This is a genomic window from Hamadaea tsunoensis DSM 44101, from assembly GCF_000428945.1.
Lineage (GTDB): Bacteria > Actinomycetota > Actinomycetes > Mycobacteriales > Micromonosporaceae > Hamadaea > Hamadaea tsunoensis.
In genome coordinates this window covers 398,553-453,215 of sequence record NZ_AUAX01000005.1, presented here as the reverse complement: position 1 = coordinate 453,215, position 54,663 = coordinate 398,553, and the positions used below count along the sequence as shown (strand labels likewise).

Genomic DNA, 54,663 nt, shown 5'->3' with positions numbered 1-54,663 from the left:
GCTGCGGTTGAGCGATCTTCCCCTGCCGGCCTTCGAGGACGTGCGGCACACCGGTGACGGCACCTATCCCGAGCCGGTCGGCAACCCGAAGACCCTCCTCGACGAGACCCTCGCGGCCACCGACATCGTGATCGCGTCGCCCCTCTACTGGTACTCGCTGTCCACCAGCGTCAAGAACTACCTCGACCACTGGACGGGGTGGCTGCGCGTACCGGGGGCGGACTTCAAGGCGCGGATGGGCGGCAAGACGCTGTGGGGCGTCACCGCGCTCAGCGACGCCGACTCCGCCAAGGCCGACCCGCTCGTCGGCACGCTGCGCTACACCGCCGAGTACATGGGCGCCCGGTTCGGCGGCGTGCTGCTCGGGCACTACAACTTCCCCGGACAGGCGCGTACCGAGCCGGAACTGCCGGCCGCCAAGGATTTCTTCAGCGACCGGCCCTCGATCGTCACGACCCGGCTGGCGTCGCCGACCCGGATCAGGATCAGCGCGTGAACCTGCGGAGCTCCCGCTTGGCCAGCGACGCCTTGTGCACCTCGTCGGGCCCGTCGGCCAGGCGGAGCGTACGCGCGGCCGCCCACATGTGAGCCAGCGGGAAGTCCTCGCTGACCCCGCCCCCGCCGTGGACCTGGATCGCCTTGTCCAGCACCCATTCCGTCATCGACGGCACCGCGATCTTGATCGCCTGGATCTCGGTGTGCGCGCCCTTGTTGCCGACGGTGTCCATCAGCCAGGCCGTCTTGAGCACGAGCAGCCGGGCCTGCTCGATGCGTACGCGCGCCTCGGCGATCCAGTCCCCGACGACGCCCTGGGCCGCCAGCGGCTTGCCGAACGCGACCCGGTCGACGGCCCGCGCGCACATGAGGTCGAGCGCCCGTTCGGCCATGCCGATCAGCCGCATGCAGTGGTGGATCCGCCCGGGACCGAGGCGCGCCTGCGCGATGGCGAACCCCTCGCCCTCCCCGGCGATCAGGTTCGACGCCGGTACGCGTACATCCGTGAAGGTGATCTCGGCGTGACCGCCGTGCCAGCCGTCGGTGAACCCGAAGACCGGCAGGTGGCGGCGGACCTCGACGCCGGGAGTGGCCTTGGGCACGAGGATCTGGCTCTGCTGGCGGTGGCGCTCGGCGGCCTGGTCCGTCTTGCCCATCACGATGAGGATCTCGCAGCGGGGGCTCATCGCTCCGGACGACCACCACTTGCGGCCGTTGATGACGTACTCGTCGCCGTCGCGCCGGATCTCGGTGGTGATGTTGGTGGCGTCGGAGGACGCGACCTCGGGCTCGGTCATGCAGAACGCGGAGCGGATGCTGCCGTCGAGCAGCGGGCGCAGCCAGCGCTCCTGCTGCTCGGGCGTGCCGAACATGGCCAGGACCTCCATGTTGCCGGTGTCCGGCGCGGCGCAGTTGAGGGCCTCGGGCGCGAGGTTGGGGCTGCGACCGGTGATCTCCGCGAGCGGCGCGTACTGCAGGTTCGTCAGGCCCGCGCCGAAATGGTCACCGGGCAGGAACAGGTTCCACAGCCCGCGCCTTTTCGCCTCGGCCTTGAGCTCCTCCATGACCGCCGGGGGCGACCAGGGGTCGTCCGAGACCGCTTTCTCCGCCGGGTAGACATGACTGTCCATGAAGGACAGCAGTTCTTCCTGCAGAGCGACCGTCTTGTCGTCGTACGCGAAGTCCATCACGCCTCCCGCAACGCCTTGTGACCGAGATCGACCAGGTAGGGCACCATCGCGCCGATGTTCTCGAAACCCGTACCGACCGTCTGGCCGTGCACGTAGCGGTAGTGGATTCCTTCGAGAATGACAGCGATCTTGAAGTACGCGAACCCCAGGTACCACCCGAGGTTGCCGAGGTCCACACCGCGCTGCCGGGCGTAGTGGTCCGCGAGGTCCTCGGCCGACGGGAAGAGCCCGGCCGGGGGCGCCTGCCCGAACAGTCCCTTGCCGCCGGGCTCCAGCCACAGCCCCCAGTACGCGAGCGACAGCGCCAGGTCGGCCAGGGGATCGCCCAGCGTGGCCATCTCCCAGTCGAGCACGGCGAGGATCTCGTCGGCCGGGCTGACCACGGCGTTGTCCAGCCGGAAGTCGCCGTGCACGATCGCGACGCCGGACATCGCCGGCACCGCGGCGGCCAGGTGTTCGTGGAGTTCCACGAAACCGGGCACGTCGCGCGAGTGCGACGCGTCGAGCTGCTTGCGCCAGCGGCGTACCTGGCGGTCGAGGTAGCCCTCGGGGCGGCCGAAGTCGCCCAGGCCGACCGCGTCGTAATCCACACCGTGCAGCTCGGCGAGCACGTCGAAAAGCCGGTGGCACAACGGCTGCAGCCGGTCGGCGCCGAGCGGGGCGGCGTCCGCGGCGGTCCGGTAGACGATGCCGTCCACGTAGGACATCACGTAGAACGGGGCGCCGAGGAAGCTCTCGTCCTCGCACAGCGCCCACGCCCGCGGCACCGGTACGCCGGTCGGCCCGAGCGCGCTGATCACCCGGAACTCGCGGGTCATGTCGTGCGCGGTGCTCAGCACGTGCCCGAGCGGCGGACGGCGGACCACCCAGGTCGAGGTGCCGTCGGTCACGGTGTAGGTCAGATTCGACCGTCCACCTTGGATGAACGTGGCGGACAGCGGCCCGGCGACCGGGACCACCTCGCCCAGGAAGCGGCCGAGCCCGTCGAGGTCCAGCCCGCGCGGCGCGGTCACGGGAGCACCACCACCCGGCCGACGGTCTCCCCTGCCGCGAGCTCCGTCAGGCCGGACACCGCGTCGTCCAGGCCGATCCGGCCGCCGATCAGCGGCGCGATCACGCCTGCGGCGGCCAGCTCGGCCAGGCGTACGTGGGCGTCGGCGACGACCGCCGGGTCCAGCTGCCGGTACAGTCCCCAGTGGACGCCGACAATGGAGTAGTTCTTCACCAGCGCGTGGTTGAGCGGCGGGGCCGGCACCGTGCCGCCCGCGAACCCCACCACGAGGATCCGGCCCTCGAACGCCACACATTTGGCCGAGCCCGCGTACGCGTCGCCGCCGACGGGGTCGAAGACCACATCCGCCCCGCGCCCGCCGGTCGCCTCCTTCACGGCCGCGACGAAATCCTGCTCGCGCCGGTCGATCACCACGTCCGCGCCCAGCTCCGCGGCCACCTGCGCCTTGCGCGCGCCGCCGACCACGGCGATCACCCGGGCCCCGGCCGCCTTGCCGAGCTGCACCGCCGCGCTGCCCACTCCCCCGGCCGCCGCGTGCACCAGCAGCGTCTCGCCCGCCTGCAGGTGCGCCCGCCGATGCAAAGCCACGAACCCTGTCTGGTACGCGATGAGCAGCGCACTCGCCTCGGCGTCGGCCAGCTTCTCCGGGGCGGGGAACGCGTCGGCCGCGGTCACGATCGCGTACTCGGCGAGGGCGCCGTGCGGCAGTTTCGGCGTACCGATGATGCGGTCGCCTTCGGCAAAGCCCTCGGCTGACTGCACTTCTGGCGGCTCGCGCAAGCGCTCCCCGGCGCCGACCACCTCACCGCAGAGCTCGACGCCCGGGGTGAACGGGAGCGGCGGGCGGACCTGGTAGTGGCCCCGGCACATCAGCACGTCCGGGAAGTTGAGCGCGGCCGAGCGGACGCGGACGAGCACCTCCCCCGGACCCGGTTCGGGGACCGGGAGCTCGGCGGCTTCCATCGCGTCGGCGGGCTCGCCGAGGCGTACGACCTGCCAGGCCTTCATCAGTACTCCCTACAGGTAGATCCGGGCGACGGCCTCGGCGACGCAGACCGGTTTGGCGTGGCCCTCGCGCTCGACCGTGGCTCGGTAGGTGATCTGGAGCCCGCCGTCGACGTCCTCGACGGACACGATGGTCAGCTCGGCGCGTACGCGCGATCCGACCGGCACGGGTGCGGGGAACCGGACCTTGTTGAGCCCGTAGTTGACCGCCATGCGTACGCCGGGAACCCGCAGCCGGTCGCCGACCAGCGCGGGCAGGAGTGACAGCGTGAGGTACCCGTGCGCGACGGTGGAGTGGAACGGGCCCGCGGCGGCCTTCTCCGGGTCGACGTGGATCCACTGGTGGTCGTCGGTGGCGTCGGCGAACAGGTTGATCCGGTCCTGCTCGATCGTCAGCCAGTCGGTCAGGCCGATCGAGGTGCCGGCGGCCGCGCGCAGCTCGTCGACGGAGGCGAAGCTCATCAGTCAGTCCTCCCGGAGGGTGTGCTGAGGGGCGAGTCCGGCCAGCACCAGGTCGGCCAGCTCGCGGGCGATCTGCCCGGCGCTCTTGGGACCGTCCGGCCGGAACCAGGTGTGCAGCGAGTTCGTGACGCCGAAGATCGCCCAGGAGGCGACCTCCGCCGAGGTGGCCGTGGCGAAGACCCCGTCGGCCTGCCCCTGCCGGATCACCTCGCGTACGCCTTCCTGGTAGCGCCGCCAGTCCTGTTGCAGGGACTGCGTCCGGTGCTGGTCCAGGTGGGACAGTTCGCGGGAGATCACCGCCGACTCCCCGGTCATCGCCACGGTCCCGACCACGATGTCGTCGATGATCAGACGCAGCGTCGTCGCGGGGTCCCGGCCGGCCGCGACGATCCGGTCGAGGGCGGCCAGCCGGTTGGCGAAGACCGACCGGTAGACCTCGATGATCAGGTCTTCCTTGGCCGCGAAGTAGTGGTAGAGCGCACCCTTCGTCACCCCGGCCCGGTCCACGACCTGCTGCACCGAGGTGGCGTCGTAGCCCTGCTCGGCGAACAGCTCGACGGCCGAGGCGACGATGCGCTCGCGGACGCCGGCCTCGAGGACGGCTCTAGAACGCGCCATCCGGGATCTCCATCAGGGCGTTGTCCGTCTCCTCCAGCACGTCCCGGCGGGCGGAGATCTCCGGCAGCACGGTACGCGCGAAGAAGCGGGCCACGGCCGTCTTGCCGACGTAGAACTCGTCGGTGCTCCCGGCGGTGATCTTCTCCTGGGCGAGGACTCCCTGGCGCAGCAGCAGGTACCCGATGAGCAGGTCGCCGGCGCTCATGAGCAGCCGGGTCGTGTTCTGGCCGACCTTGTAGACGTCGGCCGGCTTCTCCTTCGAGGCGGTCAGCCAGATGAGCATCGTGGCGATCATCGCGCGTACGTCCTTGAGGGCCCGGGCCAGCGCCTTCGCCTCGTCGTTGAACCGCCCCTGGCACTCGGGCAGGTCCAGGAACGCCTCGATCTCGTCGAACAGGACGTTGACGGCGACCTGCCGGTCCCGGGCGATCTTCCGGAAGAAGAAGTCCATGCCCTGGATCGCGGTCGTGCCCTCGTACAGGGTGTCGATCTTCGTATCCCGCAGGTACTGCTCGAACGGGTAGTCCTGCAGGAATCCCGAGCCGCCCAGGGTCTGCAGGGACAGGCCGAGCATCTCGTAGGAGCGCTCCGAGCCGACGCCCTTGACGATCGGCAGCAGCAGGTCGTTCACGTTCGTCGCTTGTGGATGGTCGCGGTCGAGCCAGTCGGCCGTGTACAGGTAGGTGGCCCGCAGACCCTCCGCGTACGCCTTCTGCAGCATCAGCATCCGCCGGACGTCCGGGTGCCGGTCGATCGTGACCCGCGGCGCCGACTTGTCCAGCTGCTGCGTCAGATCCGGGCCCTGTACGCGGGTCCGCGCGTACTCGAGGGCGTTGAGGTAGCCGGTCGACAGCGTCGCGATCGCCTTGACGCCGACCTGCATCCGGGCCGACTCGATGACCTTGAACATCTGGGCGATGCCGTCGTGCACCTCGCCGAGGAGGTGGCCGACGGCCGGGACCGTCTCGCCGAAGTGCAGCTCGCAGGTGGTCGAGACCTTGATGCCCATCTTCTTCTCGATGTTGACCGCGAAGACGCCGTTGCGGTCGCGCAGCTCGCCGGTCTCCGGGTCGTAGTGGTACTTCGGCACCACGAACAGCGACAGGCCCTTCGTACCCGGCCCGGCGCCTTCCGGGCGGGCGAGGACGAAGTGCACGATGTTCTCGGCGAGGTCGTGCTCGCCCGATGTGATGAAGCGCTTGACGCCCTCGATGTGCCACGTCCCGTCCGGCTGCGGGATCGCCTTCGTCCGCCCGGCGCCGACGTCCGAGCCCGCGTCCGGCTCGGTCAGCACCATCGAGCCGCCCCAGCCCTTGTCGATCATGAACTCGCCGAGGCGCTGCTGTTCGGGCGTACCGAGGCGGAAGAGCAGGCCGCCGAAGCCGGGACCGCTGCCGTACATGTAGACCGGCGCGTGGGCGCCCTGCACCAACTCCACCAGGGCCCACCAGAGCGCCCGGGGCGCGGGTGTGCCGCCGGCCTCGGCGGGCAGTTCCAGCCGCCAGAATTCCGCGTCCATGTACGCCTGGTACGACTTGCGGAACGCCTCCGGCATGGTGACGGCGTGCGTCTTCGGGTCGAACGCGGGCGGATTGCGGTCGACTTCGGCGAACGAGTCGGCGATCGGCCCGGTGGCGAGGCGGTTCACCTCGTCCAGGGCGTCGTCGGCGGTCGCCCGGTCGACGTCGGCGAACCGGCCGTGCCCGAGCCGGGCGTCGACGCCCAGCAGCTCGAACAGATTGAAGCGCAGGTCGCGTACGTTGCTGCGATAGTGGCCCACGGTCGCATCCCATCGGGTCGCCGGCGGTATTGTCAATACCGACCGGTTGGTATCTCGAAGCTGCTCGCTACACTACCCTCCATCATTACCGGTGAGTAGCCGGCGGTTTCGACGAGTTGACGGAGGTCAGGCGTGCAGACAGGGCTGACGGGGAAGACCGCGCTGGTCACCGGCGCATCCCGGGGCATCGGGCGGGCGGCCGCCTTCGCGCTCGCCGCCGAGGGCGCCAACGTGGTGCTGACCTCCCGGCGGCAGGAGTCGCTGGACGCCGTCGCCGCCGAGATCCGGGCGGCGTACCCGGTCGGCGTGCTGGCCAAGGCCGCGCACGTGGGCGAGCCCGAGCAGGCCGCCGCCGCCGTCGAGGCGACCGTGGCGGAGTTCGGCGGCGTGGACATCCTGGTCAACAACGCCGGCACCAACCCGTACTTCGGCCCGATGGTCGACCTGGACGTGCCCCGGGCCGAGAAGACCGTGCAGGTCAACCAGCTCTCGATCGTCCTGTGGACGCAGACCGCCTGGTACGCCGGCAAGATGTCCGAGCGGGGCGGCTCGATCGTGAACATCGCGTCGGTCGGCGGGCTGGTGACCGAGCTCGGAATCGGCTACTACAACGCGACCAAGGCGGCCGTCGTGCACCTGACCCGCCAGTTCGCCGCCGAGCTCGCCCCGAAGGTACGCGTGAACGCGATCGCTCCCGGCATCGTGCGTACGCAGCTCGCCCGGGCGTTGTGGGAGAACCACGAGGAGATGCTGAACGGGCACATCCCGCTCGGGCGCATCGGCGAGCCGGAGGACATCGCGCAGGCGATCACCTTCCTGGCCGGCGACACGTCGTCCTGGATGACCGGCCAGACGCTGGTGATCGACGGCGGCGCCGTCATCCGCCCCGCCCTCAGCAGCAACTTCTAGAGCGGAGCCGCGGCGGAGACCTTCCAGCCGTCGGAGACCTTGACCAGGGTCAGCACGATCCGGTTCTGGTCCACCTTCTCCCCGCTGATCGTCGCGTTGCGCCGGTGCTGGTCCACGTAGAGCAGCACCTCCACCTTGTCCGGTTCGGCCGTGACGACCCCCGACGCCGTCACCCGCGCGCTCACGACCGCCCGCTCGGAGATCACCGAATCCTTGAGCGCGGCGGTCGTGCGGGCGTACTCGCTGGCGAAGGTGCCGGTCGCGTACCGGCTGCCGGTCGCGACGGCCGAGTCGAAGGTCCGGTAGTCGTAGGAGAAGATCGCCGTCGCCGCGGTCGGCGCCACCGCCAGCGCCGCCCGCCCGGCCGCCGCCCGTTGACGTTCCCGCACGTCGGCGTAGACCGCACAGCCGCCCGCCACGACGGCGACGACGATGACCCCGACCAGCAGCCACACCCGCTTCACGAGACGTACCTCAGCTTCGCCAGCAGCCACCGGCCGGTGTCCAGCGCCAGGCTCAGCCGCAGCCGGTAGTGGGTGGTCCGGCCGTCCGGCGCCTTCGGAGTCTTGATCAGCGCGTCGACCGCCACCAGCACCTCGGCCGTGCGCGCGTCGCCGGAGACCAGCGCCGCCCGCAGCACGCGACCCGTGGACTGCACGTGCCCGGCCAGCACGGCTGCGCGTACTCCCCCAAGGTTCTGGCGGAAGTCCGGCGTGGCGCCCGCCGCCACCCGGGCGAGGTCCGAGTCCACGGTGGTCGCGCTGATCGTGACCATGGCGAGCGCGAGGTCGCTCGCGGCGGCGACGGCCGCGGACCTCGCCGCCGCGAGCCGGTGATCGGCGTACCACGCGTGGGCCGCGTAGGCCGCGCCCGCGAAGACCAGGACCAAAATCAAGATCAATAACCGGTTCGCCGGTACGCGTCGCGGCGCCGCCGCCACCGGCGGAGTGCGCACAGGGCGCGGACGCGGTCTGGCCTGGCGTGGTGAGGGTGTGGCCACTTCCAGCTTCTCCACCTCTGCGATCCCCTTCGTCGGTTGTCGCACCGGAGTGTCTATCTGCCCGACGGCCGCTCGCGTTACTAGGGTTGTCCGATATGTGGAGTGATTCCGATTTGGTCGCTCGCGCGGTCAGCGGGGAGCCGACGGCCACGGCCGCTCTGCTGGCGGAGGTACGCCCCGGCGTCGTCCGCTACTGCCGCGCGCGGCTCGGGCCGGTCGGCGGGGGCTACACCACGGCCGACGACATCTCCCAGGACGTCTGCGTAGCCGTGCTGCGGGCCCTGCCGCGCTACCGGGACCAGGGCGTGCCCTTCTCCGCTTTCGTCTACGGGATCGCCGCCCGCAAGATCGCCGACGCCCAGCGCAGCGCCGTACGCCGGTTGACCGTGCCGGTCGACGGGGTCCTCGACCCGGCCGATCCGGCCCCCGGCCCCGAACAGGCGGCGATCGCGGCCGACCAGGCCCGGCGGCTGGCCCGGCTGCTCACCGCCCTGCCGGAGACCCAGCGCGAGATCCTCGTGCTCCGCGTCGCGGTGGGACTGAGCGCCGCCGAGGTCGGCCGGACGCTCGACATGTCACCGGTCGCCGTACGCGTCGCGCAGTCCCGGGCGCTGTCCAAACTCCGAACACTCGCCGGCCGCGCCCTGTCCGGGGCGTCGTCGTCATGAAGACCAGCGGGATGCCATCGTGAAGATCCGTAATCAGGGCCGCTTCCCCGAGGGCCGCTCCTTCGAGGGCTCGGCCGACGAGGCGGCCCAGACCCGCGACGACGCGTTCCTCGACGCCGTCACAGCCGGTACCGCCGACCCGGGCGACCCACTGGCCGGGGCACTGATCGCGTGGCGGTCCACACTGGACACACCAGCGCCGGGCGCCCGCCGGACCGTTCCCCGGGGCCGCTCGCTCGCCACGATCATCGCGGCCGCGCTGGGCGGCCTCGTGGTCCTCGGCGGCGGCCTCACCGCGGCGGCCGCCGACGCCGGCCCGACCAGTCCGCTGTGGTCGATCACGCGCGTCGTCTACCCCGAACGGGCGGACTCCCGGTCGGCGGAGCTGGCGGCCCAGCGGCTGCTCGACGAGGCGAAGACGGCGTACGCCGAGCGGCGCCTGTCCGACGCCGCGGACCTGCTCCGGCAGGCGGAGGCGTACCTGCCGCGGGTGACGGACGACGCCGCGCGGGACCGGCTCACCGGCGAGATCACCGACCTCCGCCACGCCCTCTCCTGACCCCACCCTCCTGATCGCCGCGGGCAGCCCGGCCCAAGATCCGGTTTGGATCACGGTTCTCACCCGAATCTTGGGCCATGATTCGGGTGATTTCCCTGATCCAAACGGGATCTCGGAGTGGGGTGGGGTGGGGTGCGGTCAGGCGGCCAGGAAGCCGAGGTACGCGCCGGCGCTGCCGAGGGCGATGCTGACGATCACGTTGAGCAGCGCCTTGCCGTGCTCGCCGCTCTCGGCCAGCCGCACGGTCTCGTAGCCGAACGTCGAATAGGTCGTCAGCGCACCGCAGAATCCCGTGCCGACCAGGGCGTACGCGCCGCTCTTGGTGTCCAGCGCGGTGGCGGCCCAACCGAGGACGAACGAGCCGGCGACGTTGACGATCATCGTGCCGTAGGGGAAGCGGCGAGGGCCCACCGCCCGGTCGACGAGGTACCGGGCCGGCGCTCCGAAGGCGGCACCGAGCGCGACGAGCAGGACGGTCACCGCAGCCTCCGCATCAGGAATCCGCCCAGGTACGCCGCACTCAACGCCAGGATCGCCGTCCCGGCCAGGTACGCCGCCGCCAGCTCCGGTTCGCCGTGGCGTACCAGCCGCTGGATGTCCACCATGTACGTCGAGAACGTCGTGAAGCCGCCCAGCACTCCGGTGCCGAGCAGCGGGCGCAGCACGGCGTGCGTACCGACGAGGGGGACGAGTGCGCCCAGAGCCAGGCAGCCCAGCACGTTGATGGCGAACGTCGTCCACGGGAACGCGTCCGGCCGGGTGGGGATGAGGACGCCGAGACCGTAGCGGGCCAGCGCACCGGCGACGCCGCCGATCGCCACCACGCCGCAGGTACGCGCCAGCATCCGCGTACCGGGGTTCACCTGGCGGCCGTCGCTCGGTCCTGGGCCTTCATCCGGTCGCTGACGGCGACGAGCCCGGCGAGCAGCACATCGATCTTGAAATCGAGCCGCTCGTCGCCCTCGCCCGACACCATCTCGTCGGCGAGCGCGCTCACCGTCGGGTACTCCTGCGCCGGCAGCGACCGCAGGAAGTGCCCGAACTGGACGAAGTACTCCTTGACCTGCTCGCTGGTCTTGCCGCCGGCCTGGAACAGCGCGTGCTCCAGGGCGGTCGAGGGGATGAACGAGCCGAACAGGTCACCGGCCCAGGCGACGGCCTGGTTGTGCAGGCCGCCCGCCTTGAGCACGGCCAGCGTGGCCTCCATCGACCGCAGCGAGTTCGGCCCGCTCGGTACGCCGGCCATGGCCACCTGCGCCACGCCCGGATGCTTGACGAAGGTGTTGATCGCATCCTTGATCATCTGACGGGCCTGCTCCTGCCAGTGCTCCGGATCGGGCACCGGCAGCGGCATCTCGCCGGCCACCCGGTCGATCACCAGCTCCAGCAGTTCGTCCTTGTTGCCGACGTGGGCGTACAGCGAGGCGGGGCCGGTCTCCAGGTCCTGGGCGATCCGCCGCATGCTCACCGCGTCGAGCCCTTCCTTGTCCAGGATGGCCATCGCGGTGTCGACGATCGCCTCCCGGCTGAGCTGGCGGCGTACCGGCCTGGCCCGCGGCGCCTGCTTCCACGGCGGCAGGGGCATGTCCATCGGCATGCGCTCACTGTAGTGCCTGCGAACGGCGTTCGCCCGGCGAACATGATTCGTATCACGAACATCGTTCTTGACTCGAACACCGTTCGCGAGTAGAACTGACGTTCATGGACAACGAACAGCGTTCTTCCGACACGAACAGCGTTCTTACGCTGGAGCGGCCTGCCGCACCGAGCTCCACGCCGCACCGCTGGCGTTGGCTCATCCTCTTCCTGGTCCTCGCCGCCGAGGTCATGGATCTGCTCGACGCCACCATCGTCAACGTGGCCTCGCCCAGCATCCACCGCGCCCTGGGCGGCTCGGACAGCATGATCCAGTGGATCGGCGCCGGCTACACCCTGGCCTTCGCGATCATGCTCATCACCGGCGGCCGGCTCGGCGACATCTTCGGCCGCAAGCGGATGTTCGTCATCGGCGCGCTCGGCTTCGGCCTCGCCTCGGTCGCCTGCGCCACCGCGCAGGACCCGGCGATGCTCATCACGAGCCGCATCCTGCAGGGCGCCCTCGGCGCCATGATGATCCCCCAGGGCTTCGGCATCCTCAAGGCGGTCTTCCCGCCCGAGGAGACCGGCAAGGCCTTCGGCCTCTTCGGCCCGGTCATGGGCCTGTCCGCGGTGGGCGGCCCCATCCTCGCCGGCGCCCTCATCGACGCCGACTGGTGGGGCACCGGCTGGCGCATGATCTTCCTGATCAACGTGCCCCTCATGCTCTTCGCCGTGCTCGGTGCCATCAAGATCATGCCCGAGGTACGCGCACCCGAACGCCCGCGCCTCGACGTGCTGGGCATGATCTTCCTCAGCGTCGCGTCCGGGCTGCTCATCTACCCGCTCATCCAGGGTCGTGAGCTCGGCTGGCCGGTCTGGATCTTCGGCTTGATCGCGGGTTCGCTGGCGTTCTTCGGCGCCTTCGTCGCGTACGAGCGGCGGCGGTCGTCGTCACCGCTCATCGAGGCCGGGCTGTTCGCGAAGAAGGCGTTCACCGGCGGCCTGGCCGTCTTCCTGACCTTCTTCGGCGCCCTCACCGGCTTCATGCTCGTCTTCGGGCTCTTCGTCCAGCTCGGCCTGCACTACGGACCGCTCAAGGCGGGGCTGGCCAGCGTACCCATGGCGCTCGGCATCACGATCGGCGCGATCATCGGCCACCCGCTCACCGAGAAGCTCGGCCGCCGGCTCATCCACCTCGGCCTCGGCATCATGGCGGTCGCGTTCGGCGCCTTCACGCTCACCGTGGCGCACTACGGCGACTCGGTCGGCCTGTGGCAGCTCATCCCGTCGACCTTCGTGGCCGGCATCGGCATGGGCCTCAGCCTCGGGCCCGCCTTCGGCACGATCCTCAACGGCGTGGCGGACAACGAGGTGGGGTCGGCGTCCGGCGTACTGAACGCGGTGCAGCAGTTCGCCGGAGCGCTCGGGATCGCCGTCATCGGCACGGTCTTCTTCCACGAACTGACCGGCGGAGTGTCCTTCGGAACGGCGATGGCGCGTACGTCCGGCATCTCGGTGGGGTTGCTCGTGGTGTGCTTCGGCCTGGTGTTCCTGCTGCCTCGGCAGGCTCGGGCGGAACAGGAGTAGTGGTCTAGTCCCTCGGTGGGCGCTGGGAAGGTTGCTGCCCGTTCGCCCTTCGGGCGAGACGAGGGCACGTCGGCCCTTATGCGACGTCCGGCGGTGCAAGATCCTCAAACGCTTCGCGCTTGCGGATCTTGCACCGCCGGACGTCGCGGCCGAGTGCGGGGTGGAGATCTTTGTTCCCCTGATTGTTCTTTGCTCTCTTGCTTATTCTTTGTGCTCTATTTGGCCTCGGGCGTAGACCAGGTCGGTTTTGACCTGGTCGGCGGACTTCTGGACGTAGATCAGCAGGCCCAGGCTTCCGCTGTCGGCCCAGCCGCAGATCGCGCTCTGTACGCCTTCGCTGGTCTGCGTGCCGCACTTGGCGAACCCGCCCAGCGGGCCGGCGTCGACCTTGGTGAACGTGACGGCGCTGTCCCCGGCGGCGCCCTTGAGCGCCTCGTCGAGCTCCTTCTCCGGCGAGATCAGCAGCGCGGCCACGGCCACGACGATGACCACGTTCTTCTTGGCGGTCTCGCCGTAGATCGCGGCGACCGAGGAGTTGACGTCCTTGAGCTCGCCCTGCAGGCCGGACTTCATCTCGGCAGCCGCCTTGACCAGCTCCGGCGAGGCGCTCTTGGTCCGGTTGCCGAGCAGGAACGGCTCGACGACGGAGGTCCTCTGCGCGTCCTGGACCTTGTCGACGGCCTCGCCGCCGTACTTCTTGACGAAGAACGCCCCGCCACCGCCGAGCCCGGCGCACAGGACGAGGAGGACCACGAGCGTGATCCACAGACCCTTGCGGGACTTCTTGCGAGGCGGTTCCGGCGGCCCGTAGGACTGGCCCCCGTAGGGCGGACCGCTGTACGGCTGGCCGCTGTAGGGCTGCTCACCGTACGCCGGCCGGCCGTAGTCGGACTGGGGGCCGTAGTTCGCGCCCGGGTAGGGATTGCCGCCGTAGCCGGGGTTCTGCTCGTAGCCGGGCTGGTCATGGCCGGGCTGCCCGTAACCGGGTTGCCGGCTCTGCCCGTAGCCGGGTTGCTGGCCGTAGGACGGCTGCTGGCCGTAACCGGGCTGGCCGTAGGGCTGCTGATGGTCCGGCTGCTGTCCCTGCTGCGGGTAGCCCTGCTGTGGATAGCCCTGCTGAGGCTGACCTTGCTGCGGGTAACCCTGCTGCTCGGGGTAACCCTGCTGCTCGGGATAGCCCTGTTGCGGATGTCCTTGTGGGGGGTAGCCCTGCTGCGGGTAGCCGCCGCTCCAGCCGCGGTCGTCCTCGCGCCAGGGATCATTGGAGTTGGTGGGGTAGGACACGTCTCCGCGCTCCCGTCGCATCACGTCTCAGGCGCTGAGCCTAGACGCGATCGACCGCGGACGCAGCCCTCACTCGTGCCGCGTACGCAGGGCGTCCCGCAGCCGCTGCACGTCGTCACCGTCGACGAGTTCCACGAAGTGCGCGAAGACCGAGCCGCGGTCGGGGGTCGCCGCGAGCGCGTCGATCATCAATGAGGCCACGTACTCCTCGCGGGTACGCACCGGGGCGTACTGGTTCGCCCGGCCGGCCGGCGACCGGACCAGGATGCCCTTGGACGCGAGCCGATCTGCGACCGTCTGCACGGTCGTGTACGCCAGCGGCTCCGCCCGGTCGGCGTTGATCTTGTCCAGCATCTCCCGGACGAGCAATGGGCCGTCGGCGGCCCAGAGGCGGTCCATGATCGCGCGCTCCAGCGCACCCAGGTCAGCCACCGGGGGGACTCCTTCCGATCTAGCTCGGACCGTGGCATCGTTCAGTCGATGACCGAAGCGACGCTGATCCTGCTGTGCGTGGCGGTGCTGGGTTACTTGGTACCACGCCCGTTGCAGGCCGCGCGATGGGTCGATCGGGCACCGAGGCTCGGTATCGCCCTTTGGCTGGGGCTGGACCTGGCCTTCGTCGCCTTTCTTCTCGCCGCGAGCCTGCACGCGGCGGTCAGCCTACCTCCGATCAACCACAGCGTGGCGCACCTCATGGACGCCTGCCTCCGGATCTTCCACGGCACCTACCAGCTCGTCTGGTGGTCCACCGCGGTCGGCGTGGTCGGCGCGTTGTGCACGCTGTGCGTACCGGCGTGGGTGGTGACGCGCATGACAGTCGAGCTGCGCCGGGCCGGCCGCGCCCGCCGGGCTCATCTGCAGTCGCTCGGCCTGGTCGCCCGCGACGACGACGATCTCCTGGTCGTCGAGCACGATCAGCCGGTGCTGTACTGCGTACCGGGCGGGCGGCCGGCGGTCATCGCCTCCCGGGGTGCCCTCGACGCGCTGTCCCCCGAGCAGCTGGCCGCGGCCGTCGAGCATGAACGCGGCCACCTGCGCGGCCGCCATCACCTGCTCATCGGGCTCGCGAACGGGTTCGCCGCGGCCCTGCCGGCACCGCTGTCCCGGCACGCGGCGCGTTCGGTCGCGCGGCTCTGCGAGCTGGCCGCCGACGACTACGCCGCCCGCCGGCACGGCACCTACGTGCTGGCCGAGGCGGTCGTGACGGTCGCGCTCGGCCGGGCTCCCGCGGTGGGGCTGGGCGCCGGCGGGGACGTCGTCAACCGGGTCGAGCGCCTGACCGCCCACCCCGTACGCCTCGCGGGCATCGCGCGGATGATCGCGCTCGGCCTGCTCGGTCTGGCCCTCGCGGTGCCGGTCGGCGCGGCGGGCGTGGCCCTCGGCGGCACGGTCGCCGACGACGGCTGCCCGAGCGCGCTGTCCCGCTGACAGGTTCAAGCTAACGAGGGAGCTTGTTGAGGATCTCCACCTGGAGGATCTCGACCAGCTGGCCGAGGTGCACCGGAACCTCGTCCGTGCAGTCCACGTAACCCGCGCTGCCGTTGCCGACCGTCAGCCGCAGGAGCGGCGCGTCCACGCAGTGCGGGCTGGCCATCGGCGCCGCCAGCTCCCGGGCGAACTCCTTCCCCGACGCGATCCCGTACGCGTCCGCGGTCTTCCCGGCTGCGAGCACGCCCTGTTCGCGCCGGCCCTTGCCGTCGGTGTAGACCCAGTCCCCGTTCGGGTTCAGCACGAGATGATCATCGAGGCCGACGTCGCCGCCGGTCCGGTCGAGCACGATCGACGTGATCACACGAGTGGGCGCCGGCGATTCCGGTGGGGCCGTCGAGCAACCGGCGACCAGGAACGCGAGCCCGAGAACCGCCCAGGCGGTACGCGACGACATGTGGCTTCCGACGCGTACGCGCACCGGGCGGTTCCGGCGACCCGGCCCGTGAACAGATGATCAGGCCTCCCGTGAACAGAGGATCAGGCCTTGAGCGCTCCGGCCGTCAAGCCGCTCAGCAGGTGGCGCTGCAGCACGACGGCGAGCAGGACCGGGGGCACCGCCGCCAGTACGCCGCCCGCCGCGATCAGCCCGAAGTCGACCGCGTTGCGCCCGGTGAACTCCGCGATCGCGACCGGGATCGTCTTCGCGTCCGAGGTCGAGGTGAAGATCAGCGCGTACAGGAACTCGTCCCAGCAGAGCAGGAAGACGAACAGTACGGTCGCCACGATCCCGGGCCGGGCCAACGGCAGGATGATCCGGATCAGCGCGCCGAGCCGTGAGCAGCCGTCCACCCGGGCGGCCTCCTCCAGCTCGACCGGGAGCGAGCCGAAGAAGTTGTTCATCGTCCAGAGGGCGAACGGCGTCGCCAGCGAGCAGTAGACGATCACGAGACCGAGCTTGGTGTCGAGCAGCCCGAACCGCGCCATCAGCAGGTACAGCGGGATGATGAGCACGATCGGCGGCAGCATGTACGTGACGAGGAACGACAGCAGCGTCACCCGGCGCAGCGGGAACCGCAGCCTCGCCAGCGCGTACCCGCCGAAGATGCCCACGGACACGCTGATGAGCACGGTGCCGGCGGCGACGACCAGGCTGTTGACCATCGCGGAGCGGAACTGGGCGGCGACGCCGCCCGCCGCGCCGGAGAAGATCTCGCGGTAGCGGCTGAGCGTGACGTGCTCGGGCCACCAGCGCAGCGGGCGGGCGAGCAGGTCGGTCTGACCCGCGATCGAGGTGATCACGAGCCAGGCGAACGGCGCGAGGATGAGGATCGAGGCGACCAGGGCGCCGATGTGCGCGCCGACATGCCGGTTCTTCTTCACGACACGCTCAGCTCCTGTTGCCGCAGCAATCGCAGGTAGATCAGGGCGAGCAGGAGGATCGCCACCACGGTCACGTAGGCGAGCGCCGCTCCGTAGCTGAACCGCTCGGCCGAGAACGCCTGCAGGTAGGTGAGGAAGGTGACGGTCTGCGTACCGCCGGCCGGTCCGCCGCCCGTCATCACATAGATGATGTCGAACACCTTGAACGCCTCGATGATCCGCAGCACCAGCACCGCCGCCAGCGTCGGGCGCAGCATCGGCAGCGTGACCCGCAGGAAGGCGCGTACCGGGCCGGCCCCGTCGATGCGGGCCGCCTCCAGCAGGTCGCCCGGGATCGTCTGTAGGCCGGCCAGCAGGAAGAACGCCACCAGCGACGTGTTCTTCCAGACGTCGGCGACCACCACCATGTTGAGCGCCACGAACGGGTCGGAGCCGAGCCACGAGCGGTAGTCGCCCTGCACGTGCAGCTGGGTGAGCAGGGCGTTGAGCGCGCCGTACTCCGCGTTGAGGATCCAGCGCCACATCGCGCCGTTGACGATCGTCGGCAGCGCCCACGGCAGGATCACGATGCCGCGAAACAGCCACCGCAGCCGGATCGGCGCCGCCAGCAGGTGGGCCAGGCCGAGGCCCAGCACCACCTCCAGCGTCGTCGAGGCCAGCGTGAAGTACAGCGTGTGCTGCGCCGCGGTCCAGAACCGCGCCCCGGTCAGGATGTCCGCGTAGTTCTTCAACCCCACGAAGGGGTACGCGCCGGGGAACGGGCTGTCCACGTCGAAGAACGAGATCACCAGCGCCCGGCCGGCTGGGTAGAGCACCACCCCGAAGACGACCAGGGCGGCCGGGACGAGCAGCGCGTACGCGAGCAGCGCCACCCGTCCCCTGCGCAGGAATCCGGTCACGACAAGAGCGACTTCGCCTGGTCCGCCGCGTCGGCGAGGGCCTTCTCCGGGGTCTTGCGGCCGAGCAGCGCGTTCTGCACCTCGGCCTGCAGGATCTGGCTGATCTCGTTGTACCGGGGCACCTCCGGCCGGGAGATCAGGTTCGCCAGCTCCTTCTTGGCCGCCGGGACCATCTTCGGGGCCACCGACAGCACGGCAGGGTCGTCGTAGGACTTCGCCCAGCAGGGCAGGCTGCTCTTGGCGTACTTGTTCTGGACGTCGGCGCCGGTCAGGTAGGAGATGTAGGTCCAGGCCGCCTTCTGGTTCTTGCTGCCGCCGGTCACGCACAGCGCCATCGAGCCGTTGACGCCGGGGGCGCCCGCCGAGCCCGCCGGCGTGGGCAGCACGTCGACCTTGCCGGCCACCTTCGACTGGGCCGGGTCGTTGGCGGCGTTGAACATGTAGGTCCAGTTGAGGGCCATCGCCGCGCCGCCCTCGGAGAACGTCTTGCGGACGTCCTCCTCCAGCGACTCCATCGAGTTGGGGTTGGTCAGCCCGTCGTCGAGGGTCTTCTTCATCCACTTGAGCGCGTCGAGACCGCCGCCGGTGGCGAATGCCGTCGACTGGAAGTCGTCGGAGAGGAACTTGCCGCCGAACGCGCCGAGCAACTGCGTGTAGTCGCAGATGAGCGCCTCGGCCTGCTTCCAGCTCCAGATCAGCGGGTACTTGACCAGGCCGGCGTTCTTGATCTTCGTGGCCGCCGCCAGGACGCCGTCCCACGTGGACAGCGACGCGGCGTCGACACCGGCCTTGCCGAGCATCTCGGTGTTGTGGAACAGGTACTTGGTGTCCAGGATCCACGGAACGCCGTAGAACTTGTTCTGGTACTCGGCGGTCGTGAGGGCGCCGCCGAGCATGTCCGTCTTCCACGCCGCCGGGAACTGCGCGGTGACGTCGGTGACGATCTTCTTGCTGCCGAACTCGGCCGGCCAGATGACATCGATGAGGACGACGTCGTACGTGCCCGCCGGGGCGGCCGCGACGATCTTGTCGTGCAGCGCCTCGTACGCGACGAACGTCGGCTCGACCGTGATCTTGGGGTACGCCTTCGCGAAGTCCGCCGTCATTCCCCGGATGTCGTCCTCCGAGTAGCCCGCCTGCTGCATGAACAGTGCCGTGATCTTGCCTTCGCCGGTGCCCGCGCCGCCCGAGTCGGCCCCGCCCCCGCCGACGTCACAGCCCGCGGCGGCGAGCGCGGCCGCGCCGATCCCGCCCGCGAGCAGACCCCGGCGCGAGACGCCGCCCATTCCGTTTGCCGACATGCCGAACTCCATTCCGTCCTACGGAAAGCAGATAGTTAGACAAGTTGCTTAACAAACGTTGGTACCAGTGCCGACAACGTCCGTCAATACCGAAGAGCGCCGATGAGGCCTATCTGTAATGCGGGCCGTCCAACTGCGACATTTCGCCTCGCGTACGCCGTGTTTCCGGCACGATCGTGAGCATGGGATTCCTCGTCCGATTGCTCGTCACCGCGGGCGGGCTGTGGCTCGCGACCGCGCTCGTCGACGGGATCGAGGTGACGACCGACAACAACGTCAAGAAGGTGCTCACGTACCTCGGCGTCGCCCTGATCTTCGGCCTCGTCAACGCGATCCTGAAACCGATCCTGCACGTGGTGGGCTGCATCTTCTACGTGCTGACCCTCGGCCTGATCGCACTCGTGGTCAACGCCCTGCTGTTCCTGCTGGTCAGCTGGCTCTGCGACCAGCTCAACATCCCGTTCCACGTGAACGGCTTCTGGGCGGCGTTCTGGGGCGCGATCATCGTCGGCCTGATCAGCTGGGTGGTGAACCTCGCCTTCGGCACGCCCAGCAAATCCTGAAACCGGGCGAGCCCTTGACGGCGGCCTGGCCCGCACCGGCGCGTACACAGTGCGTCCGGCCGGGCTAGGCTGCCGTTATGGCACGCAAGCCGCCCGTCGAGGACCCCGACGAACGCCACCCCCGGGTCGGCAAGCCGATGACCTCGGCCGCCGGGCTGGGCGGAGTCACGCACGGCCTGCGGGCCGGCCTGGCCCAGATGGGCGTACGCCGCACCACACTCACCCTTCTCAAGATCAATCAGGCCGGCGGGTTCGACTGCCCCGGCTGCGCCTGGCCCGAACCGGCGCCGGAACAGCGGCCGCACGCCGAGTTCTGCGAGAACGGCGCGAAGGCCGTCGCCGAGGAGGCCACGCTCCGGCGGATCACCCCCGAGTTCTTCGCCCGGTACGCGATCTCCGAGCTGGCCGCGAAGACGGACTACTGGCTGGGCCAGCAGGGCCGCCTCACCTCGCCGATGATCCGCCGGGCCGGCGCCGGGCACTACACCCCGGTCTCCTGGGACGAGGCGTTCGACGTGGTCGCGGACCGGCTGCGGGGCGGGCGGCCGGACGAGGCGCTGTTCTACACGTCGGGGCGTACGTCGAACGAGGCCGCGTTCCTCTACCAGCTGCTGGCGCGGGCGTACGGGACGAACAACCTGCCGGACTGCTCGAACATGTGCCACGAGTCCTCCGGCACCGCCCTGTCCAGCACCATCGGCATCGGCAAGGGGTCGGTCACCCTCGACGACATCCACGAGGCGAAACTGCTGGTCATCGTCGGCCAGAACCCCGGCACCAACCACCCGCGCATGCTCACCGCGCTGGAGAAGGCCAAGAAGAGCGGCGCGCGGATCATCGCGATCAACCCGCTGCCCGAGGCCGGGCTGATGAACTTCCGCAACCCCCAGAAGCCCGGCGGCTACGTCGGCAAGGGCACGCCGCTGGCCGACCAGTTCCTCCAGATCCGCCTCGGCGGCGACCTCGCCCTCTTCCAGGCCATCGGTCACCTCCTACTCAGCTGGGGCGCGCTCGACCAGGACTTCATCTCCGCGTACGCGCAGGGCTTCGACGAGTACGCGGCCGCGCGTACCACGGTGGACTGGCCCGAGGTCGAGCGGGCGACCGGGCTGCGGCGCAGCGAGATCGAGCGGGCGGCCCGGGCGTTCGCGGGCAGCCCGGCGACGATCGTGTGCTGGGCGATGGGCCTGACGCAGCAGCGCGACGCCGTGGCGACGATCCGCGAGATCGTGAACGTGCAGCTCCTGCGCGGGATGATCGGCAAACCCGGTGCCGGCCTGTGCCCGGTACGCGGCCACTCCAACGTCCAGGGCGACCGGACCATGGGGATCTGGCACGAGCCGCCGGCCTGGGTGCCGAAGCTCGGGGCCAGCCTCGGCGTGGCGATGCCGGTGGAGAAGGGGCTGGACACGGTCGAGGCGATCCGGGCGATGCGCGACGGGCACGCGAAGGTGTTCGTGGCGGTCGGCGGCAACTTCGCGGCGGCCACGCCCGACACCCCGGTCACCGAGGCCGCCCTGGCCGCCTGCGACCTGACCGTGCACGTGTCCACCAAGCTCAACCGGTCGCACGTGGTGCCCGGCGAGGTGTCGCTGATCCTGCCCTGCCTGGGGCGTACGGAGTTCGACAAAGGGGAGTTCGTGACGGTCGAGGACTCGATGTCGGCCGTGCACTCGTCGCAAGGATCGCTCGAACCGGCCTCGCCCGAGCTGCGTTCCGAGGTGGCCATCATCTGCGGCATCGCCGAACGGCTGCTCGGCGACGCGCTGCCGTGGCGTACGTGGCAGGCGGATTACCGGGCGATCCGCGAACTGATCGCCGCGCACGTGCCAGGGTTCGCCGACTTCGAGGCGCGGGTCGCCGTGCCGGGCGGGTTCACGCTGCCGCATCCGCCGCGGGACTCGCGTACGTTCGCGACGTCGGACGGCAAGGCGCACTTCACGGTCAGTCCACTAGCGACGATCGACGTCCCGCCGGGCCGGCTGATCCTGCAGACCATGCGCAGCCACGACCAGTACAACACCACGATCTACGGGCTCGACGACCGCTACCGCGGGGTCAAGCAGGGTCGCCGGGTGGTCTTCGTGAGCCCCGACGACCTGGATGCCCTCGGCGTACGCGACGGATCCTATGTGGACGTCGTCTCCGAGTGGGTCGACGGGTCGGAGCGGACGGCGCACCAGTTCCGGGTGATCGCGTACCCGACCGCGCGGGGCTGTGCCGCGGCGTACTTCCCGGAGGCGAACGTGCTCGTGCCGCTGGACTCCACCGCGGCCGAGTCGAACACCCCGGTCTCGAAGCAGATCATCGTGCGGCTCGAACCCTGCGCGGCGCCATGAGCCGGGTCACCGTACGCCGTCCCGTCACGCGCGTCACCGTCGGCGGAACTCCGCAGACCAGAGGCGACCTGCTCGCCGGCGAGGAACCGCTGGAGATCCGGGTCGGCAAGAAGCCCCTCGCCGTCACCATGCGCACGCCCGGCGACGAGATCGATCTCGCCCTCGGCTTCCTGCTCACCGAGGGCGTGATCACGACGGCCGAGGACGTGTACACGGCCCAGCTGTGCGCCGGAGCGGAGACGCCGAACACCTACAACGTCGTGGACGTGGTGCTCGCGCCGCACGTGCCCGCGCCCGATCCGACGGCCGAACGGAACTTCTACACGACCAGCTCGTGCGGCGTGTGCGGCAAGGCGAGCATCGACGCCATCCGTACGCGTTCCCGCTTCGACGTACGCGCCGACCCGGTGACCGTGGACGCGGCCGTCCTCGTGGGACTGCCGGACAAGCTGCGGCCGGCCCAGCGGGCGTTCGCGCGTACAGGCGGACTGCACGCGGCGGCATTGTTCACGGCGGACGGCGAGCTGCTCGCGGCGCGCGAGGACGTGGGCCGGCACAACGCGGTGGACAAGCTGGTGGGCTGGGCGCTGAAGGACGGCCGGCTGCCGCTCGCGGGCACGGTGCTGATGCTGTCCGGGCGGGCCGGGTTCGAGCTGACGCAGAAGGCGTGGATGGCCGGGATCAGCGTGGTCGCCGCGGTGTCGGCGCCCAGCTCACTCGCGGTGGAGCTGGCCGACGCGGCCGGCCAGACGCTGGTCGGATTCCTGCGTGGAGACAGCATGAACGTCTATACGCACCCGCACCGCGTGATCTCCTAGTGCCTTTGTTACTCATCGGTATTGTGGCGTGCCTCACTCTGTAGTTACCCTCCGGTAACACATCGGTAGCACTTCCGTCCCGAAGTGAGGCCCCCGCATGATCCGCCGAACCCTCCTCCTCGGCGCCGCTCTGGCCCTCGCCAGCGTCGGCGTCGCCGTCCCCGCCCATGCCGCGAGCACCACAGCACTGACCTTTGTGGACATCACCGCCGCCGACGGTGTCGTCCTGAAGGCCAACGTCATCGAATCGACCACCCCCGGCACGCACCCCGCGATCGTCTTCCCCTCGTCCTGGGGGCTGAACGACATCGAGTACGTCGCGCAGGCGACCGCCCTGGCCCAAGGCGGCTACACCGTCGTGTCGTACACGCCGCGCGGGTGGTGGACCTCGGGCGGCAAGATCGACACCGCCGGCCCGAAGGACATCGCCGACGCCAGCACCGTAATCACCTGGACCCTCGCCCACACCACCGCCGACCCCGCCCGGATCGGCATGGCCGGCGTCTCCTACGGCGCCGGGATCAGCCTCATCGCCGCCGGGGCCGATGCTCGCGTACGCGCGGTGTCGGCCATGTCCGGCTGGTCGGACCTGGCCAGCAGCCTCTACGGCGACCAGACCCGCCACCAGCAGGCGCCCGCCCTGCTCCAAGGAGTCGCCCTGCTCCTCGGCCACCCGAGCGACGAGTTCAACACGATCATCAACGACTTCTGGAACTACCAGAACGTCCCGGACGTCCTCGCCTTCGCCCGGCTCCGGTCGGCGAAGACCTACCTGTCCGCCATCAACGCCAACAACCCGGCGATCCTGATGGCCAACGCGTACGGGGACAGCGTGTTCCCGCCCGACCAGCTCGTGGACTTCTACGGCTCGCTGACCACCCCGAAGCGGCTGGAGTTCTCCCCCGGCGACCACGCCATCCCCGAACTGACCGGCATCATCGGCCTCGACAACGCGGTGTGGACGTCCACCCGCCGCTGGTTCGACCACTACCTGCTCGGCATCGCCAACGGCGTCGACACCGAGAACCCGGTCGTGTTGCGTACCAAGAACTCCACCGAGTCCTACCCGGCCTGGCCGACCGCCACCACCCGCTACGGCCTCGGCCCGGTACGCCTCCTCGACGGCACCGGCGACCTCGGCGGCACCCCGGCGACCGGCTGGTCCCGGCTCACCTGGACCGATCTCGACACCACCGCCTCCGGCGGGATCGCGTTGATCTCGAACGGCCTGGCGGCGCTGACCGGCGTACCGCCGACGGTCTGGGTCCCCGGGGTCGACCGGGTCCACGCCGGCGTCTGGGTGTCGTCCTCGACGTCCTCCGTCCGGCACGTCCGCGGCATCCCGTCCCTCCACCTGCGAGTGACGCCGTCGTCGGCCAATGGGACCCTGATCGCGTACCTGTACGACGTGGACGGGCTCGGCACCGGATCGCTGCTCTCGAACGCCCCGATCTCGTGGCGCGGCTCCGCTGCGGGCACCCCCATCACCCTCGACCTGCGCATGCCGGCGACGGCCTGGGACGTGGCGGCCGGACACCGGCTGGCGCTCGTCGTCGACGGCGCGGACAGCCTCTACCTCGACGACAACGGAGCGTTCGCCAACGCGACCTTCTCCGGCCCCTCCTGGCTCGACATCCCCCTCCGGTAGCGGGCCGCCCGCTCCCCAAGATCCCGTTTGGATCAGGTTTTCGCACGTAATCATGGGCCATGATTCGGGTAATTTCCCTGATCTAAGCGGGATCTTGGCGTCGGGATCTTGGCGTCGGGATCTGGGGTTCGGGATCTTGGCGGTCAGGTACGCGTGCGGTGGCGCGCTCCCGCGACGGGTACTCCCGCGTATTCGGGGTTGCCGGTGGCGGCGGACAGGGCCTGCAACTCCTCCCCGGTCAACTGCTCGGCGAGGGTGTCGGAGAACGCCAGCCAGGGCATGTCGAGGCGGCCTTCGGCATCCACCGAGACCGACCAGCGGGTCGAGGTCGGATGGGTGGCGACGACGCCGACGCCGACCCGGCCGAACGCCGCGAGCTGGGCGTCGAGCTCCTCGAGCTGCTGGGTGTGCTCGCCCCAGGGGTCGGCGACGAACAGCAGGTGCGTCGTCCACACCGAACCGTTGGTGTTGTTGACGCGGGCGACGAGGGTGTCCGGCGTACCGCTTTCGCGCAGGACCGCCCGGTTGACGACGGCCCGCCGGGCGATCCGGGCCAGCGCCTCGCCGACGTCGCGGATGGAGCGTACGCGGGGTTCGTTCAGGGAGCCGATCGCCCGGGTGTCGGCCGAGCTGAAGCCGGAGATGAGCACGGCCGCGCTGTCCGCCCAGGCCGCGCCGGACGCCTCGGCGGCCAGGTGGCGCAGCAGGTCGTCGCAGCGTTCGGGATCGCCGATGAGGGTCAGCAGGCCCGTACGCTCGCTGTCGACGAACAGTTCGCCGCCTTCGGGCCAGGAGCCGAGGGTCAGCAGCCCGGGCAGCGGCGCCGGTACGCCGTCCGTGTCCGGCAGCGGTTCGCTGGTACGCAGCGCCCAGGTGTCCGGCGACCGGGCGGTGTAGGGCTCGGGCGGGTCGCCGCACGGCGAGGCCAGGACGACGCCGAGTTCGCCGCCATAGTGCCAGGCCGCGAAGATGTCCGGCATCGCGAACTCGGCCCGGTCGCGCAGCCCCGTCCCGAGGTGGCGCAGTCCGGCGTCGAGCCGGTCGGAGGTGCTGTGCCGGGCGGGCCGGGGTTCGGGCTCGTAGACCTCGGTCGCGGCCATCACGCTCACGGCCGGCGAGACCGGCGCGTCGGCCAGCCAGCGGGTCTGGCGTACGCGACGCGCCCGCAACCGGTTGCGGTGCAGGCGGATCGAGCGGCGCCGCCAGAGCAGCAGGTGCCCGGCCAGGACGCTCGCGGCGGCCAGCCCGGCGGCGACCCCGAGGAACGCGTGGGCTGTCGCGGCCGAGACGGCTGGTTCTCGCGTACGCGTGGAAGTGGCGGGAAGGAGTGGCGGGGAGGCTGCGGGGGCCGACGCGGCGGGCTGTGTCCGCACCGGGCCGGACGACGGCTGCGCCGCGGGAGGTGCCGGCTGAGCGACCGGCGGCTTGGCCTGGACCGGAGGCTTGGGCTGCGCGGGCGGCTTGGGCTGCGCAGCCGGGGGCTTGGTGGTGGGGGCCGTGGTCGTGATGAGGCGGCCGGTGGCGTGGCGGGTGACGCCGCGGTCGTGGGCGTCGACGGGCAGGGTGAGCTTCCAGCCGGGCCGGATCAGGTTGGGGTTGCGCACGATCCGCGGGTTGAGCGCGGCGATCTGGTGGTAGCGGTCGAAGTCGCCGGTGAACCGCACGGCGATCCGGCCGAGGTAGTCGCCCCGCCGCACGATGTAGACCGGCCGCTGGATCTGCTGGAACGCGGCGACCGGGCCGACCGCGACCGGCCCGCTCAAGGTCGGTCCACTCAGGACGGGAACGGTGACCGTCGCCACCACCGCGGGCGGCCGCACGGGCGTCGCGGCCGTCGCGACGGCACCGCCGATGAAGACCGCGAGGATCGCGCCGACCAGCGTCGCCGCGATCCGCTGCTGCAAGCCGAGGCCGGGCAGCCGGACCGCGCGGCGGCCGCGCAGGCTCGCCGGGATCTGCACCAGCAGGCTCACCATCAGCGTCGCCCAGGCCGCCCAGCCCACCAGCGCGAGTACGCGCAGGAACAGCGTCCCGTCGTCGGGCGCGCTCACGGCGCCGACGATGGCGTCGAGGCTCGGTACGCCGTGCGGCAGCGGATCGCCGCCCACCCGGGCGAGCAGGGCCGGCCCGCCGACGGCGAGCAGGACCAGGCCGACGAGGGCGGCTAGTCCTTTCACGAGTCGCGCGAGCAGCTGCACCATGGTCGCCTCCTTCATCTGATGATCAGGACGGCTGTGGCCGATCCCTCGGCCGTCCAGGTCGCTCCGCCGAGGAACTCCAGGCCGGACGGGTTCTTATAAGTGATCTGCGTGTCGACGCGGACGCTCTGACCGCCGGGCAGGACCGTGACCGTGCCGGTCGCGCCGACCTTGTCGAGGTACGCCTTCGCCGCCGCGGCGGCCAGCGTGGGGCTGATGGTCTTGGTGCCGCCGGCCGTGGCGGGGCCGGGATCGATCGCCTGGGCGGCCGACCGGGCGGCTTCGGTGGCGACGTTGTCGGCGTACTGGTACGCGCGTACGCGGCCGCCGCCGACCACGATGAGGCCGACCATCGTGAACCAGGCGGTCGCGAGAATCGCGAAGAACATCGTGATCCGGCCCTCGTCGCACCGCCGGCGGGCACCGATCCTCATGACGACCGCCCCCGGTAGGTGTCGAGCGGGCTGGTGAACGTGGAGGTCAGCGTGGTCGTGCCGGGTACGCCCGGCAGAGCGACGTCCTTGAGCTCGACCTGGCAGCTGACCGTGACGGTGACCGAGGCCGGCCGGCCGACGGCGACCTTGAAGCCGCTCGTGTCCACGGTGACGTCCAGGCGGCGGCAGCGGATGCGGTTCGCGGTGAAGGAGGCGCGGGCGGCCGCCTCGGCCTGCTGGGCCGCCGTGGTGCCGTTGCGCTGCAGGCTCGCCGTGCGGGCCGCGTCGAAGGCCGCCGCGTCCGAGGCCTGCTTGGACATCGAGTAGCGGCCGACGACGACGGCGCAGACGAACAGGGCGAGGACGGCCGGGGTCAGGATCGCCAGCTCGATGCTGACCGACCCGCGCTCCCGCCCGCCCCGCCGCGACGTCATGGCACGAACCGCTCGACCGGCCCGTGGGCACTCTGGGTGATGCGGAAGGTCAGGCCGGGGATGATGCTCGGCGCCTGCCCCTCCACGGTGCAGACCATCTCGTTGCCGACCCGCTTCGTCGTGACCCGCTTGTAGCTGATCATCGAACCCACCGCCAGCAGGAACGAGTACGCCTTCGCGTTGCCGGCCGTGGTGTTCGACTGGTATCCGCGGGCGGCGTTGACGCCCTGGGTCGCCGCGCCGAGCGCGATGTAGTCGGCGTACCAGACGATGCCGGTCTGCACGACCATGAACGACAGGATCATCGTCGGCAGGGCCAGGATGGCCAGTTCCACCGGCCCGTCGCCGCGCAGCCGCCACCGCCGCCGGCCCGGTTCGGCAGCCGGCGGTTCGGTGGTCGGCCGTTCACCACGCGGGGAGCGGGGCGAACGCAGATGCGACAGGAACATCGTCAGGGCTTCGGGACGTGCGTGTTGAGCCAGCCCGTCGAGATGTTGATGATGAGCGTTCCGATGGCCACGGCGCCCACCGCGATGACGGCGACCAGGATGACGAAGGGCACCGGGCCCTCGCCGCGGTCGCGCTGCGCCTTCGACGTGAGAGCGCGTACGCGCTCCGCGACCGGCACATAGAGTTTGAGGAGCATCGACGTTTCCTTCCTTGGCGGGGATATCGGGGGTTGCGGAGTGAAGCTGTTCAGACCTGCCGGAACAGGTTGATCATCAAGGGGTAGATCAGCAGGGTGAGCAGGATCATGATCAGTAGCGTGGTCGGAATGTCCAGATGCGACGTACGCGTCTTCGCCCGCTCCACCGAGCGCACCCGGATCTGGTCGCGCAGCGATTCGGCCTGGGCCCGCAGGGTCGAGTAGACCTGCGCGCCGTCGGTTCCGGCGCTGCGCATGATGTCGGCGAAGGTGGCCAGCTCCCCGACGTCGATCAGCTGGGCCAGCGCCCGCATCTCGTCCCACGGCGGACTCATCTGCAACTGGGCCGTCAGCAGCGCGGTACGCAGCCGCGCGTACGGCCAGCCGTGGCAGATCCCGGCCGCCCGCTCCATCGCCTCGACGGCGCCGTGGCCGGCGCGTACCTGGTGGGCGGTGAGGGTGGCGTAGGTGCACAGTGCCCGGATGAACTCCAGCCGGGCCACCTTGGCCTTGCCCACCAGGTCCAGGTGCACGACCCAGGCGGCCAGCACGGCGAACACGAGCGTGATCGCGATCGGGATGTAGACCGACACGTCGATCCGCAGGACCACGATGACGACCGTGGACAGCGCGGGGACGAGCATCGCCAGCAGCGCCGAGGCGAGCATCGAGATCATGTGGTCGCGCTGGGACTTCCCCACGATCTCCAGGTCGGCGGGGGGAGCGCGGAACAGGTCCTCGATCGAGAACGACCGCGTACGCGTCGGCTCGACCTGGACCGGCGAGGGCTCGATGACGACCGGCACGGGGTGCAGCCGCCGCAGCGCGGGCCCGATGGCCGGGGTGGCCGGCCGGAACTGCGCGATCAGCAGGGCGACGCCGTAGCCCCCGACGCCCCCGCCGATGATCGACACGGCCAGCCAGAAGTTCAGGTTCATTCGGCACCGCCCTCGGTCGCGAGATCCGCCGTGAACCCGTGCGCCCGCAGCAGCCGGGGGCGGCGCTCGGGCAGCGACAGCGACCGGATCCAGAGCATCAGCAGGACGAAGACGACCGACAATGCGAAGATCACCGTCTGCCCGAGGAACGACCGGTACGCCGACGCCGTACCGGAGTTGAGCATCGACCAGACCAGGACGCTCACCGAGCAGCCGGTGAGGAACTTGACCGTGAACCGGGCGGTGGCCCGCTCGGTGTCCACCATGGACCGGCTGGCGATCTCCCCGGCCAGCGCCTCGGAGATGTCGGCGAGCGCGTTGTGCAGGCCCTCACCGGCGTCGGCCAGCTGCAGGATCAGCGGCGCCACGACCTCGTCGCAGCTGTAGTCGTCGAACTCGTCGGCGAACGCGCGCAGCGCCACCTCCGCGGCGACGCCGGCCTGCAGCCGGGCCGCGAGAACGCGTACCTCCGAGGTGATCAGGGACGACGTCGTCGTGCGGGCCGCCGCGACCAGGGCCGCCTGCAGTCCCAGACCGTTGCGTACGTAGTCGCTGACGCGGCGGGTCCACTCCTCCAGCGCGGTCAGCTTGGCCAGGGCCTGCTTCTCGGCGCCGGCCGCGGCGAACAGCCACGGCACGCCGGGCACCGCCACCAGCACCAGCAGGCCGCCCATCGGCCAGCCGGTCAGCAGCCAGACCAGCGCACCGCCGACGACCCCGGTCACGATCAGCGCCTGCCGCTTGCGCGGCTGCTCCAGCCCCTCGCCCAGCAGCATCTGGCGCAGCCAGGCCCCGAACGGCGAGCGCGGACCCGGCGGCCGCGTCGTGCCGATCCAGAACACCAGGGTCAGCCCGATACCGCCCGCCACCAGGAGGAAGGCCAGCGCCGACAGGATCAGCTCCATCATCCGCGGGACCGCCTCGTGCGCAGCTCACGCGCCCACGCGCCGCGATTGTGCGGACCCGCCTCGATGTACGCCGTCAGCTCGCGCAGGTCGTAGCCGGCGTCCATGAGATCGTCGCGGATACGTTCGGGCAGGTGACGCGGCACGGCCCGGCCGTCGGCGCCCGGCCCGAAGACGGTGGTGGTGACCACCCGGTCGTCGCGCATGCCGCCGACCTCGATGACGTGCGAGACGAACCGGTGCTCGGCGCCGCCGATGGCCCGCTCGTCGACCACCGCGGTGTAGACGATCAGGTCGATGCCCTGAGCGGCCATGCGCAGCGCCTGATCCGCCCCGATGTCGTTGCCGTAGGAGCAGGCCAGCTGCACGATCGAGTCCATCACCTCGCGCGCTTGCCGGGCATGGATCGTGCACATCGCGCCCCGGCTGACGGTCATCGCCCGCAGCATCGGGACGATCTCCCGGCCGCGGGTCTCGCCCACGATCACCCGGCGTACGCCGAGCCGCTGCGTGATCGGCATCATGTCGTGCAGGTTGCGTTCGCCGCGACGCCGGCCGGCGTGGTCGTACTCGCCGTGGCCCTGCAGCGCCTCCAGGCTGATGACCCAGTTGGAACCGACCGGCTCGTGCAGGCCGAGTTCCCGGGACTCCTCCAGGGTGATGTACGGCTCGGCGACCGGGATGGTGCGCGCCAGCGCGCGCAGCAGGGTGGTCTTACCGGAACCGGCCAGCCCGGCGATCATGATGTTGGCCCCGGATTCGAGGGCCTTCAGGAGGAACCGGTGCAGCAGCAGGTCGATCATGCCCCACTTGTCGCGCAGTTCCTCCAGCGTCGCGTCGAAGAGGCTGTGCTTGCGGATGTAGACGACCGGCCGTGGCGAAACCTTGTACAGCACCGTCATCCGGGAGCCGTCCGGCAGCTGCATGTCCAGCTCCGGATTGGACTCCGACAGCTGCCGCTCGGTCGACGCGACGCGCATGGCCAGCACCTGGAGCATCGTGATCAGCTCGTCGTCGGTATCGGCGACGGGCTCGCCCCGCGTACGCGAACCGTCGGCGTGGTGCAGCAGGACCTGGTCGCACCCGATGATGTGCACGTTGGTGATGGACGGGTCGTCGAGCAACCGCTGCAGCCGGCCCGCCCCGAACATGCCGGCCACGACGGCGTCGAGCAGCGCCCGTTCCAGGGCCGGGCTGACCGGCTTGCCGGCATGGGCCATGCCGACCGCGTAGTCGGCGATGACCTCCCTGCCCAGCCGCTCCGCCATCTCCCGCCGGTACGCCGGGGTCACGTTCGCCGACTCGGTCAGCAACCGGCTGAGCTGGTCGCTGACCCGGGTGTGCAGCTGGCGTACCACCGCGTAGTCGATCTCGACCGGCGGCGGCCCGACCGGCGGCAGCGCCACGACCGCCGACGGCCCGGCCGTGACGGCGGCGTACGCGTGCCCGTTGAGCCGGGACGGCTCGGCCGCGGCGTGAGCGGGGATCTTCGGTGTGGTCATCGGGCCGCCGGTTGCGGGACGGTGGTCTGCCCGGCGTGGGCGGCGATCGCGGCGGCGGCCCGTTCGCGCAGCCCCGACGCGGTACGCATGAGCGGGCCCCGGCGGCGCCCGCGACCCTGGCCGCACAGGGCGGCCGCCGTCTTGGGATCCCACGCGACCTCGCCGACGACCGGCGCCATCAGGTGCCGGGCGACCTCGCGGCCGGACGATCCCCCGCCGACGAGCACGAGTCCCATGGGGACATTCGCCTCGGCCAGCTCCCGGCGCAGTGCGGCGATGGCGGGCACGGCCGGGGACAGCGTACGCAGCGACCGGGGCCGGACGGCCAGTAGCACGAGGTCGGACTGGCGCAGCAGGGCCAGCGGTGGATGCGGGGCGGCGAGCCGGCCGCAGTCGGCGAGGACCACCGGGCCGAGCGAGGCGAAGAACATGCCGAGCGCGAGCCAGGCCGGTTCCAGCGAGGCGCTCTGCGCCGGGTCGGCGAGGCCGGGCAGGGCCATCCGCTCGCGCTTGTCGCCGTCGAGGTCGATGAGCTGGCCGGCCAGCTCCTGCGGGGCGATACCGCGCAGCGCCGCCCCGGCCAGCGGCAGGATCCCCCGGTCGGCGGGCAGCTCGTAGCGGCTGAGGTAGCCCGAGAGCAGGGCGCCGCCGGCGGGGTCGCACTCCGCCAGCAGGACCGGCGCGGACCAGGTCAGCGCGCAGGCCAGCAGGGTCGTCGAGACGCCCGGCGAGCCCTTGGCGGAGACCATGGAGATGAGCGTCATGACGACGCCTTGGGCGAGGCCGCCGACGGCTCCGGCGACGGATCGACGACCTGGGGCTGGCCGGCGTTCTGCTCGGGCGCGTTGACCAGGGCCACCGCGATGCGCTTGGCCGGGCCGAGGGCGGCGACCGTCGCGGCGTCGGCCGCGGCCACCTCGACGTTGAGCAGCGTGGTCCCGTCCTTGCTGCCCGGCCGCACGTCGACCACGGTGGCGGCGATCGTACGCGGCGGCGTCAGGTCGGGTGAGGTCTGATCGGAGCTGACGCTGTTGTCGGGAATCACCACGAGGACCACGGCGGCCCCGATGGCGAGCCGGGCCGACGGCAGGTACTCCTCGTCCAGCGCGAGGCCGACGAGCTGCTTGCCGGGCGCCGGGATCGGCGTGTCGGTGACCTGGTCCATCGTCAGCAGCGCGCCGGGCACCAGGGCCATCACCGCGTGCTTGCCGATCACCTTGCCCGCCTGGCTCGCGGCGACCGGCCGCAGGCCCATCGCACTGTTGACCCGGACGATCAGGAGGTCCTGCACGGTGATCGCCTGCCCCTGCCCGACGGGCCGGGCGACGGCGAGATAGTCCTGTGTGGACCCCATGCGCTGGGCGACGTAGCCGGCGGTGAGCGCGCCGGCCGCGATCAGCAGCACGGCGAGCGCGCCCTGCCACAGCGACCGGCGGCGGGGCGCCAGCCGCGGGACGGTGAGCGGCGCGGCGGGCGGCCGGGCGGACGTGACCATGCTCATTTCGTCACCACCTGCATTTCGTCGATACGGAGAGTGGTGTTCGAGGAGCGCTGAACGTCGAGGTCTCCGCTCTCCCCACCACCGGTCCAGTGCACGTGCCAGTAGGTGGTGGCCACGACGGCGTACCGGCCGCCCTTCCGGCCTCGCGAACTCGTCGTGTACACGTAGCCGCAGGGGGTCTTACCCGTCGATCCGTACGAGGTCAGGTACGGCTTCCCGGGATTGCGGCACGTCTTCGTCTGGCCGTCGCCCATCGACCAGACGATCTTCGTCGACGTGGCGGTGGCGGTGACCGACAGACCCGGGACGGCGGCGGTGGCCGAAACCGATCCCCACGTGCTGGGCTTGATCGCCGTCCACATCCACACCTTCAGGCCGACCAGGCCCGCGCCGGCGCGGCTCGGTGCCGTCCCGATGGCGGGACCGTCGATGGGCAGCTGGTTGATGGCACGCAGCGCCAGTTCGAGGGGTGTGGGGCCGCCGCCGTAGCCCGGCGGCGCGTTCGTGAGGTAGCGCGTACCGGAGAGCTCCCAGCCGGCCGCCGCGCCGCCCCAGCACCAGACGTTGTACATGTCGCCCTTGCTGGGATCGTGCGAGCCCCAGATGGGGTCGTTGATGGACAGCGACAGCCGGTCGTAGTAGCAGCCGTCGGTCGGGTTGTACCAGCCCAGACCCGCCTTGTGGCACGGGATCTCGCCGAGCTGCGGGTCGTAGCACTTCGCGCCGCCACCGCCGCCGCCACCACCTCCGCCGCCCCCGCCACCGCCGCCCGATCCGGTCACGACGATGTAGCAGGGTCCGTTGTCCGGCGGGCAGTAGATGTAGTCGGCCAGCGCTGCGGACGGCGTGACGACCACGACGCCTACGGCGATCAAGATGAAGGCGAGGAGTTGCCCGATCCGCCGCTTCAGCATGACGAACTCCGATCCGCGCGCGACTCGACCCAGCGCCAGCGGGCGTCGGGATACAGCCCGGCCCGCAGGGTCACCGGGTACCGGTGGTTCTGGCCGGCCTTGGCGACCGACTTCCCGGTCGCCTTGGCCACCGTGTCGGTGCCGGCGTCGTCCACACAGGCCTCCACGACGATCGACGTCGGGCTCACCGAGACCACCCGGCGCAGCGTCACGTGCGGCGTACCGGTCCGGACCAGGCCCTGGTCCCGCATCAGGTCCAGGTCGCGCTCCAGCGCGGACAGATACGGGCCACCCGCGTACGCGTACATCGGGCGCTTGGTCGTGTCGTCGGTCCAGTCGTAGACGCCGGTCTGCGCCGCCTTGAGATAGATCATGTTCAACCGGAGGTACGCCTGCCACGCGTCGTTGACGACGGCCTGATCGGCGGCCTCGATGCTCGGCTGCGGCGCGGGCCGGTACGCCGGCGAGGACGGCAGAGCGGACGGCTCCACGCGCTCGGTGCACGCGGAAGCCATTGACAGCAGCAAAAGTGCAGCCGCCAACAATCGTCCACAATGGCCGATTCGCGCCATGCATCCCCCCTCGTCACGCGCTAGTGATCTACTGGCGGTGACCATGTGCACACGGAAAGCTTGCGCTCCCGAGGGCCGATCGTACGATGATTGGCACCTATGTAACAAGGGGTGATCAATGTCCATACGTACAGTGCGGTTTGCCGGATCTTCCGATCGCCGGCCCGGCCCGATCTCCTGGTGGACCCTGTCCGACCTGGCCCTGGGCGTGCTCGTGGTCGGTACGCTCGCCGGGGTGGCCCTCGCCGGGCAGCCTGTGTGGATCCGGCTGGCCGTCGCGTGGTGGGCCGCGTTCGCCCTCCTCCTCGCCCGCGTCGACGTCCGTACGCATCGACTTCCGCTGCCGTTCATCGCGGCGATGTCAGCCGGCACCTGCCTGCTGCTGGGGATCGAGGACGTCGGGCGGCTCGGGCGGGCGGCCGCGGCGGGCGCCGTCCTGTCGGTCGGGTTGTTCCTGCTCTGCCTGCCCCGGCGCGGAATCGGCCTCGGCGACGCGATCCTCGGCTTCCCGATCGGGGTCGCGCTGGGCTGGTCCGGCTGGGGGGCGCTGCTGCTCTGGCCGCTCGTGACCAGCCTGGTCATGGCGGTGTGGGCGCTCGTCCTGCTGGCCCTGGGGAAGGTGCGCTGGCAGTCTTCGCTACCGCTCGGCCCGTTCCTGCTGCTCGGCGTCGTCCCCGCGATCGCCCTGACCGCCGCCTGACCCCCACCCACCGCGGACCACCGCACCCACCCGGCCCCTGCCCCGGCCGCGGACCGCCCTCATGATCCCGTTTGGATCAGGGAAATCACCCGAATCATGGACCAAGATTCGGGTGACAACCGTGATCCAAACCAGATCATGGGCCGGCCCACGGCCGGGCCCCGAGAGGGGGCGGAGGGGTCAGGGGTAGGGAAGGGATCTGGGGCCGGTCACCTCGGCGCCGAGCGCCGTGACCCGGTCCCGCAGTTCGCGGTCCGCCGTGACCACGACGACGGTCCGATCCCCGGCCCGGCCGGCCGCGACGACCGCCACGATCGCGTCGTCGCCGGAGCCGGGGGCGCGCTCCACGCGTACTCCCGGAATGGGCGGGACATCGCGGGCCGCGCCCTCGACGACCAGGACGACCTCGACGGACCTGGCCTCGCCCAGACCGGCCAGCGCGTCGCGGAGCTTGACCGCGGCGCCGCGGCGGTCCCGCCACCATCCATTGGGGACGGATCCGACCACGTTGGCCGCGTCGACGACGAGCAAGGGCTCCACCAGGACATTGTGCCGTACGCGGCGCGGCGGGGACGGCTGTCGGGCCGTCCCCGCCGCAGCCGCTCGGCCCCGGTGTGAGGGGAACCGGCTCCTCGGGGGGTGGGGGCCGGCGGGACCGGGCGGTGCGACGGCCGCGGCGTCTCCACGGGCCGCGGCCGAAGTGCGTCAGGACTTGCGGCGCCGGGCGAGAGCCTGTGCGCTGCAGTACGCCGGCCAGACGATCCGGTGGCTCTCGGCGTGCGGGTCGTGGGTGGGGTCGTGCAGGGCGAGGATCGGATGCGCCCCGTTGGTACGCCGCTGCGTGCGGCCGCGGCGGACCGCGGCGTCGGCCCGGCGCAGCGCACCCGGCAGCCCGTCGGACGGGTGGACGGCGGCGATGCCGACGGAGGCGGCCGCGCGCAGCCAGTGCCCGGCCGCCCAGATCGGCATGGCCAGCATCCGGGCGAGTTCGCGCTCGTCCGGGTACGGCGTCGAGAAGGGCGACGACGAGTTGGCCAGCAAGCCGACGAACTCGTCGTCGCCCATCCGGGCGACCAGCTGACCGGGGGCGTAGTCAGCGAACCGCCGGGCCAGGGCGACCAGCACCTGGTCGGCCGCGGCGCGACCGAGCTGCGTGCTGATCTTCTTGATGTCGTCGAGCACGACGAGGACGGCGACCAGCGGCGGCTGCTCCGGTTCCGCCAGGAGCTCGGCGCTCATCTCGTCCAGCGCGCGCCGGTTGGGCAGCCCGGTGACCGGGTCCTGGCGGGCGGCCTGCCATTCGGCCTGCAGCCGGCGCTGTAGCGCGGCCGCCTCGGCCGCCACCCGCCGGATCCGCCGCCGCGACCACAACACCGCGCCGGCGGCGACGGCGAGCGCCGTCACCGCGGCTGCGATGAGCACAGGGTCGAATGGGTCCACAGTGGCCGTCCCTTCGTCGGACGCCGTCATTCCGGAGATCGTCCTTTTGGCGGAGTTCCGGGTGGCACTCTCGTATCGCCGTGCATGGTCCGAAAAGATGATGTGTGTGCGCCTCGCCGATCGGCGCCCGTCTGGCTGTTCGACCGGAAAAGCCGAGCTACCGCAGTGGGCCGCTTGGGTTATGATGCGCCACGCATGTTGCAAATGCAAGAGCGGATGCACGTGCAGATGACCGTGCGAACCCGGGGGCGGGCAGGGCGGAACGCAGGCAACATCCCCTCCGAGGGCCTCACCAGGCCATCGAGTGGGATTGATGAGGAGGAGATAGTTTTCGTGACGACCGACGTCCGCGCCTCAGGATCATCCGTCTACTCCGGCATGCCGGGTTCGGCGCTGGCCCATCTCGCCTGGCGCAAGAGCCGGCGCAGCAACTCCAGCGGGAACTGCGTCGAGGTCGCACGCCTGCCCGAGAACGCCGGCTTCGCCGTCCGCAACTCCCGCAATCCCGACGGCCCGACCCTCGTGTTCACCCGCGACGAGATCACGGCATTCCTGGCCGGCATCCGCGACGGTGACTTCGATGATCTGGTTGAGTAATCTGGACGCTCCGACGGGTAACCCACCCCCGGCCGCCCGGGGTGCCGGGTCCGGAGGGCGTGGCATGCTTACGGATCGAGCGCGGGCGACCGCGGGCGACCTTCGGCCGGCAGCGGAGGAGAGAGCGTGACATCGCCCCCCACGGATGGCGGGACAGCCGGTGGCGGACCCACCGCGCTGCGCATCCTGCTGGGGGCCAACCTCCGCCGGCTGCGCGAGGCCCGCAACGTCACCCGGGAGGACGCGGGCTGGCAGATCCGCGCCTCCGAATCGAAGATCAGCCGGATGGAGCTCGGCCGCGTCAGCTTCAAGGAACGCGACGTCGAGGACCTGCTGACGCTCTACGGCCTGCATGACGGCGACGAGCGCGAGCGGCTGCTCGCCCTGACCCGCGAGGCGAACGCGCCCGGCTGGTGGCACCGCTACAGCGACATCCTGCCGGGCTGGTTCCAGCCGTACATCGGGCTGGAGGCCGCCGCCTCGATGATCCGCAACTACGAGGTCCAGTTCGTCCCCGGCCTGCTGCAGACCGAGGAGTACGCGCGGGCTCTCGTCCGGCTCGGCCACGGCCGGGCCGACGCGGACGCCATCGAGCGCCGGGTGGAACTGCGCATGCGCCGCCAGCAGGTGCTGTCCCGGCCGGACAACCCGCCCCAGTTCTGGGCGGTGGTCGACGAGGGGGCGCTGCGCCGGCCGATGGGCGGCCGCGACATCATGCTCGCCCAGATCGAGGCGCTCATCGACGCGACCTCGCTGCCCAACGTCCGGGTGCAGATCGTGCCCTTCGACGTCGGCGGGCACGCCGGGGTGGGCGGCGCCTTCAGCATCCTGCGCTTCGCCGATCCGGACCTGCCCGACGTGGTCTACGTCGAGCAGCTCACCAGCGCTCTCTACCTCGACAAACGCGACGACATCGATCAGTACGCGCTGATGATGGAGACGCTGTGCATCGAGGCGGCCCCGCCGGAGCGTACGCACGACCTGCTCTATCGCATCGCCCGCGACCTCAAGGGCGAGTGAAGCCGCCCGGCGGACGGGCACGCATCGACATCCCTATTACCGTAAGGTGCACCCCGTGACTGAGACGATCCCCGGCGCCGCGGACCCCCTGTCCCGGTTGGACACTTCGGTGGCCCATTCGGCCCGGCTGTGGAACTACCTGCTCGGCGGCAAGGACAACTTCGCCGCCGACCGGGAGGCGGCCGAGCAGGTGCTGGCCTTCATGCCCGAACTCGTCGAGTCGGCCCGCTACAACCGCGGCTTCCTCGGCCGCGCCGTCCGGCATCTGGCCGGCGAGGTCGGCGTACGGCAGTTCCTCGACATCGGCACGGGGCTGCCGACCGCCGACAACACCCACGAGGTCGCGCAGCGCGCCAATCCGGCCGCGCGCATCGTCTACGTGGACAACGACCCGATGGTGCTGGTGCACGCGCGGGCCCTGCTGACCAGCACGCCCGAGGGCGCCACGAACTACATCGACGCCGACGTACGCCGGCCGGACGCCATCCTGGCCGCCGCCGCCGAGACGCTCGACTTCGACCAGCCGGTGGCCGTGATGCTGCTCGGGATCATGAACTTCGTGGTGGACGACGACGAGGCGTACGCGATCGTGCGCAAGCTCGTCGACGCCGTGCCGGCCGGCAGCTACCTCGTCTTGTCGCACCCGACCAAGGAGGTGCACGCCGAGGCGGTCGAGCAGGCCATGCAGATGTGGAACTCCAGCGGTTCCGCGCCGATCTGCTCGCGTACGCCGGAGCAGATCGCGCGGTTCTTCGACGGTCTGGAGATCCTCGAACCGGGCATCGTGACGGCGTCGCAGTGGCGTCCCGACGGCGACGACACCACGATCGTCACCGAGTACGCCGCCGTCGGCCGCAAGAACTGAACCGGCCGCACGAACTGAACCGGCCGCACGAACTGAGGCCACCGCAGAACTGAGGCAGCAAGGGGTGGACCCGGTTCCACCCCTTCTCCACCCACGGTTCGACGCCGCGCGCGTCCATGATCCGTACCGTCGTGGACATGAACGCTGTGACCATCGTGCTCATCGCCGGCCTCGTGATCTGGACCATCGCCGGCCGGATGGCGGGCCGCCCGCTGCGGACCCGCAGGCTCTTCGTCATCCCCGCGATCCTGGCAGTGATCGGCCTGACCCGGCTGAACGGCGTCCACCTGACCGTCATGGACATCGCCCTGCTGGTGGTCCAGGTCGTGCTCGGTCTCGGGCTCGGCGCGCTGCGCGGCTGGACGATCCACCTCTACGAGCGCGACGGCTTCCTCTGGATGCGCTACCGCTGGACCACCGTGGCGCTGTGGGTGCTGTCGATCGTGGTCCGGCTGGCCTTCGCCTTCGGCGGGCACATGGTGGGCGCCGACGACGGCAACAGCCAGGTGCTGATGATCGGTTTCGGGGTCAGCCTGCTCGGCGAGGGCCTGATGGTGGCCTGGCGGGCCAACGGCCTCGGCATCCCGTTCGCCCCGGACGACCGCGCCCGCGGCCGGATCCTCGGCTGACCGGGTACAACTAGTCCCATGAGACCCGGCTGGTGGGTGTGGCTGCGCAGCGCCATCGTCCTGACGTTGATCGTCGTGGCGGCGGTCAGCAGCGGCCCCCGGCCGGTGACCGCGTGGGCGATCGCCGGGCTGGCGGCGGCCGCCCTCGGCTGGATTCCCGGCGTGCTCCGCCCCGGCGACGTGCGCTGGGAACTCGCCGGCCTGGCGCTGCTCGGCTTCGGCGGTCTCACGATCATCGCCTGGCCCAACGGCATCGGCCTGGTCTTCCTGATCACCGCGACGCTCCGGGTCGCCCGCCAGATCCGCCCGGCGGTCGCCGCCACCGCCGCGTCCCTGCTCGCCGTCGCCTTCATCCTCGTCCTGCTGGTCACCGGCGACCCCATGCACCTGCTGTGGCCGGGGCTCGGCCTGATCGCGCTGTGCCTCGTCGTCGGGTTCGCCCGCCGGCAGAGCGACGAGCTGCGCGTCGCCGCCCAGCAGGCCCGCGCCATGGCCGAGCGGACCGACCTCGCCCGCGAGGTCCACGACGTCCTCGCCCACTCTCTCGGCGCGCTGGCCGTCCAGCTCGAAACCGCCGACGCTCTGCTCGAACACGGCCGCGCGGACCAGGCCCGCACCTCGGTCCAGCGGGCCGGCCGGCTCGCCCGCGACGGCCTCGCCGAGACCCGGCGCGCCATCGGCGTCCTGCGCGGCGACTCCGTCGGCCTCGGCGAGCTGCTCGGCGAGCTGGCCGACGCGTACGAGGGCCAGGCCGAGGTCGCCGTCGAGGGCACGCCCGGCCCCGTCGATCCCGGCAAGACCCTGGTCCTCTACCGCACCGCGCAGGAGTCCGTCACCAACGCGCGCAAGCACGCCCCAGGGGCAAAGATCAACATCATTCTCGCGTACGCCGAGACGAGCGTGCGGCTCACGGTGACGAACGACGGCGCCGGGCCGGCCGGCGACCTGGCCGGGACCGGCGGCGGCTACGGCCTCGCGGGCCTGCGCGAACGCGCGCGCCTGGCCGGCGGCGTGTTCGAGGCCGGGCCGGTGGACGGCGGCTGGGCCGTGAATGTGACGATTCCCCGGTGATCTCCGTGGTGGTGGCGGACGACCAGACCGCCGTACGCGAAGGCCTCGCCGTCCTGCTCGACCTGCTGGACGATGTGACGGTGGTGGCGACCGCCGCCGACGGCGAGGAAGCCCTGCGCCTGGTGGCCGAGCACGCCCCCGACGTGGTGCTCATGGATCTGCGGATGCCGCGGGTCGACGGGGTGGCCGCGACCGCCCGCATCCACGCCGAGCATCCCGGAACCCGGGTCGTCGTCCTCACCACGTACGCCGAGGAGGCCGACATCGTGGCGGCCCTGCGCGCGGGCGCGACCGGTTACCTGACGAAGGACGCCAACCGCGAGCAGATCGCCCAGGCCGTCCGGGCCGCCGCGGTCGGTGCCGCGGTGCTCGACGCCGAGGTGAGCCGCCGGCTCGTCGCCGCCTCGGACCCGCCCGGCACGCGGGTGGATCTCCCTGACGAGCTGACCGCCCGCGAGGCCGAGGTGCTCGCGCTGATCGCCGAGGGGCTGTCCAACCGGCAGATCGCGACCCGGCTGTACGTCAGCGAAGCCACGGTGAAGTCGCACATCAACCGGCTGTTCGCCAAGACCGGCGTACGCGACCGGGCGCAGGCGGTGCGGTACGCGTACCGGCACGGGCTCGGCGGGCCGCCCGCCTGACCGTCGCGTGTGGACTAGTTCCAGTCCATGCTCAGCAGGAGTTCCATGAACTCGGCGAGGCTGACCGGCCGGGCCGACAGCTGGTACGCCGCTCCCCCGTCGGTCCAGCGCGCCTCGTAGCCGCCGGGCGTGCCGTCGGCGTGGACGCGTACCGGGTGGGAACCGAGGGTCAACCGGGCGACCAGTCCCTCGGCGGGAGCCGGGTGGTCGAGACCGGTCGTGGCGTGGACGCGTACCTCCGCATCACCGTGCCGGTACGCGACGAACCGCTGGGCCTCGGTGGCGATGGCGCTGCCGGGAACGGTGGTCCAGGTCGGCGGCGGCACCGGCCCGGTCGGCGCGGCCACCCGCGGGAGGCGTACGCGGTCGGCGAAGGCGGTGCCGGACCGCAGGGTGGCGGCGACGCGGCGCAGCAGCAGATGCGGGTACGCGGGCACGGGAACGCTCACTTGCATGCGGGGCTCCATCGGGCGAGCCGCGGGGTGGGCGGCTGATGGGCGGCCGGGTGCGGCCGACGGCGAGCCCGACGTTGCGCTCGGCATTTCACGATGCCCCACCTTCCGGACCACCGCCCACCCGCGTCCACTCCTCGGGACGCCCGCGCGCCCGCCGCCCTTCACGATCCCTGATCGGAGCCGGTCGGGGAGTCGGCACGCGCGGCAACGTTTCCAACATGTTGACAACCGTCACTGTCCACCGCAGGGTGATGGAGCGCTCTCCCGGACCCCGGAAACTCTCACCCGGCACTGGATTGGGGACATCGTGTCCACCCGCACCCGTTGGGCTCTCATCAGCTCCGCGCTACTGGCCGGCGGCCTGCTCGCCGCACCCGCCGCGGCCGCGGCACCGGCCCGCTACACCATCGTCGACCTCGGCGTACTCAGCACCTCCACGTACGCGATCAGCGTCGCCAACGCGATCAACAACGCCGGCGTGGTGGTCGGCTACACGACCGTCGCGTCCGGCGCGGAACACGCCTTCAAGTGGGCGAACGGCACCATGACCGACCTCGGTACGCTGCCCGGCGCGGGCAACAGCCGGGCGAACGCGATCAACGACGCCGGGCAGGTGGCCGGGACCGGCGACCGGGCCACGACGTCCTACGGCTACCCGATCCGGTGGAGCGCGAGCGGCGTACCGCAGGATCTCGGCGGGCCGATCGAGAACCGGCTCGGCGTCGGCAACGGCATCGACCCGGCCGGCCGCGTGGTCGGCGGGCGCCGGCCGGCGGACTCCGAGGGCAGCCCGCTCGCGGAGATCTTCGACCTCGCGGGCAACGGCACCTACCTGGCGAACCCGCCGGACCAGCTCGGGGCGGCCAACGGCATCAACGCCGTCGGCCAGGTCGTCGGCACGCCCGCCTTCGTCTGGCAGAACGGCTCGCTGGCGTTCCTGCCGGGGCTGCCCGGCCAGCCCAGCGGCGCCGCCGCCACCGCGATCAACATCCGCGGCCAGGTGACCGGCGCGGCCGCGGTCACGGGCCCGTCCAACACCCATGCCGTCCTGTGGTCCGGTCCGTCCATCGTGGACATCGGTACGCTCGACGGCATCACCTACAGCACCGGCCTGGCGGTCAACGCGGCCGGGGTCGTCGTCGGGACCGCCGATCCGATGTGCCAGCCGTGCGTCTCGCCGCGCGCCTGGATCTGGCGGCCGGGTGGCACGATCACCGCGCTCGACACCCTCATCGGGACCGGCACCGGCTGGACGCTGGAGCGCGCGAACGGCCTCAACGACCTGGGCCAGATCGTGGGCGTCGGCCGGCACAACGGCGCGTACCACGCGTTCCTGCTGACGCCGCTGTTCCACGCGTCGGTCAACTTCCAGCCCGCGGGCTCGACCGTCCCCACCGGGTACGCGAAGGACACCGGGGCCGTGTACGCCAACCGGGGCAACGGTCTCAGCTACGGCTGGTCGGTCGACAACACGGCGAACACGCGGGACCGGGACGCGGCCAACTCCCCGGACCAGCGCTACGACACGCTCAACCACGCCGCCCGGCCGACGAACGCGAACTTCTGGGAACTGGCCGTGCCGAACGGCACCTACGTCGTCCACGTGGCGGCCGGTGATCCGTCCAACACCGACAGCGTCTACCGGATAGCCGTCGAGGGCACCCTGGCCGTCTCCGGTACGCCGACCACCGCGAACCACTGGGTGGAGGCGACCGTGACGGTGACCGTGACCGACGGCCGGCTGACCGTGACGAACGCCACCGGGGGCGTCAACGACAAGCTGTCCTACCTGGACGTCTTCAGCGGCTGACGGCGGGGCGGTTTGGAATCCGGGAGATTCGGCAAAGGTACCGGCAGACCTGAGGGGAGCGATTGCAGATGCGGATCGACGACATCGTCAGCGCCATCGTGATCGGCCTCGTCGTGGGTACGCTCGGTCGCCTGGTCATCCCCGGCCGCCAGAGCATCGGCATCCTCACGACCTGGCTCATCGGATTCGGCGCCGCCTTGCTGGGGTCGTGGGCGTCCAACGCCCTCGACGTCACCGACAACGCCGTGGCCCATTTCGACTGGAACGCGGTGAACTGGCACTTCTCCTGGAGTTGGGCGGAGCTCGGCATCCAGGTGGCGTTCGCGGCGATCGGCGTCATGCTGGCGGTCGCCGTCGGCCGGGCGCTGAGCTTCCGCCGCGGTGAGGAGCGGCCCCGCCGCCGCACCCGCCGGACGCGCAACGCCTGACGGCTACCCGAACGAACCGCACGGAAGCTCCGGCCCGGCCCGCCACCAGGGGCCGGGCCGGTCTCGTCCGGCCCGCTTCCGGGATCCCTGCTTCCGGGATCCCCGCGCTGCCGCCCGCCCCGGCCGGTCAGCCCGCGATCCGGCCGGTCAGCCTCCGACCGGTCCCAGCCGGGTGAGCGGCCAGAACCGGCCCACGACCCGGCCCTGGACGGCGGACGCGGCGACCACGCCGAACGCCCGGGAGTCGACGGCGGTGTACCGGTTGTCGCCGAGCACGTAGATGTCGCCGGCGGGGACGGTCGTGTGGTCGCAGGCCGTGAGCGTGCCCGCCGGCAGGTACGCCTCGTCGAGCGGCTCGCCGTTGCGCAGGACGTGGCCGCCGGCGCAGTCGATGACGTCCCCGGGCAGCCCGATGATCCGCCGCAGCATCGGCTCCTGCCGCCCGAACTCCCGGCTCACGTGGAACTGCACAATCTGTCCATAGTGGAGATCGAAACCGGAGTGCTGCACCAGCACCCGGTCGCCGACCGCCAGTGTCGGGTTGTTCGGGTCGGTCGGCACGTACGCGGGCGACACGAGGAACGCCTGCGCCCCCAGCAGCACGGCCGACCCGAGCACCGACGCGTACGCGAGCCGCCAGGCCAGGATCGTGCGACGGGTACGCCGGCCGCGCAGGAGCACGGGAAGTCCACTGAGGACCCAGCGGACGCCCTCTCCCGTGGTGGCCGTCTCCTCGAATTCGCCGAGCAGAGCCTGGCCCCACGGCGTACGCCCGGATCGGTGGACGGCCCACTGGAGCAGGCGGCGGGCGGCGCGGCGGAGGACGGGTTCACGGGTCATGACACGGTCCTGGGGGTGAGGCCGGACAGGGGGATGCTCTTGCGGCCGACGGCGAGCCGCTGCGTGGCGACCTGTACGCCGTCGCCGGTGAGCCGGTAGAGGTGGCGCGGCGGGCGGCCGGGCTCGGCCTCGGCCCAGCGGGTGTCGAGCAGCTCACGCTCGACGAGACGGATGAGGATCGGATAGAGGGTGCCGGACGCCAGCCCGGTCCGCTTGCTGAGCGCGTAGCCGTAATGCCAGCCCTGCGGGTCTTCCAGCAGGGCGTCGAAGACCTTCAGGGTCTGCGGCGAGGTGTCGGGAGTGCGCGGCATATCGAAACTCTACATATGAAGACTTTGACGGTCAACGGCCCATCGTGATCCCGCTCACCCGTCCGATGCATTAACTACTTCTATAAGTACGTGATAGAAAAAGAGCATGCGCCCGACTGAGGTGGTCCCCGCGGAAAGCAGCACAGCGGAAAGCGGCACGGCAGCCGCCGCGCAGCCCGATCTCGTGGTGACCGTCCAGCGCCTCTTCTCCTCGTTCCGGCAGCTGAGCCCGCTCGGGCTCAGCCTCTCCGCGGCATCGACCCTCGCCACGCTCGAGCGCGACGGCGCCCGCCGCCTCACCGAGCTGGCCGTCGCCGAGGGCGTCACCCAGCCGGCGATGACCCAGATCGTGTCGCGGCTGGAACGGGACTCGCTCGCCGCGCGTACCGCGGACCCGTCCGATCGGCGCGTCGTGCTCGTCGAGATCACCTCGGCCGGCCGCGACCTGCTGCACCATCGCCGCCGCGTACGCACGGAGAAGGTCGAGGCGCTCCTGGCCCGCCTGCAGCCGCACGAGGCGGCCGCGATCGAGGCCGCCCTCCCCGCCCTGAACACCCTGGCAACACTCGCCGCACACCCCTGACCCACAACCGAAGGCGAACGATGACCACGCACGACGACCGCTACAAGTGGGTCGCCCTGTCGAACACGACCCTGGGCATGCTGATCGCGACGATCAACTCCTCGATCGTGCTCATCTCCCTGCCCGCGATCTTCAACGGCGTCGGCCTCAATCCGCTGCAGCCCGGCAATGTCGGCTACCTGCTGTGGATGCTCATGGGCTACATGCTCGTGACGGCCGTCCTCGTGGTGACGCTGGGCCGGCTGGGCGACATCTACGGACGCGTACGCATCTACAACCTCGGCTTCGCGATCTTCGCCGCGACGTCGATCATCCTGTCGCTGGACCCGTTCACCGGGGGCAAGGGCGCCCTCTGGCTGATCGGCTGGCGCGTCGTGCAGGCCATCGGCGGCGCGATGCTGATGGCCAACTCGGCCGCGATCATCACCGACGCCTTCCCCGCCAAGCAGCGCGGCATGGCCCTCGGCATCAACATCGTGGCGGCCATCGCGGGCTCCTTCATCGGCCTGGTGCTGGGCGGCGTACTGGCGGAGTGGAACTGGCGCTCGATCTTCTGGGTGAACGTCCCGATCGGCGTCGTCGGCACCATCTGGGCCTTCAAGTCCCTGCGCGACAACGGCGTACGCCGGCCGGGCCGGATCGACTGGTGGGGCAACCTGACCTTCGCGGCCGGCCTCACCGCCCTGCTCGCCGCCATCACCTACGGCATCCAGCCCTACGGCGGGCACTCCATGGGCTGGACGAACCCGTGGATCATCGCCGGCCTCGGCGGCGGCGCCCTGCTGCTCCTCGCGTTCGGGATCATCGAGGCCAAGGTCGCCGAGCCGATGTTCCCCCTGCACCTGTTCCGCATCGCGGCCTTCAGCGGCGGCAACGCGGCCAGCCTGCTCGGCTCGATCGCCCGCGGCGGCCTGCAGTTCATGCTGATCATCTGGCTGCAGGGCATCTGGCTGCCGCTGCACGGCTACAACTACGAGGACACGCCGCTGTGGGCGGGCATCTACCTGCTCCCGCTGACGGTCGGCTTCCTCGCCGCCGGACCGCTGTCGGGGTTCCTCTCCGACAAGTTCGGCGCCCGCCTGTTCGCCGCGGGCGGCCTGCTGCTCATGTCGGCGTCGTTCGCCGCGCTCCTGCTCGTGCCGACCAACTTCCACTACGGCGTCTTCGCCGTCCTGGTGTTCCTCAACGGCTTCGGCGGCGGCCTGTTCTCGGCGCCCAACACCAACCTCATCATGTCCAGCGTCCCGGCCCACCTGCGCGGCGTCGCGTCGGGCATGCGGGCGACCTTCCAGAACGCCGGCATGGTGCTGTCCATCGGCATCTTCTTCTCGCTCATGGTCGCCGGCCTGTCGGACTCGCTGCCGTCCACACTGGACGCCGGACTCACCGCGCAGGGCGTACCGCCGGCGGCGGCGCACACGATCGCCACCCTGCCGCCCGTCGGCACGCTGTTCGCTGCGTTCCTCGGCTACAACCCGATCCAGGAACTGCTCGGACCGCAGGTGCTCGGCAACCTCCCGGCGGCCAACGCGGCCACCCTGACCGACCACCAGTTCTTCCCGAACCTGATCGCGACGCCGTTCCACGACGGTCTGGTGATCGTCTTCTGGCTGGCCATCATCATGGGCATCCTCGGCGCACTCGCGTCGCTCATCCGCGCCAAGAAGGTGCCGGCCCCGGCCGCCGACCTGGTCACGCGGGAAGAAGAACTGCTGGACGAGCTGGGCGTACAGCCGCTGTCGCCGGTGCCCGCCGCGGCCGAGCCGTCGGTCCGGGAGTGATCCGGCGTCGGGAGTAGCACGACACAAGCTCCGCGCGGCCCGGACCGGGGTGGCTGCCCCTTGGGGACGGGCCGCGCGGCATTCTCGTCACAGACCTAGAAGATCCACAGCCATGAGGCGCCCGAGTCGAGGAGCGGACTCAGCTCCAGTCGGTCTGGTAGCCGTCGAACCGCAGGATCTTGAGCAGCTCCGCGTCGCTGGGCTGATGCACGGCCGTGACGACGGCGCGCAGGTCCGTGACCCGATCGGGATGATCGCCGAGAAGGGTCGCGCTGAAGATCCGGTCGCCGTCGCGCCGCCGCACGATCGTGGCCGGGTCGCTGTTGCCGGTGTCCAGCACCTTCACGTAGGTGTAGCCGCCGCCGAGATCCGTGCACACCGCGACCGCCCGGGCACCACAGCTGACGCCCCACACCGGCTCGCCGCGGTCGTCGAGAACCTCGATGGCGTACGCGAGCGGCCCGTCTTCGGTCACGTAGGACACGCTCAAGCCGGCCGAGCCGACGTCCCCCATGGCCCTGTCGAGGGGCAGACCGTCCGGCAGCAGCAACTGCGTACGCGGCCAAGGCGACAGCATCGTCAGGTCGGACAGGTCGCGCCGGTCCTTCTCCGCCGACCGCCATTGCCATAACGTGACGCCGAGCCCGCCGCAGAGCAGCAACCCGACCACGGCGATGATCACGAGTCCCCGTCGCATCAGTCGATCATGACCGGTGGGCCGGCGATCCGGGCGTGGGCTGCGCCACACTCTGCGCCTTGCGTCATCTGGGCCGCGCACCGTCTGGCCCCTGTGCCATCTGGGGCCCTGCGCGACCTGCTGGGCTCAGCTGTGCAGCGTCGGCCGGTAGACGAGCTCCTGAATGTCGTTGTCCATCGTCCGGCTCTCCAGCAGCGTCAGGTCGAAGTCGGCCGCGCCCTGGAAGATCGGCTCCAGTCCGGTCCGGCCGGTGATCACCGGAAACACCGTCACCTGCACCCGGTCCACCAGACCGGCGGCCATCAGCGCCCGGTTCATCGACAGGCTGCCGTGCGAACGCAACGGCACCGCCGACTCCTCCTTGAGCCGGGCGACGACCTCGACGGCGTCACCGGGTACGACGGTCGCATCCGGCCAGTCGAGCGGCCCTTGCAGGGTGCTCGACACCACGGTCGCGGGCAGGCCGACCATCCTGGTGACCCAGGGATCGCGGACGTCGGAGTCCTCGGTGCTGTCGGCCAGCATCTGCACGAACAGCCGGTAGGTGTTGGCGCCGAACACCATGCGCTGCTGGTCGGCGTACAGGTCGAGGCGGTGTTCGAGCAGCTCCGGCCCCTGCTTGCCCCAGTAGCCGGTCCAGTCGCCGCCGGCCGCCGCGAAGCCGTCCAGGCTGGAAAACACATCGAAGGTGTACGTGGTCGTCATGATGCCCTCCTCCATGGCGTTCACCGCTTCCACGGGTGGAGACGGAACGCCTCGGTGAAACTCATCGCCCTCGGTTACCCGGACCCGAGCCCGACGAAGCCGCGGCTTCCCGGCCACAGCGAGGTCAGTCGGCGGCGGTCCCGGCCTGCCGGTTCGCTGGGTAGTCCGCAAGACCGGACTCCAACCGGGCGAGGGCGCGGCCGGCCTGCGCGGTGGCATCCTGGGCGAGGCGCTTGCCCCGGCGACCCGCCAGCACCGCGTCCCGTACGTATTCCAGCAACCCGCGGTGGACAGCCATCAGCGCGCCCGCGACGACGCGCGCCTCCATGTCATCGCCACCCCCGCCCGTTCCGGCGGCCAGCACCTCGGTCAACCGCTTCGTGTAGCGCTCGGTGACCTCGCGCTCCCGGGCCTGCAGGGCCGGGCTGGACCGGATGAGCGTCGCCGCCTTGGCGATCATGTCCACCCGCGCGACCAGTTGATCGGCCCCCGCGATCACCGCCCGGCCGAACGCCGCCACCGCCGATTCTCCCGCCGCACGCTGCTCCACGGCGGCCACCAGGCGCTCTTCGAAGAACTCCATCCGGCCGAAGACAAGATCCTCCTTCGCCGGGAAGTAGTTGAAGACCGTCACCTCCGAGAGCTGGGTCGCCCGGGCGATCTCGGCCACGCTGACCCCGTCGAACCCGCGTTCGGTGAACAGCCGTGCGGCCGTGTCGAGGATCAGCTGCCGCGTCTGCTGCTTCTTCCGCTCGCGAAGCCCAAGCTCAGCCACGTCGCGAAGCGTATCGCACGCTGGGTTGCCAAAAAATTTTGGTGACCATAAAATTTTAGTTACCAAATCTAAGCCTCTCTCCAAGGACGGCGCCTGATGACCGAAACGCCCGCGAGAACATCGGAGCGGAACTTCCCGACCATCCAGATCCTGGGGTGGTGCGGCATCCTCGGGCCGCTGATCTTCGTCATGGCCGCCACCGTCGCCGGCCTCCTCCGCCCGGACTACTCCCCGATCCACCAGGCCATCAGCGATCTCGGCGTCGGCGACCAGCCCTGGCTGCTCAACATTTCGCTGATGGTGATGGGCGCGGCACTTGTCGCCGTCAGCATCGGCCTCCACCGGGCACTCGACCCCCGACGGACCGACCCATGGCAGTGGATCCCCACGGGCCTGCTGATGCTGCCGGGAATCGGCTTCGCCTGGGCCGGCGTCTTCACCGAGGCACCCGCGACACTGACCCTGCACTGGGTCGTCGGCATGCCGCTGGTCGGCCTCGGTGCCATCGGCGGATTCATCACCACCGGCGTACGCCTGCGCCGTCGGGAATCCTGGCGTGGCCTGGGCACCTACTCGATCGCCGCCGGGCTCGGCGCACTCGCCTTGATCGTCGCGATGTTCGGAACCTGGACCCTGGGCGTCGGCGGCCTGACCGAACGGGCCTTCTTCCTGGAGATCCTCGCCTGGTACGCCGTGATCGGAGGGCGACTCGCGACCCGGGAACGGTCACGGCAGCCCGGCGAGACGGCATAGCGAGGAGGGCAAGAACCACTGGCGCTTGCGCCGGACTTCACCGAGAAAGCCGAAAGCCCAGCTCACGAATGAGTTGGGCTTTCGGTCATCGGATGGAACCGATCCACGGGTGGAGACGAGGGGATTCGAACCCCTGACCCCCACACTGCCAGTGTGGTGCGCTACCAGCTGCGCCACGTCCCCGCAGGTCGCGCCCGTTGCCCGGGCACTCGCAGAATAGTACACGGCCCGTACGCCACGGCGAAACTCACCCTGCCATCGCCGCCCCGCCGCTGCCGGGCGACGGTGACGGCGAGGCCGTTGGGGAGGTCGAAGGCGAGGCTGACGGTGGTGTCCCGGAGCCGCCCTTGGCCTCGTTGAACTCCTTGATCGCGGCGTCCAGGTCGGCGAGCGCCTGGCCCTGCGCCTGGAAGTTGCCGGTCTGCTGGGCCGCCTTGAGGTCGGCCAGCGCCTTCTGGATTTTGGCGACCGCGGCGTCGACCGCCGAGGAGCCCGGCGGGGGCGGCGTTGTCGTGGTGGGTGGCGCGGTCGTGCCGACGAGTTGGGCGAGCGCCTGTTCGAGGGTGTCCGCGTAGCCGACCTTGTCGCCGTACGCGACGAGCACCTTCCGCAGTTGCGGGTACGCCTTCTGGTCCGCACTGCGTACGTAGAGGGGTTCGACGTAGAGGATGCCGTCGCCGTAAGGCAAGGACAGGAGATTCCCTCGTTGAACGTTGTCCTTCCATATATTGATGTCTGTACGCGGAAGGTCCTTGTTCTCCATCAGCTGCTGCGCCTGGCTCGGGCCGGGGACCTGGGTGTCCTTGGGCAGTTCGAGGACGCGCAACTGCGGGCGGCCGTCGGCGTACGAGGCGGACAGCAGGGCGGAAAGGGTCTGCCGGTCACCCACCGGGGCGAGGACCGACACCAGCTGGAACTGCGTACGCGTCTGGCCGGGCAGCTGGGTGTAGAGGTAGTAGGGCGGCTGCTTGGCCTTCGTCGCCGACGAGTCGGCCGGGTCGTCGGGCACCTTCCAGAAGTCCGGTCCGGCGGTGAAGTCGGCCGCGTCCCGGACGTGGTAGCGGGTCAGCAGATCGCGCTGGACCTTGAACAGGTCCTCGGGGTAGCGGAAGTGCGCCGCGAGGGAGGTCGGGATGGCCGACTTGGGCTGGATGATCCCGCCGAAGGCCTGGTTCCACGCCTTGAGGACGGGGTCCTCGTCGTCGAACTGGTAGAGCGTGACCGTCCCGTCGTACGCGTCGACCGTCGCCTTGACCGAGTTGCGCATGTAGGTGATCCGCTGGCGGTCCTGCGCGACCGTGCCGCTGCCGGTCAGCGAGTCGCTGGTGGCGTCCCGGAGATCGACGACCTGGGCGTACGGGTAGTGGGTGGCGGTCGTGTAGCCGTCCACGATCCACATGATGCGCCCGTCCACGACCGCGGGGTACGGGTCGCCGTCGAGGGTCAGAAACGGCGCCACCTTCTGTACGCGTTCGCGGGGATCGCGTACGTAGAGGATCTTGGAGTTGTCGGTGACCGCGTCGGACAGCAGGAAACTGGTCTCCATGTAGTCCAGCGAGTACAGGATCTTCCGCCAGGTCGAGTTCAGCGGTACGCCGCCCGCGCCCTTGTACGTGTAGTACTGGTCGCCGGTGTCGCCCGTCGGCCGGTCGTACTCGACGTTGCGGCCGCCGTGGGCGCCGACGACCGCGTACTCGGTGAAGCCGTCGCCGTAGTAGATCCGGGGCTCGTCGACGCCGAGTTGGTCGGTGGTCGAGGAGCAGGCGGTGGCCGCGCCGCCGGCGTTGAGGAAGCCCGAGACGAAGCAGGGCTGGCCGTTGTTGCCGACCCGGTCGGCCGGCGCGGCGACCAGGCCGTAGCCGTGTGTGTAGACCGTATGGGTGTTCTGCCAGTTGCGCTGCGCGTCGGCGAGCTTGCCGTAGTCGATGCCGCGCAGGCCGACGACGTAGTCGCCGGTCTTGCCGTCGACCGTGTACCGGTCCACGTCCAGCTTCTTGCCGAAGTCGTAGAAGCTGCGCACCTGCGGCTGCGCGAACGTGTCCGCCACGATCGCCGGGTCCAGCAGCCGGATCGTGGGCACCACCGTCGTGTCCGTGGTCAGGCTCTGCGGCGGCGTCATGTTCGTCGCCGCGTACGGCTGGTTCACAAGCTCGGACATCCCGTACGCCTTGAGCGTCGCGTCGATGGCCCGCTGCGCGTACGGGGTCTCCAGGGTCGGGGTCTGGTTGACCTTGAAGGTCTGCACCGACCACGGGTAGACGCCGCCGATGGCGATCGCCGAGATGGCCAGCAGGCCCAGGGCAACGCCCGGCCAGACGATGTTGCGCAGCACCACGTTGGAGAAGACCAGGATCGCCACGGCCACGGTGACGGCCAGGTACATCAGGATGTCCTTCGCCGACAGCAGCGCGTGCACGTCGGTGTAGCCGGCCCCGTTGAACGAGAACGTGGAGTTCTGGTCCAGCACGAGCGCCCGCTTGTCCAGCGCGTACGCCACCGCCTTCAAGCCGACGAACAGCGCGATGAGCGTGGTGACGTGTACGCGGGCGGCCGGGGTGATCCGGTCGCCGGGCCCGGTGAAGCGGACGGCGCCCGAGATGACGTGCACGGCGAGTGAGCCGGCCAGGGTCAGGGTGACCAGCGCGAAGCCGACGCCCAGTAGGAACTGCCAGAAGGGCAGCCGGAACACCGAGAAGCCGATGTCCTGCCCGAAGAGCGGGTCGACCGAGTTGAACGGCTGCGCGTTGCGAAACAGCAGCCAGGTCTTCCACTGCCCCTGGGCGGCGAGCCCGAAGATCATCCCCAGCGCCACCACCGGTACGCCGACCCACCGCCCCAGCCGCGTCGTCAGCGCGAACCGCAGCCGGTCGATGACCAGTTCGGCGGGGGGCGTGTCGGGGCCGAGCGGGAGGGTGAACGGGCGCAGGCGCACGGCCAGGGCGAAGTTGCCCAGCAGGAACACCGAGACCACGATCGCGGCGACGCCGAAGAGCGCCAGCCGGGTACTCAGCTCACGGGTCAGCACCGAGGTGTAGCCGACCTCGTCGTACCAGAGCCAGTCGGTCCAGATGCTGACCGTCCAGCCCAGCAGGAGCAGCAGGATCAGGAACGAGCCGAGCACGATGAGGGTCGTGCGACCGCGACGGCTGAGCGGGGGATGCTCCGGCAGAGTCACCCTGCCAGGTTAGTCGCCTGTCAAGAGCCGCCCGGGCCCCGCGGCCGCGCGCCGACGACCGTGATCAGCAGGACGGTGTCGGTTTTCCGTCACGGATCTCCTCCAGCGCCGTCAGCGCGCTGTCGATCGTGTCCACCTTGACCAGGGTCAGGCCGGCGACCGCGTTGGCCTTGGCCTCGGCGCAGTTGCCCGCCGGGGTCAGGAAGTAGGTCGCCTTGTCGTCCTTGGCGCCGACCAGTTTCTGCGCGATGCCGCCGATGACGCCGACGTTGCCCTCGTCGTCCATCGTGCCGGTGCCCGCGATGACCTTGCCGCCGGTGAGGTCCTCCGGCTTCAGCACGTCGATCGTGCCCAGCGTGAACATCAGCCCCGCGCTCGGGCCGCCGACGTTCTCCAGGTGGTACGTGATGTCGATGCCGTCGTGCGGCTGCTTGTTCTCGACCGAGACGCCGATGCGGGGCGTACCGTCGTCGGCCGGCTTGGTCGTGATCTGCACGGTCTCGGTCGCTCCGGCCCGGACACGGCCCACCGCCAGCGTCGAGCCGGCCGGTTTGGCGCGTACGAGATCCTGGAGTTTCTGGGCGGAGGTCACGGGCGTGCCGTCGACGGTGGCGATCACGTCGCCCTTGGCCAGCTTGCCCGCGGCGGCGCCGTCCGCGACGACGTCGGTGACCGTGACGAGGACCGGGTAGCCGAGTTCGCGCAGGGCGACCGTCTCGGCGCTGGACTGCGACGCCGTGAAGGCTTCCTTGTTCTCCTGCTCGACCTGCTGGTTCGACTGGTCGGGTGGGTAGATCAGCTCGCGCGGGACGACCTT

The 54,663-nt window shown here is 70.7% G+C and carries 61 protein-coding genes and 1 tRNA gene (2 of these 62 running past the window's edge); 22 read left to right on the top strand and 40 right to left on the bottom strand.

What is annotated here, in order from left to right:
• Positions 1-496, top strand: partial view of a flavodoxin family protein gene (locus G401_RS45170; protein WP_084557099.1) — the 3' portion only. 110 nt of this gene lie to the left of the window's left edge; only the last 496 of its 606 coding nucleotides appear in the window; its start codon lies off the left edge, out of view; its stop codon occupies positions 494-496.
• On the opposite strand, the gene G401_RS0112255 is transcribed toward G401_RS45170, so the two are convergent.
• From G401_RS0112255 to G401_RS0112230, 6 genes are read right to left on the bottom strand one after another with little or no spacing between them, the layout of a single operon-like run.
• A complete protein-coding gene (locus tag G401_RS0112255) occupies positions 486-1,682 on the bottom strand; it encodes an acyl-CoA dehydrogenase family protein (RefSeq protein WP_027342741.1) in 1,197 nt (398 codons plus the stop codon). The genes G401_RS45170 and G401_RS0112255 overlap by 11 nt on opposite strands.
• The gene (locus tag G401_RS0112250) at positions 1,682-2,698 is read right to left on the bottom strand and encodes a phosphotransferase family protein (RefSeq protein WP_027342740.1); all 1,017 of its coding nucleotides are present in this window, start codon (positions 2,696-2,698) and stop codon (positions 1,682-1,684) included. The genes G401_RS0112255 and G401_RS0112250 overlap by 1 nt, the downstream gene beginning before the upstream one ends.
• Positions 2,695-3,705, bottom strand: a complete 1,011-nt coding sequence (locus tag G401_RS0112245) for an NADPH:quinone oxidoreductase family protein (RefSeq protein WP_027342739.1) — start codon at positions 3,703-3,705, stop codon at positions 2,695-2,697. Before G401_RS0112245 ends, G401_RS0112250 begins: the two co-directional genes overlap by 4 nt.
• Before the next feature lie 9 nt (positions 3,706-3,714).
• Positions 3,715-4,167 (bottom strand): MaoC family dehydratase, encoded by a 453-nt coding sequence (locus G401_RS0112240; protein WP_211240725.1) that lies wholly within the window; start codon positions 4,165-4,167, stop codon positions 3,715-3,717.
• Positions 4,168-4,782, bottom strand: coding sequence for a TetR/AcrR family transcriptional regulator (locus G401_RS0112235; RefSeq protein WP_027342737.1), 615 nt, complete (start codon positions 4,780-4,782; stop codon positions 4,168-4,170).
• Positions 4,769-6,562, bottom strand: a complete 1,794-nt coding sequence (locus tag G401_RS0112230; protein ID WP_027342736.1) for an acyl-CoA dehydrogenase — start codon at positions 6,560-6,562, stop codon at positions 4,769-4,771. The genes G401_RS0112235 and G401_RS0112230 overlap by 14 nt, the downstream gene beginning before the upstream one ends.
• Before the next feature lie 132 nt (positions 6,563-6,694).
• On the opposite strand from G401_RS0112230, the gene G401_RS0112225 reads away from it, so the two are divergent.
• Entirely contained in the window at positions 6,695-7,471 is a 777-nt protein-coding gene (locus G401_RS0112225) for an SDR family oxidoreductase (protein ID WP_027342735.1), read from the top strand.
• On the opposite strand, the gene G401_RS45165 is transcribed toward G401_RS0112225, so the two are convergent.
• Entirely contained in the window at positions 7,468-7,935 is a 468-nt protein-coding gene (locus G401_RS45165; RefSeq protein ID WP_051366535.1) for a hypothetical protein, read from the bottom strand. The two genes, G401_RS0112225 and G401_RS45165, sit on opposite strands and share 4 nt — an antisense overlap.
• Positions 7,932-8,366, bottom strand: coding sequence for a hypothetical protein (locus tag G401_RS52625; RefSeq protein ID WP_157545620.1), 435 nt, complete (start codon positions 8,364-8,366; stop codon positions 7,932-7,934). Before G401_RS52625 ends, G401_RS45165 begins: the two co-directional genes overlap by 4 nt.
• A gap of 218 nt (positions 8,367-8,584) precedes the next feature.
• Between G401_RS52625 and shbA the strand changes: the two genes are divergently transcribed.
• Both shbA and G401_RS0112205 read left to right on the top strand, forming a co-directional pair.
• Entirely contained in the window at positions 8,585-9,139 is a 555-nt protein-coding gene (gene shbA / locus G401_RS45155) for an RNA polymerase sigma factor ShbA (protein WP_245601692.1), read from the top strand.
• A gap of 19 nt (positions 9,140-9,158) precedes the next feature.
• Positions 9,159-9,698 carry a hypothetical protein gene (locus G401_RS0112205; RefSeq protein WP_027342734.1) on the top strand — a complete coding sequence of 180 codons (540 nt, stop codon included), beginning with the start codon at positions 9,159-9,161 and terminating at the stop codon, positions 9,696-9,698.
• Between the two features lie 138 nt (positions 9,699-9,836).
• Here G401_RS0112205 and crcB read toward each other — a convergent pair whose 3' ends face one another.
• Genes crcB through G401_RS45145 form a run of 3 tightly spaced genes read right to left on the bottom strand, consistent with a single transcriptional unit; the run spans position 9,837 to position 11,295 of the window.
• Entirely contained in the window at positions 9,837-10,178 is a 342-nt protein-coding gene (gene crcB / locus G401_RS0112200; protein ID WP_027342733.1) for a fluoride efflux transporter CrcB, read from the bottom strand.
• Positions 10,175-10,561 carry a fluoride efflux transporter FluC gene (locus tag G401_RS45150; RefSeq protein WP_211240722.1) on the bottom strand — a complete coding sequence of 129 codons (387 nt, stop codon included), beginning with the start codon at positions 10,559-10,561 and terminating at the stop codon, positions 10,175-10,177. Before G401_RS45150 ends, crcB begins: the two co-directional genes overlap by 4 nt.
• On the bottom strand, positions 10,558-11,295 hold the full coding sequence (locus G401_RS45145) for a TetR/AcrR family transcriptional regulator (protein WP_051366533.1): 738 nt from the start codon (positions 11,293-11,295) through the stop codon (positions 10,558-10,560). The genes G401_RS45150 and G401_RS45145 overlap by 4 nt, the downstream gene beginning before the upstream one ends.
• A 104-nt stretch (positions 11,296-11,399) precedes the next feature.
• Here G401_RS45145 and G401_RS0112185 point away from each other — a divergent pair, with 104 nt between their 5' ends.
• Positions 11,400-12,863 carry a DHA2 family efflux MFS transporter permease subunit gene (locus G401_RS0112185; RefSeq protein WP_051366532.1) on the top strand — a complete coding sequence of 488 codons (1,464 nt, stop codon included), beginning with the start codon at positions 11,400-11,402 and terminating at the stop codon, positions 12,861-12,863.
• A 201-nt stretch (positions 12,864-13,064) separates the two neighbouring features.
• On the opposite strand, the gene G401_RS45140 is transcribed toward G401_RS0112185, so the two are convergent.
• Positions 13,065-14,147 carry a hypothetical protein gene (locus tag G401_RS45140; protein ID WP_051366531.1) on the bottom strand — a complete coding sequence of 361 codons (1,083 nt, stop codon included), beginning with the start codon at positions 14,145-14,147 and terminating at the stop codon, positions 13,065-13,067.
• Between the two features lie 69 nt (positions 14,148-14,216).
• Positions 14,217-14,579: a BlaI/MecI/CopY family transcriptional regulator gene (locus tag G401_RS0112175; protein WP_027342731.1), complete on the bottom strand. Its 363-nt coding sequence runs from the start codon at positions 14,577-14,579 to the stop codon at positions 14,217-14,219.
• A 48-nt stretch (positions 14,580-14,627) separates the two neighbouring features.
• Here G401_RS0112175 and G401_RS45130 point away from each other — a divergent pair, with 48 nt between their 5' ends.
• Positions 14,628-15,575: a M56 family metallopeptidase gene (locus tag G401_RS45130; RefSeq protein ID WP_051366530.1), complete on the top strand. Its 948-nt coding sequence runs from the start codon at positions 14,628-14,630 to the stop codon at positions 15,573-15,575.
• 10 nt (positions 15,576-15,585) lie between these two features.
• Here G401_RS45130 and G401_RS0112165 read toward each other — a convergent pair whose 3' ends face one another.
• From G401_RS0112165 to G401_RS0112150, 4 genes are all read right to left on the bottom strand, one after another.
• Positions 15,586-16,032, bottom strand: coding sequence for a hypothetical protein (locus G401_RS0112165; RefSeq protein ID WP_157545618.1), 447 nt, complete (start codon positions 16,030-16,032; stop codon positions 15,586-15,588).
• A gap of 83 nt (positions 16,033-16,115) precedes the next feature.
• Positions 16,116-16,958 (bottom strand): carbohydrate ABC transporter permease, encoded by an 843-nt coding sequence (locus tag G401_RS0112160; protein ID WP_027342729.1) that lies wholly within the window; start codon positions 16,956-16,958, stop codon positions 16,116-16,118.
• Positions 16,955-17,857, bottom strand: a complete 903-nt coding sequence (locus G401_RS45125; protein ID WP_051366529.1) for a carbohydrate ABC transporter permease — start codon at positions 17,855-17,857, stop codon at positions 16,955-16,957. Before G401_RS45125 ends, G401_RS0112160 begins: the two co-directional genes overlap by 4 nt.
• Positions 17,854-19,158 carry an extracellular solute-binding protein gene (locus G401_RS0112150; RefSeq protein WP_084557111.1) on the bottom strand — a complete coding sequence of 435 codons (1,305 nt, stop codon included), beginning with the start codon at positions 19,156-19,158 and terminating at the stop codon, positions 17,854-17,856. The genes G401_RS45125 and G401_RS0112150 overlap by 4 nt, the downstream gene beginning before the upstream one ends.
• Positions 19,159-19,340: 182 nt before the next feature.
• Between G401_RS0112150 and G401_RS0112145 the strand changes: the two genes are divergently transcribed.
• The 4 genes from G401_RS0112145 to G401_RS0112130 all read left to right on the top strand — a co-directional run bounded on the left by G401_RS0112145 (position 19,341) and on the right by G401_RS0112130 (position 24,526).
• On the top strand, positions 19,341-19,721 hold the full coding sequence (locus G401_RS0112145; RefSeq protein ID WP_027342727.1) for a phage holin family protein: 381 nt from the start codon (positions 19,341-19,343) through the stop codon (positions 19,719-19,721).
• Between the two features lie 77 nt (positions 19,722-19,798).
• Positions 19,799-22,060, top strand: a complete 2,262-nt coding sequence (locus tag G401_RS0112140) for an FdhF/YdeP family oxidoreductase (RefSeq protein WP_027342726.1) — start codon at positions 19,799-19,801, stop codon at positions 22,058-22,060.
• Positions 22,057-22,878, top strand: a complete 822-nt coding sequence (gene fdhD, locus G401_RS0112135; protein ID WP_027342725.1) for a formate dehydrogenase accessory sulfurtransferase FdhD — start codon at positions 22,057-22,059, stop codon at positions 22,876-22,878. The genes G401_RS0112140 and fdhD overlap by 4 nt, the downstream gene beginning before the upstream one ends.
• Positions 22,879-22,975: 97 nt before the next feature.
• Entirely contained in the window at positions 22,976-24,526 is a 1,551-nt protein-coding gene (locus G401_RS0112130) for a CocE/NonD family hydrolase (protein WP_051366528.1), read from the top strand.
• Positions 24,527-24,669: 143 nt separating this feature from the next.
• Here G401_RS0112130 and G401_RS52620 read toward each other — a convergent pair whose 3' ends face one another.
• Genes G401_RS52620 through G401_RS0112070 form a run of 12 tightly spaced genes read right to left on the bottom strand, consistent with a single transcriptional unit; the run spans position 24,670 to position 34,513 of the window.
• Complete coding sequence (locus G401_RS52620; protein WP_157545616.1) at positions 24,670-26,727, bottom strand: LysM peptidoglycan-binding domain-containing protein; 2,058 nt, start codon at positions 26,725-26,727, stop codon at positions 24,670-24,672.
• Positions 26,728-26,738: 11 nt separating this feature from the next.
• Positions 26,739-27,158 (bottom strand): TadE/TadG family type IV pilus assembly protein, encoded by a 420-nt coding sequence (locus tag G401_RS0112120; RefSeq protein ID WP_034591284.1) that lies wholly within the window; start codon positions 27,156-27,158, stop codon positions 26,739-26,741.
• Positions 27,155-27,592, bottom strand: coding sequence for a TadE family protein (locus tag G401_RS0112115; RefSeq protein WP_027342722.1), 438 nt, complete (start codon positions 27,590-27,592; stop codon positions 27,155-27,157). Before G401_RS0112115 ends, G401_RS0112120 begins: the two co-directional genes overlap by 4 nt.
• A complete protein-coding gene (locus G401_RS45115) occupies positions 27,589-28,041 on the bottom strand; it encodes a pilus assembly protein (RefSeq protein ID WP_051366526.1) in 453 nt (150 codons plus the stop codon). The genes G401_RS0112115 and G401_RS45115 overlap by 4 nt, the downstream gene beginning before the upstream one ends.
• A gap of 2 nt (positions 28,042-28,043) precedes the next feature.
• Positions 28,044-28,238 carry a hypothetical protein gene (locus G401_RS0112105; RefSeq protein WP_027342721.1) on the bottom strand — a complete coding sequence of 65 codons (195 nt, stop codon included), beginning with the start codon at positions 28,236-28,238 and terminating at the stop codon, positions 28,044-28,046.
• Positions 28,239-28,288: 50 nt separating this feature from the next.
• Complete coding sequence (locus G401_RS0112100; RefSeq protein ID WP_027342720.1) at positions 28,289-29,176, bottom strand: type II secretion system F family protein; 888 nt, start codon at positions 29,174-29,176, stop codon at positions 28,289-28,291.
• Positions 29,173-30,084 carry a type II secretion system F family protein gene (locus tag G401_RS45110; RefSeq protein WP_064741739.1) on the bottom strand — a complete coding sequence of 304 codons (912 nt, stop codon included), beginning with the start codon at positions 30,082-30,084 and terminating at the stop codon, positions 29,173-29,175. The genes G401_RS0112100 and G401_RS45110 overlap by 4 nt, the downstream gene beginning before the upstream one ends.
• Positions 30,081-31,583: a CpaF family protein gene (locus tag G401_RS0112090; RefSeq protein WP_027342719.1), complete on the bottom strand. Its 1,503-nt coding sequence runs from the start codon at positions 31,581-31,583 to the stop codon at positions 30,081-30,083. Before G401_RS0112090 ends, G401_RS45110 begins: the two co-directional genes overlap by 4 nt.
• A complete protein-coding gene (locus G401_RS45105; protein ID WP_051366524.1) occupies positions 31,580-32,347 on the bottom strand; it encodes a hypothetical protein in 768 nt (255 codons plus the stop codon). Before G401_RS45105 ends, G401_RS0112090 begins: the two co-directional genes overlap by 4 nt.
• The gene (locus tag G401_RS45100) at positions 32,344-33,084 is read right to left on the bottom strand and encodes an SAF domain-containing protein (protein WP_157545614.1); all 741 of its coding nucleotides are present in this window, start codon (positions 33,082-33,084) and stop codon (positions 32,344-32,346) included. The genes G401_RS45105 and G401_RS45100 overlap by 4 nt, the downstream gene beginning before the upstream one ends.
• Positions 33,081-33,998, bottom strand: a complete 918-nt coding sequence (locus tag G401_RS0112075; protein WP_051366522.1) for a hypothetical protein — start codon at positions 33,996-33,998, stop codon at positions 33,081-33,083. Before G401_RS0112075 ends, G401_RS45100 begins: the two co-directional genes overlap by 4 nt.
• Positions 33,992-34,513, bottom strand: a complete 522-nt coding sequence (locus tag G401_RS0112070; protein WP_027342717.1) for a hypothetical protein — start codon at positions 34,511-34,513, stop codon at positions 33,992-33,994. The genes G401_RS0112075 and G401_RS0112070 overlap by 7 nt, the downstream gene beginning before the upstream one ends.
• Positions 34,514-34,688: 175 nt before the next feature.
• On the opposite strand from G401_RS0112070, the gene G401_RS45095 reads away from it, so the two are divergent.
• Positions 34,689-35,270 (top strand): hypothetical protein, encoded by a 582-nt coding sequence (locus G401_RS45095; RefSeq protein ID WP_157545612.1) that lies wholly within the window; start codon positions 34,689-34,691, stop codon positions 35,268-35,270.
• 180 nt (positions 35,271-35,450) lie between these two features.
• On the opposite strand, the gene G401_RS0112060 is transcribed toward G401_RS45095, so the two are convergent.
• Both G401_RS0112060 and G401_RS45090 read right to left on the bottom strand, forming a co-directional pair.
• Positions 35,451-35,813, bottom strand: a complete 363-nt coding sequence (locus tag G401_RS0112060; RefSeq protein ID WP_034591282.1) for a PIN domain-containing protein — start codon at positions 35,811-35,813, stop codon at positions 35,451-35,453.
• A gap of 162 nt (positions 35,814-35,975) precedes the next feature.
• Positions 35,976-36,740 (bottom strand): GGDEF domain-containing protein, encoded by a 765-nt coding sequence (locus tag G401_RS45090; RefSeq protein ID WP_051366520.1) that lies wholly within the window; start codon positions 36,738-36,740, stop codon positions 35,976-35,978.
• Between the two features lie 303 nt (positions 36,741-37,043).
• Between G401_RS45090 and G401_RS0112050 the strand changes: the two genes are divergently transcribed.
• The 6 genes from G401_RS0112050 to G401_RS0112025 all read left to right on the top strand — a co-directional run bounded on the left by G401_RS0112050 (position 37,044) and on the right by G401_RS0112025 (position 41,533).
• Positions 37,044-37,307, top strand: coding sequence for a DUF397 domain-containing protein (locus G401_RS0112050; RefSeq protein ID WP_407636854.1), 264 nt, complete (start codon positions 37,044-37,046; stop codon positions 37,305-37,307).
• A 126-nt stretch (positions 37,308-37,433) separates the two neighbouring features.
• On the top strand, positions 37,434-38,327 hold the full coding sequence (locus tag G401_RS0112045) for a helix-turn-helix domain-containing protein (protein WP_027342714.1): 894 nt from the start codon (positions 37,434-37,436) through the stop codon (positions 38,325-38,327).
• Positions 38,328-38,382: 55 nt separating this feature from the next.
• Positions 38,383-39,192 (top strand): SAM-dependent methyltransferase, encoded by an 810-nt coding sequence (locus G401_RS0112040; RefSeq protein ID WP_051366519.1) that lies wholly within the window; start codon positions 38,383-38,385, stop codon positions 39,190-39,192.
• Positions 39,193-39,329: 137 nt separating this feature from the next.
• Positions 39,330-39,821, top strand: coding sequence for a hypothetical protein (locus G401_RS0112035; protein ID WP_027342712.1), 492 nt, complete (start codon positions 39,330-39,332; stop codon positions 39,819-39,821).
• 18 nt (positions 39,822-39,839) lie between these two features.
• Complete coding sequence (locus G401_RS52615) at positions 39,840-40,892, top strand: sensor histidine kinase (protein WP_084557095.1); 1,053 nt, start codon at positions 39,840-39,842, stop codon at positions 40,890-40,892.
• Positions 40,889-41,533 carry a response regulator transcription factor gene (locus G401_RS0112025; RefSeq protein WP_027342711.1) on the top strand — a complete coding sequence of 215 codons (645 nt, stop codon included), beginning with the start codon at positions 40,889-40,891 and terminating at the stop codon, positions 41,531-41,533. The genes G401_RS52615 and G401_RS0112025 overlap by 4 nt, the downstream gene beginning before the upstream one ends.
• A gap of 14 nt (positions 41,534-41,547) precedes the next feature.
• Here the strand turns inward: G401_RS0112025 and G401_RS0112020 are convergent, their stop codons facing one another.
• On the bottom strand, positions 41,548-41,988 hold the full coding sequence (locus tag G401_RS0112020) for a hypothetical protein (RefSeq protein ID WP_169734175.1): 441 nt from the start codon (positions 41,986-41,988) through the stop codon (positions 41,548-41,550).
• A gap of 307 nt (positions 41,989-42,295) precedes the next feature.
• On the opposite strand from G401_RS0112020, the gene G401_RS0112015 reads away from it, so the two are divergent.
• Complete coding sequence (locus G401_RS0112015) at positions 42,296-43,798, top strand: HAF repeat-containing protein (RefSeq protein ID WP_027342709.1); 1,503 nt, start codon at positions 42,296-42,298, stop codon at positions 43,796-43,798.
• A gap of 68 nt (positions 43,799-43,866) precedes the next feature.
• Entirely contained in the window at positions 43,867-44,226 is a 360-nt protein-coding gene (locus G401_RS52610; RefSeq protein ID WP_064741738.1) for a GlsB/YeaQ/YmgE family stress response membrane protein, read from the top strand.
• Positions 44,227-44,373: 147 nt separating this feature from the next.
• On the opposite strand, the gene lepB is transcribed toward G401_RS52610, so the two are convergent.
• Both lepB and G401_RS0112000 read right to left on the bottom strand, forming a co-directional pair.
• On the bottom strand, positions 44,374-45,066 hold the full coding sequence (lepB, locus tag G401_RS52605) for a signal peptidase I (RefSeq protein ID WP_051366516.1): 693 nt from the start codon (positions 45,064-45,066) through the stop codon (positions 44,374-44,376).
• Positions 45,063-45,377: a PadR family transcriptional regulator gene (locus tag G401_RS0112000; protein ID WP_027342708.1), complete on the bottom strand. Its 315-nt coding sequence runs from the start codon at positions 45,375-45,377 to the stop codon at positions 45,063-45,065. Before G401_RS0112000 ends, lepB begins: the two co-directional genes overlap by 4 nt.
• A gap of 106 nt (positions 45,378-45,483) precedes the next feature.
• On the opposite strand from G401_RS0112000, the gene G401_RS0111995 reads away from it, so the two are divergent.
• A complete protein-coding gene (locus G401_RS0111995; RefSeq protein WP_084557090.1) occupies positions 45,484-45,960 on the top strand; it encodes a MarR family transcriptional regulator in 477 nt (158 codons plus the stop codon).
• A 20-nt stretch (positions 45,961-45,980) separates the two neighbouring features.
• Positions 45,981-47,741, top strand: coding sequence for an MFS transporter (locus tag G401_RS0111990; RefSeq protein ID WP_027342706.1), 1,761 nt, complete (start codon positions 45,981-45,983; stop codon positions 47,739-47,741).
• 139 nt (positions 47,742-47,880) lie between these two features.
• Here the strand turns inward: G401_RS0111990 and G401_RS0111985 are convergent, their stop codons facing one another.
• From G401_RS0111985 to G401_RS45070, 3 genes are all read right to left on the bottom strand, one after another.
• Positions 47,881-48,438 carry a hypothetical protein gene (locus G401_RS0111985; RefSeq protein ID WP_027342705.1) on the bottom strand — a complete coding sequence of 186 codons (558 nt, stop codon included), beginning with the start codon at positions 48,436-48,438 and terminating at the stop codon, positions 47,881-47,883.
• A 126-nt stretch (positions 48,439-48,564) separates the two neighbouring features.
• A complete protein-coding gene (locus G401_RS0111980; RefSeq protein WP_027342704.1) occupies positions 48,565-49,143 on the bottom strand; it encodes a dihydrofolate reductase family protein in 579 nt (192 codons plus the stop codon).
• Positions 49,144-49,267: 124 nt separating this feature from the next.
• Positions 49,268-49,918 carry a TetR/AcrR family transcriptional regulator gene (locus G401_RS45070; RefSeq protein ID WP_051366515.1) on the bottom strand — a complete coding sequence of 217 codons (651 nt, stop codon included), beginning with the start codon at positions 49,916-49,918 and terminating at the stop codon, positions 49,268-49,270.
• Between the two features lie 96 nt (positions 49,919-50,014).
• On the opposite strand from G401_RS45070, the gene G401_RS0111970 reads away from it, so the two are divergent.
• Positions 50,015-50,671: a DUF998 domain-containing protein gene (locus G401_RS0111970; RefSeq protein ID WP_027342703.1), complete on the top strand. Its 657-nt coding sequence runs from the start codon at positions 50,015-50,017 to the stop codon at positions 50,669-50,671.
• 110 nt (positions 50,672-50,781) lie between these two features.
• Here G401_RS0111970 and G401_RS0111965 read toward each other — a convergent pair.
• The 3 genes from G401_RS0111965 to G401_RS0111955 form a co-directional block, all read right to left on the bottom strand.
• Positions 50,782-50,854, bottom strand: a tRNA-Ala gene (locus G401_RS0111965).
• Positions 50,855-50,918: 64 nt separating this feature from the next.
• Complete coding sequence (locus tag G401_RS0111960; RefSeq protein WP_245601691.1) at positions 50,919-53,846, bottom strand: UPF0182 family membrane protein; 2,928 nt, start codon at positions 53,844-53,846, stop codon at positions 50,919-50,921.
• A gap of 64 nt (positions 53,847-53,910) precedes the next feature.
• Positions 53,911-54,663, bottom strand: the 3' portion of a protein-coding gene (locus G401_RS0111955; RefSeq protein ID WP_027342701.1) for a YlbL family protein. It continues 267 nt past the right edge of the window; 753 of the gene's 1,020 nt are visible here — the last part of the coding sequence; its start codon lies beyond the right edge, outside the window; the stop codon is at positions 53,911-53,913.

Coding starts and splice junctions, on each gene's coding strand:
- G401_RS0111990 (WP_027342706.1), top strand. CDS start 45,981: ATGACCACGCACGACGACCGCTACAAGTGGGTCGCCCTGTCGAACACG.
- G401_RS0112185 (WP_051366532.1), top strand. CDS start 11,400: ATGGACAACGAACAGCGTTCTTCCGACACGAACAGCGTTCTTACGCTG.
- G401_RS0112140 (WP_027342726.1), top strand. CDS start 19,799: ATGGCACGCAAGCCGCCCGTCGAGGACCCCGACGAACGCCACCCCCGG.
- G401_RS45090 (WP_051366520.1), bottom strand. CDS start 36,740: ATGACGGCGTCCGACGAAGGGACGGCCACTGTGGACCCATTCGACCCT.
- G401_RS0111980 (WP_027342704.1), bottom strand. CDS start 49,143: ATGACGACCACGTACACCTTCGATGTGTTTTCCAGCCTGGACGGCTTC.
- fdhD (WP_027342725.1), top strand. CDS start 22,057: ATGAGCCGGGTCACCGTACGCCGTCCCGTCACGCGCGTCACCGTCGGC.
- G401_RS52615 (WP_084557095.1), top strand. CDS start 39,840: ATGAGACCCGGCTGGTGGGTGTGGCTGCGCAGCGCCATCGTCCTGACG.
- G401_RS45110 (WP_064741739.1), bottom strand. CDS start 30,084: ATGATGGAGCTGATCCTGTCGGCGCTGGCCTTCCTCCTGGTGGCGGGC.
- G401_RS0112115 (WP_027342722.1), bottom strand. CDS start 27,592: ATGACGTCGCGGCGGGGCGGGCGGGAGCGCGGGTCGGTCAGCATCGAG.
- G401_RS0112150 (WP_084557111.1), bottom strand. CDS start 19,158: ATGTCGGCAAACGGAATGGGCGGCGTCTCGCGCCGGGGTCTGCTCGCG.
- G401_RS0112130 (WP_051366528.1), top strand. CDS start 22,976: ATGATCCGCCGAACCCTCCTCCTCGGCGCCGCTCTGGCCCTCGCCAGC.
- G401_RS0112255 (WP_027342741.1), bottom strand. CDS start 1,682: ATGGACTTCGCGTACGACGACAAGACGGTCGCTCTGCAGGAAGAACTG.
- G401_RS52620 (WP_157545616.1), bottom strand. CDS start 26,727: ATGGTGCAGCTGCTCGCGCGACTCGTGAAAGGACTAGCCGCCCTCGTC.
- G401_RS45100 (WP_157545614.1), bottom strand. CDS start 33,084: ATGAGCATGGTCACGTCCGCCCGGCCGCCCGCCGCGCCGCTCACCGTC.
- G401_RS0112090 (WP_027342719.1), bottom strand. CDS start 31,583: ATGACCACACCGAAGATCCCCGCTCACGCCGCGGCCGAGCCGTCCCGG.
- G401_RS0112035 (WP_027342712.1), top strand. CDS start 39,330: ATGAACGCTGTGACCATCGTGCTCATCGCCGGCCTCGTGATCTGGACC.
- G401_RS0112120 (WP_034591284.1), bottom strand. CDS start 27,158: ATGAGGATCGGTGCCCGCCGGCGGTGCGACGAGGGCCGGATCACGATG.
- G401_RS52610 (WP_064741738.1), top strand. CDS start 43,867: ATGCGGATCGACGACATCGTCAGCGCCATCGTGATCGGCCTCGTCGTG.
- G401_RS0112100 (WP_027342720.1), bottom strand. CDS start 29,176: ATGAACCTGAACTTCTGGCTGGCCGTGTCGATCATCGGCGGGGGCGTC.
- G401_RS0111995 (WP_084557090.1), top strand. CDS start 45,484: ATGCGCCCGACTGAGGTGGTCCCCGCGGAAAGCAGCACAGCGGAAAGC.
- G401_RS0112075 (WP_051366522.1), bottom strand. CDS start 33,998: ATGCTGAAGCGGCGGATCGGGCAACTCCTCGCCTTCATCTTGATCGCC.
- G401_RS0112145 (WP_027342727.1), top strand. CDS start 19,341: ATGGGATTCCTCGTCCGATTGCTCGTCACCGCGGGCGGGCTGTGGCTC.
- G401_RS0112070 (WP_027342717.1), bottom strand. CDS start 34,513: ATGGCTTCCGCGTGCACCGAGCGCGTGGAGCCGTCCGCTCTGCCGTCC.
- G401_RS45095 (WP_157545612.1), top strand. CDS start 34,689: ATGTCCATACGTACAGTGCGGTTTGCCGGATCTTCCGATCGCCGGCCC.
- G401_RS0112000 (WP_027342708.1), bottom strand. CDS start 45,377: ATGCCGCGCACTCCCGACACCTCGCCGCAGACCCTGAAGGTCTTCGAC.
- G401_RS45115 (WP_051366526.1), bottom strand. CDS start 28,041: ATGTTCCTGTCGCATCTGCGTTCGCCCCGCTCCCCGCGTGGTGAACGG.
- G401_RS45145 (WP_051366533.1), bottom strand. CDS start 11,295: ATGCCGATGGACATGCCCCTGCCGCCGTGGAAGCAGGCGCCGCGGGCC.
- G401_RS0112020 (WP_169734175.1), bottom strand. CDS start 41,988: ATGCAAGTGAGCGTTCCCGTGCCCGCGTACCCGCATCTGCTGCTGCGC.
- G401_RS0112105 (WP_027342721.1), bottom strand. CDS start 28,238: ATGCTCCTCAAACTCTATGTGCCGGTCGCGGAGCGCGTACGCGCTCTC.
- G401_RS0112235 (WP_027342737.1), bottom strand. CDS start 4,782: ATGGCGCGTTCTAGAGCCGTCCTCGAGGCCGGCGTCCGCGAGCGCATC.
- G401_RS0111985 (WP_027342705.1), bottom strand. CDS start 48,438: ATGCGACGGGGACTCGTGATCATCGCCGTGGTCGGGTTGCTGCTCTGC.
- G401_RS45105 (WP_051366524.1), bottom strand. CDS start 32,347: ATGACGCTCATCTCCATGGTCTCCGCCAAGGGCTCGCCGGGCGTCTCG.
- G401_RS0112245 (WP_027342739.1), bottom strand. CDS start 3,705: ATGAAGGCCTGGCAGGTCGTACGCCTCGGCGAGCCCGCCGACGCGATG.
- G401_RS45130 (WP_051366530.1), top strand. CDS start 14,628: ATGACCGAAGCGACGCTGATCCTGCTGTGCGTGGCGGTGCTGGGTTAC.
- G401_RS0112165 (WP_157545618.1), bottom strand. CDS start 16,032: ATGTCGTCGCGTACCGCCTGGGCGGTTCTCGGGCTCGCGTTCCTGGTC.
- G401_RS0111970 (WP_027342703.1), top strand. CDS start 50,015: ATGACCGAAACGCCCGCGAGAACATCGGAGCGGAACTTCCCGACCATC.
- lepB (WP_051366516.1), bottom strand. CDS start 45,066: ATGACCCGTGAACCCGTCCTCCGCCGCGCCGCCCGCCGCCTGCTCCAG.